Below are 55481 nucleotides of genomic sequence, written 5' to 3' on the forward strand. Positions count from 1 at the left end.
CCGTGCAGAGGGGCTCCGCCGACCGTCCGCGCAGGTGAAGCGAGTGAACCTTCCCTTCTTCGTCTACGGCACCCTCCGCCCCGGCGGGGTCAACCACGACCGCTTCCTGCGCGGCCGCACGGCACACGAGCAACCCGGCCTGCTGCGGGGCGCGGTGCTGTACGAGGGGCCCGGCTACCCGTACGCCGTCGAGGCCCCGGAGGGCCTGGTGCGGGGCGATCTCGTCACCGCCCGGCCGGAGGCGTACGAGGAGCTGCTGGCACGGCTGGACCGCCTGGAGGAGTACGTCCCGGGCGACCCGCGCAACCTGTACGACCGGGTGGAGCGGCCGGTGGTGCGGGACGCGGACGGCACGGCGGTCCGTGCGTGGGTGTACGTCGCCGCCCCGGCGGTCGCGGCCCGGCTGAGGGCGCGGGGGACGCGGGTGGAGGGCGGGGACTGGCGAGGCGGGCGGTGAGGCGCGCGTACGCCCCCTGCAACACGCCGGGGCGTGCGCCCTCGCCCGGTCAGCCCTTCGCCGCCCCGCCCGGCCCAATCCGCCCGCACACCGCCCGGCCCCTCGCCGTCACGGCGTTGACCTGCTGAAACACACGACGGGCCGGATGGCCGCGCGCCGCCTGACACCCGTTCAGCCGCCGCCCTGACGCCCCCTCAGGGAGCGGTGGCGGCCCCGGGGGTCTTACCTCGGAGGGGCAGGGACGCGGTCGACGGCGGCACATGGGGGTGCCGCGGGCCGGGTCACCTCCGTGAGCTCGAGGGAGCATCGATGCGACGTACCGCCCGGCTGCTGTCCGGCACGACCGGCGCCGCACTCGCCGTGGCCACCGCGGGGCTTCTCGCCTCCCCCGCGTACGCCGGGGAGGCCCCCGGCCCGTCGACCGCCGGTCTGCGGATGTACCCGTCGTCCGTCGCCCCGGGCGCACAGGTCTCGGCGAACACCGCGGCGTGCGACGAGGAGGGCACGGCGGCGGGTGACGCCTCCGCCGTCGGCGCGGGCCGCTTCACGCTGGCGCCGAGCACGCACGAGGGAGAGGCGATCGGGCAGTTCCAGGTGCCGCCGAGCGCGCAGCCCGGGACGTACGAGATCGTCGTCGCGTGCACCGGGAGCGGGCGCCGGGTGACCGGGGACCTCGTGGTGACGCTGACGCCCGACGCGGAACAGGTGGTACCCCGAGGAAGCGTGAAGACGGGGGTCGGTGGCGCGCTGGGCCCCGACCCCGTGCAGACCGCGGCAGGCGTGACGGCCCTCGCCGTCGCCGCCGCGGGCGGTACCTGGCTCCTGCATCGCCGGGCGAGAGGCGACGGGATCTGACGGGCATCCTCCGCTGCCCGTCCCGCTGGTACCGCAATCCCCTCCCCCTCCGGGTCCGACGCCCCTCGCGGCCCGGAGGGGGGCACGGGGCCCGTTCGAGGTGAGGTCATCCCATGCGCCGCAGGTTCCGCAGGACCGGGAGTCCGGGCAACGCGGCGATAGCCGCCGTCACCGTGTGCGCCCTGTGCGCGGGGGCGCTGCTGCTGAGGGACGGCAGGGGCGACGCCCCGCCGCAGCCGTCCGCCGCGCAGGCGCACTCGGAACTCGACGCGCACGGCCCGGCTCGGTCGGCGGCGCCCGCGCTGCCGCCGTCGCCGCCCGGCCGGGTGCGCATCCCGGCGATCGGCGTGGACGCGCCGCTGACCGGCCTGGGGCTGACCCCGGCCGGCTCCCTTGACGTGCCGCCCGCGGACCGCCCGGACCTGGCCGGCTGGTACGAGGCCGGCACCACCCCCGGCGAGCGGGGCACCGCGATCGTCGCGGGCCACGTCGACAACAAGGAAGGCCCGGCGGTCTTCTACTCCCTCGGCGCCCTGCGCAAGGGCAGCACGATCGAGATCGCCCGGCGCGACGGCACGGTGGCCGTGTTCACGGTGGACGCGGTCGAGGCGTACGACGCGCAGGACTTCCCCGACGAGAAGGTCTACGGCGCGGCCCCCCGCCCGGAACTCCGCGTCATCACCTGCGGCGCGGGCTACTCCCCCACGACGGGCTACCGGGGCAACGTGGTGGTGTACGCGCACCTGACGGGGACGGGATGACCCCTCTCGGGGGGCGTGCCCGACCGGCCGCGTGCCCCGGCCGCACGGTGCCCAGGTCGCCCTGGGCACCGTGCGCCCTGAGAACGTGCGCCCTGACCGCTCAGGCGACCCCCGACGCCCGCCGGTCCGGAGCCCATCCCTCCGACACCTCGGGCGCGCCGGTGGCCCGGAGCCCCGTCCCCGCGTCTCAGCCCGACGCCCCCTCCGGGCAGGACTCGGCCGTCGGGGCCACGAGGAGGGTCACCGGGTACGACGTGATCTGCTGGTTCGCCGCGGGCCTGCTGCCGCAGACGCGCCACGCCTGTGGGTCCACCACCTCGCGGTTCTTCCCCGTGACGTCCTCGAAGCGGACCTCCGTGCCGTCCATCTGCTCCTGCGCCCGGAGCGCGTTGCCGCCGGTGACGTCGGGCATCACGGCGGTGACGGGACGGGCGGCGGTGTCCGACGGGGACGCGGAAACACCGGCCCTCGCGTCGGGCTCGGGGTGCGTTCCGCAGGCGGCGGCAGCCGCGCAGACGGCTATTGCGGCGAGAACGGCTCTCAGCGGTGCGGTGACCGTGGGTCTGGTGATGGCCGCGCCTCTCTTGAAGTGATCATGTCCGGCTCATCATCCTCACCGGACGCCCCCGTGCCCAGGCCTACGCCAGCCACTGTTCGTACGCCATGTTCGCCACCAGCGCGAACACCACCGTCAGCAGGACCACGCGGACGAAACCGCTGCCGTGCTTGAGGGCGGTGCGGGCGCCCAGCATGCCTCCGGCGAGGTTGAAGACCGCCATCAGGGCCGCCAGTTGCCACAGCACCGCGCCCTGCCAGGCGAAGGTGACCAGCGCGCCCGCGTTGGTGCAGCAGTTGACGATCTTCGCGGTGGCCGAGGCGGTGACCAGGTCGAGGTGGAGCAGGGCGGTGAGCGCCAGGACGAGGAACGTGCCGGTGCCGGGGCCGATCAGACCGTCGTAGAAGCCGATGCCGAGGCCGGCCAGGCCGATCGCGGCGAGGATCTGCCGACGGGTCGCCGGACCCGTCGCGGGCGCGGTGCCGAAGGCGGGCCGCAGGATCACGAAGGCGGCCACCGCGAGCAGCACCACCATGATGACCGGCTTGAGCACCTCCGTGCTCATCCCGGCCGCGAGGAACGCCCCGCCCGACGACCCGGCGAGGGCGGCGAGCCCGATCCGCACCGCCGTCCGCACGTCCACCGGCGCCTTGCGGGCGTACGTCACGGCCGCACCCGTGGTGCCTACGATCGCGACAGCCTTGTTGGTGCCCAGCGCGTGCGCGGCCGGGGTGCCGGCGGGGAGCCCGAGCAGCAGGGCGGGCAGGAGCAGCAGTCCGCCGCCGCCCACCACGGCGTCGATCCAGCCGGCGGCGAGTGCGGCCACGCAGAGCAGGACGACCGTGGTCAGCGATATGTCGGGCATGGCGATGAGCCTATGAAGGCGATAGATGTTGCGTCCATCAAGATGAGCTTTTGTTGAGGTTGGCCACCTCACACCCGCCCCGCGACCGTCTCCAGAGGCCTCACATCCTCCGCCCGCGACCGCTGAGGGCAGCGTTCCGCGCGGGAAACAGAAGGGATGCCACCGGGTAACACCCGCCCCGCACGCTCAGGACATGACCTCGAACGAGCGTGTGGTGGTGATCGGCTCCGGCCTCGCGGGCGTACGTCTCGCCCGGCGGCTCGGCGAGCTGGGCACGCCCGTGACGCTGATCGGCGAGGAGGAGCACCCGCCGTACAACCGGGTGCTGCTCGCCGAGGTGCTCGCCGGACGCTACCGGCCCGAGGTGATCGCCCTGCCCACCCCCGCGGAGCTGGTCCGGGCCCGGGTCACCGGCATCGACCGGGACCGGCGGACCGTCGCCTGTGCGGACGGCACGGAGATCGCCTACGGGCGGCTGGTGCTGGCCACCGGCTCCAACCCCGTTCTGCCGCCGCTGCGCGGCCTGTTCACCGAGGACCACGAGCTGCCGCGGGGCGTGCACGCGTTCCGCACGCTGGACGACTGCCTGGGCCTGTCCGCCGAGGTGCGGCCGGGCGCGCGGGCGGTGGTGATCGGCGGCGGGCTGCTCGGGGTGTCCGCGGCCCGCGCGCTGGCCGTCCGCGGCGCCCAGGTGGTGCTCGCCCAGCAGTCCGAGCGGCTCATGGAGCGGCAGCTCGACCCGGCCGCCTCCGCGCTGGTCCGGCGCCATCTGACCGGGCTCGGCGTGGAGGTGCACACCGAGTGCCGCGTCCGCGACGTGCGCTGCGTCGGCGGCGCGGTCCGCTCGGTGGAGATGGCCGACGGCTACGCCCTGGACGCCGACCTGGTGGTGCTGGCCTGCGGGGTGCACCCGAGGGTGTCCCTCGCCCAGGCCGCCGGCCTCGACGTGGCCAAGGGCGTCGTCGTCGACGACGAGCTGCGCACCTCCGACCCGTACGTCCACGCGGTCGGCGACTGCGCCCAGCACGCCGGCACCGTCTACGGGCTGGCCACGCCGGCCCTGGAACAGGCCGACGCGCTCGCCGGGCTGCTCGCCGGGGACGCCGTCGCCCGCTACACCGGCACCCGCTCGCTCACCCGGCTCACCCTGACCGGCCTGGACAGCCCCTTCGACCTGGCCGCGTTCGGCGAGACCGAGGTGCTTCCGGGCGACGACGTGGTGCAGCTCGCCGACGCCACCCGCGGCACCTACCGGAAGGTCGTGGTCCGCGACGACCGCCTGGTCGGCGGGGTGCTGGTCGGCGAACTCGGCACCGTCGGCGCCCTCGCGCGCGCCTGGGAGGGAGCAGAGCCGCTCCCGTCCGACGGCGGGCCCCTGCTCCACCTGCTCACCAACGACGGAGGCTCCTGATGCCCACGGACACCTCGACCATCGTGCTCGTCGGCCACGGCATGGTCGGCCAGCGCTTCCTGGAGGCGCTCGCGGAGCGCGGCCTGACCGCCACGCACCGCGTGGTCGTGCTGTGCGAGGAGCCGCGTCCTGCCTACGACCGCGTGCAGCTCACCTCGTACTTCTCGGGCCGCACCCCGGAGGACCTGTCGCTGACGGACCTGAGGTTCATCGAGGACCACGGGATCGAGCTGCACGTCGGCGCCCCGGCCGAGCGCGTCGACCGGGACGCGCGCACGGTGACCGCCCGCTCGGGTCTGGTCGTCGGCTACGACCTGCTGGTGCTGGCGACCGGCTCGTACCCGTTCGTGCCGCCGGTGCCGCACAAGGACGCCGAGGGCTGTTTCGTCTACCGCACCATCGAGGACCTGCTCGCCATCGAGGAGTACGCGAGGAGCAGGGCGAAGACCGGCGCGGTGGTCGGCGGGGGCCTGCTCGGCCTGGAGGCGGCCGGCGCGCTCAAGGGCCTGGGACTCACCTCGCACATCGTGGAGTTCGCGCCGCGCCTGATGCCGGTGCAGGTCGACGAGGGCGGCGGCGCGGCACTGCTGCGCACCATCGAGGGCATGGGCCTGTCCGTCCACACGGGCGTGGGCACCCAGGAGATCGTGGTCGACGAGGCGGGCGCCGTCACCGGCATGAAGCTGTCCGACGGTTCCGAACTCGCCACCGACATGGTGGTGTTCTCCGCCGGAGTCCGCCCCCGCGACCAGCTGGCCCGCGACTGCGGACTGGCGGTCGGCGAGCGCGGCGGGATCACCGTGGACGAGCAGTGCCGTACGGTCTCCGACCCGCACGTGTTCGCGATCGGCGAGTGCGCCCTGGCCGCCGACGGCCGAGTGTACGGTCTGGTCGCCCCCGGCTACGAGCAGGCGGAGACGGCCGCCGCGGCCATCGCCGAGGACGAGGCCGCCTTCACCGGCGCCGACCTGTCCACCAAGCTGAAGCTGCTCGGCGTGGACGTGGCGTCCTTCGGCGACGCGCACGGCACCGCCGGGGACTGCCTGGACGTCGTCTACTCCGACTCCCGCGCCGGCCTGTACAAGAAGCTGGTGATCGGCCGGGACGGCACGCTGCTGGGCGGCATCCTGGTCGGCGACGCGGAGGCGTACGGCACGCTGCGGGCGTTCACCGGATCGGTGCCGCCGGTCGCGCCGGAGTCGCTGGTGCTGCCCGCAGGCGCCGGGGCGCCGGCCGCCCTCGGCCCGTCCGCGCTGCCGGACGAGGCGGTCATCTGCTCCTGCCACAACGTCACCAAGGGCACGATCCGCGGCGCGGTCACCGACCACAGCTGCACCACCGTCCCCGAGGTGAAGAAGTGCACCAAGGCCGGCACGGGCTGCGGCAGTTGCGTGAAGGTGCTGGGCCAGCTCCTGGACGCCGAGCTGGAGGCGAGCGGCGTCGAGGTCGACAAGGGCCTGTGCGGCTGCTTCTCCCAGACCCGCGAGGAGCTGTACGAGATCGTCCTCGCCCTGCGCATCGCCTCCCACCGCGAACTGCTGGACCGGTACGGACGCGAGGAGGCGCGCGGCGGTGACGGCTGCGAGGTGTGCAAGCCGACGGTCGGCTCGGTCATCGCCTCCCTGGCTCCCGCGATCGGCGCGAGCACGTACGTGCTGGACGGCGAGCAGGCGGCTCTCCAGGACACCAACGACCACTTCCTCGCCAACCTCCAGAGGAACGGCTCGTACTCGGTGGTGCCGCGCATCCCCGGCGGGGAGATCGCGCCCGAGAAGCTGATCGTGATCGGCGAGATCGCCCGCGACTTCGGCCTCTACACGAAGATCACGGGCGGCCAGCGGATCGACATGTTCGGCGCCCGGGTTGAGCAGTTGCCGCTGATCTGGGCCCGGCTGGTCGACGCCGGCTTCGAGTCCGGCCACGCCTACGGCAAGTCGCTGCGCACGGTGAAGTCCTGCGTGGGGCAGACCTGGTGCCGGTACGGCGTGCAGGACTCGATGCGGATGGCGATCGACCTGGAGCTGCGCTACCGGGGGCTCAGGTCCCCGCACAAGCTGAAGTCGGCGGTGTCCGGCTGCCAGCGCGAGTGCGCGGAGGCCCAGTCGAAGGACTTCGGCGTCATCGCCACCGCCAACGGCTGGAACCTGTACGTCGGCGGCAACGGCGGTGCCACCCCGCGCCACGCCGACCTGCTCGCGCAGGACCTCTCCGACGCCGAACTGGTACGCCTCATCGACCGGTTCCTCATGTTCTACATCCGCACCGCCGACCGGCTGGAGCGCACCAGCGTCTGGCTGGACCGGATCCCCGGCGGCCTGGACCACGTACGGGACGTGGTGGTGCACGACTCGCTGGGCATCTGCGACGAACTGGAGTCGCTGATGGCCGCGCACGTGGCGCACTACCGCGACGAATGGGCCGAGACGATCAACGACCCGGAGAAGCTCGCCCGGTTCGTGTCCTTCGTCAACGCCCCGGACACCCCCGACCCGGTGGTCGCCTTCGTCCCGGAGCGCGACCAGATGAAGCCCGACCTGCCCCTGCTGAGCATCGGCCTGCGTCCCGCCGACGACGTCCTGGAAGGAAGCGCACAACGATGACCCTGGCACTCGAGACGACCACCGGCCTGACCGTACGACTCCGGCTGGCGGACGGCTGGTTCGAGGTCTGCGGCCTCGACCGGCTGGTCCCCGGGAGGGGCGTGGCCGCCCTGCTGCCCGACGGCCGGCAGGCGGCGGTGTTCACCGACCGCGCGGGCCGCCTGTACGCCCTCGACAACCGCGACCCGTTCACCGGTGCGGCGGTCCTGTCCCGCGGCCTCACCGGTACCCATCGCGGCCGCCCGTTCGTCGCCTCGCCGCTCCTGAAGCAGCGCTTCGACCTGGAGACGGGCCGCTGCCTGGACGACGACACGGTCCGGGTGACGACGTACGAGGTGAAGGCGGCCTGACGCCCGGACGGCTGTCGGCCTCCTGTCGGGTCCGGTCCGCCTCACGGCTGTCGGCTTCCTGTCGGGTCGGGTCCGCCTCGTTCAGCGGGGCGGACGGATGGGGTTACATCGGTTCCGCCCGTGTTCCCGGTTCCATCCGTCCGTCCCGGAGGCCCGAACCATGACCCGGAAGCCCACTCGGCCGTCCCCCTTCCTCCGCCCCTCCCGGCGCGCGCTGCTCGGCGGCGCCGCCGTCGCCGCGTGCTCGGCGTGGGCCGCCGCCGATCCGGCCCACGCCGGCGGCCGCCGCCCCTCCTGGCCCACCGAGTTCCCGCTCCCGGACGGCTGGCTGCCCGAGGGCATCGCCATCGGCCGCGCCCCGTACGCCTACATGGGCTCCCGAGCCGACGGCGCGGTGTACCGCACCGATCTGCGCACGGGCGAGGGGCGGGTGCTGCACGAGGGCGCGCCCGGTCTCGCCGCGATCGGCCTCGAACTGGGCGACGACGGCCTGCTGTACGTCTCCGGCGGCGCGGGCGGCACCGCCCGGCTCGTGGACGCCCGCACCGGCACGCTGCGGAAGACGTACCGGCTGACCGACAGCACCGGTCACTTCGTCAACGACGTGGTGCTCCTGCGCGACCGCGCCTGGTTCACCGACTCCTTCGACGCGGTCCTGTACGGCGTGCCGCGGGGCCGGGGCGGGCGGGTGCGGACGCTGCGGCTCGGCGGCGACTGGGAGCAGACGCCGGACGTCATCAACGCCAACGGCATCGTGAGCACGCCCGACGGACGGGACGTCATCGTGGTGCGGAGCACCCCGGGCGTGCTGTACCGGGTGAGCCTGAGGACCGGGCACGCCACCCGCATCGCCCTGTCCGGCGCGGCGGACGTGGCGGCGGGCGACGGCCTGGTGCGCGTCGGGCGCACCCTGTACGTCGTGCAGAACCGGCTGAACGTCGTCGCGGTGTTCGACCTGGACGCCCGGGCCACGCGGGCCGTCCTGCGCCGGACCGTCATGGACCCGCGCTTCGACGTCCCCGCCACGGCGGCCCGCTTCGGCAACCGTCTCTACTTGGTCAACGCCCGCTTCACGAGCCCGCAGACGCCCGAGACGACGTTCAACGCGGTGGCCGTGCCGCTGTAACGCAACGGGCGGACGCGGCGGCCGTAGCGGAGAGCTACCCTCCAGTCACGTCACGTTCGCATCACGGGACCTCCATATCCCCGACACATCCCGCGCACCCCAGTAGCTTCGTCAGCCTCGTCCCGAGCACACGCTTTTCGACCGACCTGGGGGGCTCCTCACCATGATCCCGTTCCGTACCTCAGCCGCCGCGCTGCTCACCGCCGTCGCCCTGGCCGCCGTACCGGCCACCGCCGTGGCACACAGCGGCAGCCACCCGTTCAAGAACTGCACCGAGGCGTACGACAACGGGTACAGCAACATCCCCGAGGGCGACCGCCACTACGGCGGACACCTCGACCGGGACAAGGACGGCGTCGGCTGCGACCAGCCGCCCTCCGACTTCGTTCCGCGCGACGAGAGCGACGACGCGGGCGCGGAGGCGGGTGCGGGGGCCGGCGGCGCCAAGGAGGGCAACGGCGGCGGGACCGATCTCGCCGAGACCGGCGGCAGCGACACCACGCCGTACATCGCGGCGGGCGGCGGGGCCGTCGTGCTGCTCGGCGGCGGTCTGATGATCGCCGCCCGCCGGCGCCGCGAGAACCGCTGATCAACGGCCTTCGGGGGCGTCGGCCCGCCCGGCGCCCCCGAGGTCACAGCGACAGCAGCAAGGAACTCTCTTTGCCCTGCCGGCGGCGCACATGCCCGCGCCAGCCCGCCACGGGCGTCATGAGCGTCCAGACCACGAGTCCGGCGACCGCCCCGCCCAGCCGCCCCGCGGGGTCGACCTGGTCCGCCCGCTCCATCGGCGCCACGCCCTCCGGGTCGAGGACCACGTCGAACGCGTCCCCCACGCGCGGCCCTCCCGAGCCGTTGTAGGACAGCCGCTCGTCCAGCACCCGGCCGTCCTCGGCGCGCAGCGTGTACCGGTGGTTCTTGCCGCCCGTCTCCGCCGCACTGTCCGCGACGACGACCACGCTCTCCTGCACCCCCCGTACCTCCAAGGCCAGTTCGGGCGCGTACTGGACGGCCCCGACGAGGACGAAGAGGCCCGGCGCCAGGGACAGCAGGGCGATCCAGCCCGCGCGGTGCAGCCACGCCAGCAGCCCGGCGAACACCAGGAAGAGCAGGACGCCCACGGCGATGGGCACGGCCACCCAGCGCAGCGCCAGGTACGACACCCCGGCGACGACCAGCGCGGCGGCCCATCCGTACAGCGTCACCCACACCGTGCGTCTCACCGAACGCCATGCGGAGACACCGCTCCCGCCCGCACGCACGGCCCCCGACCCGCGTATCGCCTCTGACACCGCCGCCACCTTTCACTCCCCCACCGCGGGATCCCGCGCGTCCGGCTTCGGACCCTATCGGTCACCGTGCGGACCTCCGCCCCCCGGCCCCTTCGGCGCCACCAGAGGGAAGTCCCCCCTCCGTTCGTGGCGTTGCGCCACAGTTCCGTCACATCACGTTCACATCACAGGTCGCTCGCAACCCTCTGCAACACCCCCGACACGCCAGTAACTTCAACACGCCACAGCCCGGTCACCGGCACCCGCACCGAGACATGGGGGCATTGCCATGCACCTGATACGTCACACCCTCACCGCCGTCGCCGCCCTCACGCTGGCCGCCCTCCCCGCCACCGCGTCGGCCCACGACGGGAACCACCCGTTCACGACCTGCTCCGAGGCGTACGAGAACGGCTACGCGAAGATCTCCAGCGGTGACGACCACTACGGTCCGGACCTGGACCCCGACGGCGACGGCATCGCCTGCGACGAGCCGCCCACCGGGTTCATCCCGCGCGACGACACCGCGGTCGACGGGGGCACGACCCCCGCGGCCGGCGCCACCCAGGCCGCCACGAAGGTCGACGCCGGGTCGGACGACGACCTCACCACCTACGTGACCGTCGGAGTGGCCGCCGTGGTCCTCGCCGGTGGCACCGTGCTCATCGTCTCCCGCTTGCGCCGCGGCAACTGACCGACCCGGCAGGGCGCGTCACGCGGGCGCGTACGACGGAAGGGGCGGCACCCCCGCACGGGTGCCGCCCCTCCTTCGTGATCCGGAGCCGTCGCCGATCGGTGAGGGTGGTCGGGTGACAGACGACGGCCCCGGGGTCCTGAACGCCCCGGAGGGCCCGGGGTCTTGCGTTCGGATCACCCCGGCGTCGCGGGGTCCGGCACGCACGGACCCCGCTCGGGCCGGCCGAAGACGCACCGCGCCTCACGACCGGCCTGATCCGGACGAGAGACCCTAGCGGTGGTCGCTTCCGGCCGAGGTGACGGCCGCGCGGCCGGCCTCAAGACGGGCCACCGGGATGCGGAACGGGGAGCAGGAGACGTAGTCCAGGCCGACCTCGTGGAAGAAGTGGACCGACTCCGGGTCACCGCCGTGCTCGCCGCAGACGCCGAGCTTCAGGTCCGGGCGGGTCTCCCGGCCGGCCTTCGCGGCGAGCTTCACCAGGGAGCCCACGCCGTCCTTGTCGATCGTCTCGAACGGCGACACCCCGAAGATGCCCTTCTCCAGGTAGGCCGTGAAGAAGCTGGCCTCCACGTCGTCCCGGGAGAAGCCCCACACCGTCTGGGTGAGGTCGTTGGTGCCGAAGGAGAAGAACTCGGCGGCCTCCGCGATCTGACCGGCGGTCAGCGCGGCGCGCGGAAGCTCGATCATCGTGCCGATGGCGAGGTTGAGCCGGGTGCCGGTGGTCTCCTCGACCTCCGCGATGACCTTGTCGGCCTCCTCGCGGACGATCTCCAGTTCCTGCACCGTGCCGACCAGCGGGATCATGATCTCCGCGCGCGGGTCGGCCTTGGCGTTCCGGCGCTCGGCCGCGGCCTCCGCGATGGCCCGCACCTGCATCGTGAACAGGCCCGGGATGACGAGGCCGAGGCGGACGCCGCGCAGCCCCAGCATCGGGTTCTGCTCGTGCAGCCGGTGCACGGCCTGGAGCAGCCGCAGCTCGTTCTCGTGCGGCTCCTGCCGGGACTCGGCGAGGGCCACGCGGACCGACAGCTCGGTGATGTCGGGCAGGAACTCGTGCAGCGGCGGGTCGAGCAGGCGGATGGTGACGGGCAGGCCGTCCATCGCCTCGAACAGCTCGACGAAGTCCTTCTTCTGCAGCGGCAGCAGCGCCTTCAGCGACTCCTCGCGCTCCTCCTCCGTGTCCGCCAGGATCAGCCGCTCCACCAGCTCGCGCCGGTCGCCGAGGAACATGTGCTCGGTGCGGCACAGGCCGATGCCCTGGGCGCCGAAGCGGCGGGCGCGCAGCGCGTCCTCGGCGTTGTCGGCGTTGGCCCGCACCCGCAGCCGGCGCTTGCGGTCGGCGAACGCCATCATCCGGTGCACGGCCTCGACCAGCTCGTCGGCGTCGTCGGCGCCCGGGTGCATCCGGCCCTCGAAGTACTCCACGACCGGCGACGGCACGACCGGCACCTCGCCCAGGTAGACCTTGCCGCTCGAGCCGTCGATGGAGATGAGGTCGCCCTCCTCCACGACGTGCCCGCCGGGCACGGTCATCCGGCGGCGCTTGGTGTCGACCTCCAGCTCCTCTGCGCCGCAGACACAGGTCTTGCCCATGCCGCGGGCGACGACGGCCGCGTGGGAGGTCTTGCCGCCGCGCGAGGTGAGGATGCCCTCGGCGGCGATCATGCCGTCCAGGTCGTCGGGGTTGGTCTCGCGGCGGATCAGGATGACCTTCTCGCCGGAGCGGGACCACTTCACGGCGGTGTAGGAGTCGAAGACCGCCTTGCCGACCGCGGCGCCCGGGGAGGCGGCGATGCCGCGTCCGACCTGCTCGACCCCTTCCCCGCTGCGGGCGTACTCCTCGTCGAAGCGGGGGAACATCAGCTGGGCCAGCTGGGCGCCGTTGACGCGGGTGAGCGCCTCGGCCTCGTCGATCAGGCCCTGGTCGACGAGTTGCGTGGCGATGCGGAAGGCCGCGCCCGCGGTGCGCTTGCCGACGCGGGTCTGGAGCATCCACAGCCGGCCGCGCTCGATGGTGAACTCGATGTCGCAGAGGTCCTTGTAGTGGTTCTCCAGGGTCTCCATGATCTGCATGAGCTGGTCGTACGACTTCTTGTCGATCGACTCCAGCTCGGCGAGCGGGACCGTGTTGCGGATGCCCGCCACGACGTCCTCGCCCTGCGCGTTCTGCAGGTAGTCGCCGTAGACGCCCTGGTGTCCGGAGGCGGGGTCGCGGGTGAAGGCGACGCCGGTGCCGGAGTCGGGGCCGAGGTTGCCGAAGACCATGGAGCAGACGTTGACGGCGGTGCCCAGGTCGTGCGGGATGCGCTCCTGACGGCGGTAGAGCTTGGCCCGGTCGCCGTTCCACGAGTCGAAGACCGCCTTGATGGCGAGGTCCATCTGCTCGCGCGGGTCCTGCGGGAAGTCCCGGCCGCACTCGATCTTGACGATCTTCTTGAACTTGGTGACGAGCTTCTTGAGGTCGGCGGCCTCCAGCTCGGTGTCGACGGTGACCTTCTTGGCCGCCTTGGCCGCCTCGAGCGCGTCCTCGAACAGCTCGCCGTCCACGCCGAGGACGGTCTTGCCGAACATCTGGATGAGGCGCCGGTAGGAGTCCCACGCGAACCGGTCGTCGCCGGCCTGCTTGGCCAGGCCCTGCACGGACTTGTCGGACAGGCCGATGTTGAGGACGGTGTCCATCATGCCGGGCATGGAGAACTTGGCGCCGGAGCGGACCGAGACGAGGAGGGGGTCGTCGGCCTGGCCGAGCTTCTTGCCCATCCGCTGCTCGAGCGCCTCGAGGTGCGCACTCACCTCGTCACGCAGTGCCGCCGGCTCCTCGCCGCTGTCCAGGTAGACCTTGCAGGCCTCCGTGGTGATGGTGAAGCCGGGTGGCACCGGGAGACCGAGGTTGGTCATCTCGGCGAGGTTGGCGCCCTTGCCGCCGAGGAGGTCCTTGAGGTCCTTGTTGCCCTCGGTGAAGTCGTAGACGAACTTCACGCTCTCAACGCTCGTGCCCGACCGAGCTGCATGGGGATCTTTGTTTTCCGACACGGGTCTCGACTCCTCGAGGACGCGGTGGCTGCCCTGACGGCGAGGAATGTACCCAGATCAAAGGCGTCTGGGTACGTCCACTTGTGCGTCGTGCGCCTGTGACCGGCCGAGCGCCAGCGGATCGAAAGTCAAAGCTTGGCAAGCCGTTGAAGCTCGGTGTTTTCACTTCTTGAACGCGAAGCGTCTCCAAGAACCGATTGGGACGCTCATGTGAGCATCTTGACCCACGTTTGATTTCGCCCGATGAACGATCATCGAGTGGCACTGAGTGCCAATCTTTGAGAAGTGCAGCCTCGCAAGATCCGCTCATCTGAGCGCAACCCTTATCAGGGGTGGCGAGAATCACGCTGCCACACGACGCCCGGTTCCACCATGCGGACCGGCGGGATGAACGCTCCGGCCCGGCCGCCCGTACGGAGTGGAGGCGGATCCGGACCCCCACGCCGGATCCGCCTCCCGCCTCACCGGTTTCGGTACGGAAGGAACCTCCGGGTTGCCCGTCTTCACTCGCGTCCTCTCGCGCCTGCGCGCCCTTCGTGTTCCCCTGCGCCCACGGGACGCACGTGTCCTCGCGCGCCTGCGCCACGCCCGCGACGCACACCCCTCCGCCGACCGTGCGCTGCGGATCACGGGGCACGTCCTCGCCGCCGTGCTGGTGCTCAGCGCCCTGCTGATGCCGAACACCGCGCCGGGCCTGCGCCCCGACCGCTTCACCCGGATCCCCGCCGAGGCGATCGTGGGCGCGGTGCTGCTGCTGGCCCTGCCGCGCCGGCCGCGCGTCGTCCTCGCCGCGCTCTACGGCACGGGCCTCGGCGTGCTCACCGTGCTCAACCTGCTGGACATCGGCTTCAGCGAGTACCTGGGCCGCGGCTTCAACCTGGTCCTCGACTGGGGCCTGCTCGACGACGCCCTGTCCTACGTGCGGGACTCCATGGGCGGCTTCGTCGCCAACACAGCGGCCGTCGGAGCGGTGCTGCTCGCCCTGCTCGTGGTGATCCTCATGGCGCTGGCCACGGTACGGCTCGGAAACGTGATCGCCCGGCACCGCACCCGCGCCGGCCAGGGCGCCATGATCGCGGGCACCGTGTGGATCACCTGCAGCTCGCTGGGCCTGCAGATCTCGGGGCTGCCGGTCGCCTCCGACCGCGCGGCGGACACCCTGCGCGGGCAGACCCAGCGGGTGATGGACACCCTGCGCGACGAGGCGGCGTTCGCCAAGGAGGCCCGGACCGACACGTTCGGCGCCACCCCGCCGGGACTGCTGCTGCCGGACCTGCGCGGCAAGGACGTCGTCATCGCCTTCATCGAGAGCTACGGCCGGGTGGCGATGGAGGACCCGCTGATCGAGCCCGGCGTCACCCGCACCCTCGACACCCGGGGCGCCGCGCTCGCCGCGGCCGGCTACCAGGCGCGCAGCGGCTGGCTGACCTCGTCGACGTACGGCGGGAGCAGCTGGCTCGGGCACTCCACGACGCTGTCCGGGCTGTGGATCGACAACCAGCAGCGGTACCGCACCGCCACCCACAGCGACCGGCTGACCCTCACCGCCGCCTTCCGGAAGTCCGGCGCCTGGGACACCGTCGGCATCATGCCGGGCGTGCAGAAGACCTGGCCGGAGGCGGAGTGGTACGGCCTGGACAAGGTCTACGACGCCTTCGAGATGGGCTACCAGGGGCCGAAGTTCAGCTGGTCCACGATGCCGGACCAGTACGCCCTGGAGGCGTTCCAGCGTCTGGAGCACGGGAGGAAGCGGAGCCGGCCGCTGATGTCGGAGGTCATCCTCACCTCCAGCCACCAGCCGTGGGCGCCGGTCCCGGAGATGATCGACTGGGAGGACCTGGGCGACGGCTCGGTCTTCGAAGCGATCGAGGAGAAGGGCCGGGACGCGTCCGAGGTGATGGCCGACTCCACCGAGTCCCGCAAGGAGTACGGCAGGTCCGTCTCGTACTCGGTGACCGCCCTCACCGAGTGGCTGGAGCGCTACGGCACCGACGACACCGTGCTGGTCTTCCTCGGCGACCACCAGCCGATCGCCCGGGTCACCGGGCACACCAGGAACCGGGACGTGCCGGTGACGGTCGTCGCCAAGGACCCGGAGGTGCTGAAGAAGATCGACGGCTGGCGTTGGACGCCTGGCCTCCGGCCCGCCGACGACGCGCCCGTGTGGAAGATGGACACCTTCCGCGACCGCTTCCTGACCGCGTACGGGTCCGTGCCGCGGCCGACGAAGCGCTGATCAGCCGCCGGAGGTGTCCAGCTCGGCGTCCTCGCCGACGCCCGCGCAGTCGTAGGGGTCCTTCAGCCAGCCGTCCGGCAGCACCACGCGGTTGTTGCCGGACGTACGGCCGCGGGGACCGTCGGCGCCGGACGGCCAGGGCTGGTCCAGGTCCAGCTCGTCGAGCCCGGTCCGCAGCTCCTCAAGGGTGGAGGTGACCGCGAGGCGGCGGCGCATCTCTGAGCCGACCGCGAAGCCCTTCAGGTACCAGGCGACGTGCTTGCGGAAGTCGATCACCCCGCGCGACTCGTCGCCGATCCACTCCCCGAGCAGGGTGGCGTGCCGCACCATCGCGTCGGCCACCTCGCGCAGGGTGGGCCGGACGTAGCCGTCGGGGCGGCCCTCGAAGGCGGCGACCAGATCGGCGAAGAGCCACGGCCGGCCGAGGCAGCCGCGGCCGACGACCACACCGTCGCAGCCGGTCTCGCGGACCATGCGCAGGGCGTCGTCGGCGGACCAGATGTCGCCGTTGCCGAGGACCGGGATCTCGGGGACGTGCTCCTTGAGGCGGGCGATCGCCTCCCAGTCGGCGGTGCCGCCGTAGTGCTGGGCGGCGGTGCGGCCGTGCAGCGCGATCGCGGTGACGCCCTCCTCGACGGCGATGCGGCCGGCGTCGAGGTAGGTGATGTGGTCGTCGTCGATGCCCTTGCGCATCTTCATCGTGACCGGCAGGTCGCCGGCGCCGGCGACGGCCTCGCGGAGGATGGCGCGCAGCAGGTTCCGCTTGAAGGGCAGCGCGGAGCCGCCGCCCTTGCGGGTCACCTTGGGCACCGGGCAGCCGAAGTTGAGGTCGATGTGGTCGGCGAGGTCCTCCTCCGCGATCATGCGGACGGCCTTGCCGACGGTCGCCGGGTCGACGCCGTAGAGCTGGATGGAGCGCGGCTGCTCGGAGGCGTCGAACCTGATGAGCTGCATGGTCTTCTCGTTGCGCTCGACCAGCGCCCGGGTGGTGATCATCTCGCTGACGAACAGGCCCTTGCCGCCGCTGAACTCCCGGCACAGGGTGCGGAAGGGCGCGTTGGTGATCCCGGCCATGGGGGCGAGCACGACGGGCGGTTGCACGGCGTGCGGGCCGATGGACAGGGTCGTGTTCACGGTCGGCGAGGCAGTGGGCATTCCCCCATTCTCTCGCATGCGGCGGGGCGCTCCGCACAAAGATCGTGTAAAGGTCATTAGTTAGCCGCACTATAGATATGCGCGTACGATGGCGCGCATGCCCGAGCTGAGCCATGGCCGCCGCATGCTGGTGCTCGCGATCTGCTGCATGAGCCTGCTGATCGTGAGCCTGGACAACACGGTCCTGAACGTCGCCCTGCCGTCCCTCCAGCGGGAGCTGGACGCGAGCACCTCGGGACTGCAGTGGACCATCGACGCCTACACGCTGGTGCTGGCCTCGCTGCTGATGCTGGCCGGCTCGACCGCCGACCGGATCGGCCGCCGGCGGGTCTTCATGTCCGGCCTGGTCGTCTTCACCCTGGGCTCGCTGCTGTGCTCGCTCGCCCCGGACCTGAACTGGCTCGTGGTCTTCCGCATGGTGCAGGCGGTGGGCGGCTCCATGCTCAACCCGGTCGCCATGTCGATCATCACCAACACCTTCACCGACCCGCGCGAGCGGGCCCGCGCGATCGGGGCGTGGGGCGCGGTGGTCGGCCTGTCGATGGCCGCGGGGCCGCTGGTGGGCGGGCTGCTGGTGGACTCGGTCGGCTGGCGCTCCATCTTCTGGGTCAACCTCCCGGTGGGTCTCGCCGCCCTGCTGCTGACCTGGCGCTTCGTGCCGGAGTCGCGCGCGCCTCGGGCCCGCCGCCCGGACCCGGTCGGCCAGGTCCTGGTCATCGCCCTGTTCGGCTCCCTCACCTACGCGATCATCGAGGCCCCGCACGGTTCCTGGCTGTCCACGGCCCCCTTCGCGGCCCTCGCGGTGATCGCCCTCCTGGCGCTCCTCCGCTACGAGCCACGCCGCCCGGAGCCGCTGATCGACCTGCGCTTCTTCCGCTCGGTGCCGTTCAGCGGGGCGACGGTGATCGCGGTGAGCGCGTTCGTGGCGCTGGGCGGGTTCCTGTTCCTGTCGACCCTGTACCTGCAGAACGTGCGAGGGCTGAGCGCGCTGGAGGCGGGGCTGTGGATGCTCCCGATGGCCGTCCCGACGTTCCTGTGCGCCCCGCTGTCCGGCCGCCTCGTCGGCAGCCGGGGTCCGAGGCTGCCGCTGCTGATCGCGGGCGGCGCGATGACGGTGAGCGGGCTCCTGTTCGCCCTCTTCGAGGCGGAGACGTCGAACGCGACGCTGCTGACGGGCTACGTCCTCTTCGGCGTCGGCTTCGGCTTCGTGAACGCGCCGATCACCAACACGGCGGTCTCGGGCATGCCCCTCACGCAGGCCGGGGTCGCCTCGGCGGTCGCCTCCACCAGCCGGCAGCTGGGGCAGACGCTGGGCGTGGCGGTCCTGGGCGCGGTGCTCGCGGCGGGGGTGGGGGCGTCTTCGTACGCCGACACGTTCGTGGGGGCGTCCCGGCCCGGGTGGTGGATCCTGGCGGCGTGCGGCGCGGTGGTTCTGACGCTGGGCGTCGTCACGACCGGGCCGTGGGCCCGGGCGACGGCGGAACGGACGGCAGGACGCCTGAAGAGGGAGGAACAGGGGCCTCGCCGCACGGAGGTGGACGCCTGAGGACGCCCCCGGGCGGCCGCCGCACGGGCAGCGCCCCGGCCGCTGCGCCGGGTGCGGGTAGGACGTGGCTCGTCGCGCAGTTCCCCGCACCGCTGAAGGGACGCCTCCGCCCGCGTCCGATCGTCCCGCAGGGTCAGTACGCGACACCGCCCGCGCACCATCTGCGGAGCCCCACCTGTTGATGTTGGTTTTGCTGCACACTCCTTGTCGTCCCCGAACGGGGGCACGAGCACGGCGACACCGATTGGCCGACCGCCGGAGGCACCATGCCCCAGATCGACTCGAGCAAGGTAAGCCGCTGGGACCTGCACGGGCGTGAGCACACCGTGCACGTCCACCGCACCGGAGTCCAGCGGACGATCAGATGTGACACGTGCGGCTGGCGCCGGTCCGCTCAGTTCCTGCCGTGGCTGAAGGCGCAGGAGCACCTGGAGCAGGCGCATCAGGCGACGGTGGACCCGACCGCCGCCTGACCCGCACGCTCAGCCCCGCAGCCCCCGCACCAGCAGGCTGACGGCCGCTTCGAAGTCGGTGTCCGCCTCCGGGGCGCTCCACTCCGCCACGTAGCCCGGGTCGTGGAAGCGGCCGGTCGCCTGGAACACCGCACGCGCGCTGACCGCGGGGTCCTCGCTGTGGAAGACCCCGGCGGCCACCCCGTCGGCGACGATCCGGGTCAACTGGCCGGTCAGGTCGGTGATGTGCTCGCCCACCGCCTGGACCTGCTCGCCGGCCAGCACGCTGTAGGTGGCGAACAGCTCCGGATCGTCGCCCGCCTTGCGCCGCTTGGCGGCGAAGAGCGCGGCGAGCCAGTCCCGCAGCCGGGACTCCGGATCGCGGGACGCGTCCTCGGCTATCCCGCCCAGCGCCTCGGACGTACGGTCCAGCCAGCGTTTGGTGACCGCCTCGCGCAGCGCCGCCTTGGTGCGGAAATGCCGGTAGACACTGCCGTGGCTGACCCCGAGGGCGCGGGCCACGTCCACCACGGTGGCCTTTGCCGGGCCGTGCCGCCGGAGCACCTCCTCGGTCGCCTCCAGGATGCGCTCGGCGGTCAGGGTCTCGGTCGTTGCCATGCCTAGACCGTACCCGGCACGGTTGTCACTCCTGGGTGCCAAGGGTTGCCATCAGCGGCTCCGGGTAGCGGGAGCCCGCAGCCGCGCCGGGCGGCACCGCCCGCTCGATCGCCGCGAGGTCGGCCTCGTCCAGCGTGACGTCCAGCGCGCCCAGCGCCTCCGCCAGCCGCTCCCGGGTGCGGGAGCCGACCAGCGGCACGATGTCCTCGCCGCGCGACAGCACCCAGGCGATGGCGATCTGCGCGACGGTGACTCCCTTGCGGGAGGCGATCTCGCGCAGCGCGTCGACGAGGGTCAGGTTGTGCCGGAGGTTGTCGCCCTGGAAGCGGGGCGAGTGGGCCCGGAAGTCGCCCGGGGAGAGCTGTCGGTCGGCGGTGAAGTGGCCGGAGATCAGGCCGCGGGAGAGCACCCCGTACGCCGTGACGGAGATGCCCAGTTCACGGGTGGTGGGGAGGATCTGGTCCTCGACGGCGCGGGAGATCAGCGAGTACTCGATCTGGAGGTCCGTGATCGGCGCGGTGGCGGCGGCCCGGCGGATCGCGTCGGCGCCGACCTCGCTGAGGCCGATGTGCCGGACGTGGCCCTTCTCGACGAGTTCCGCGATGGCGCCGACGGTCTCCTCGATCGGCACGTCGGGGTCGGCGCGGGAGATGCGGTAGACGTCGATGTGGTCGACGCCCAGGCGCTGCAGGGAGTACGCGGCGAAGTTCCGCACCGCGGCCGGGCGGCCGTCGGTCGGACCCCAACCGTTGTCCGGGTCGCGCATCGAGCCGAACTTGACGCTGGTCAGGGCCTGTTCGCGCAGGGCGGCCGGGGCGGTGCGCAGCGCCTCGCCGATCAGCAGTTCGTTGTGTCCCATGCCGTAGAAGTCGCCCGTGTCGAGCAGGGTGACGCCGGCGTCCAGGGCCGCGTGGATCGTGGCGATCGCCTCGTTCCGGTCCGCTTCGCCGTACAGCGCGGACATGCCCATGCAGCCGAGGCCCAGGGCTGAGACGCGGGGGCCGTTGGTTCCGAGAGGTCGGGTGTGCATCGTCATGCGTCCACCATGACATGACGACTGACAGAAATCAATATCTGTCAGTCGTCAGTTGTCAGCCACCCGGGCGCCGGTGACCCGGGCACCCAGGAACGCGAAACGCCGGGCCCCGGTGTCCGGGGCCCGGCGTTCGTGCCGGTCAGAAGAGACGGGTCGGAAGAGACGGGTCAGCAGCCGACCAGGCGGGCGGCCAGGTAGCCCTCGATCTGGTCGAGGGAGATCCGCTCCTGCTTCATGGTGTCGCGCTCGCGCACGGTCACCGCGTTGTCGTCGAGGGTGTCGAAGTCGACGGTCACGCAGAACGGCGTGCCGATCTCGTCCTGGCGGCGGTAGCGGCGGCCGATGGCGCCGGCGTCGTCGAACTCGATGTTCCAGTTCTGCCGCAGCGCCTGGGCGAGACCCTTGGCCTTCGGGGACAGCTCCGGGTTGCGGGACAGCGGGAGCACCGCGACCTTCACCGGCGCGAGGCGGTGGTCGAGCCGCAGCACGGTGCGCTTCTCCATCTTGCCCTTGGCGTTGGGCGCCTCGTCCTCGACGTACGCGTCGAGCAGGAAGGCGAGCATCGCCCGGCCGACACCGGCCGCCGGCTCGATGACGAACGGCGTCCAGCGCTCGCCGGCCTCCTGGTCGAAGTAGGAGAGGTCCTGGCCGGAGGCCTTGGAGTGCGCGGAGAGGTCGTAGTCGGTGCGGTTGGCGACGCCCTCGAGCTCGCCCCACTCGCTGCCGCCGAACTGGAAGCGGTACTCGATGTCAGCGGTGCGCTTGGAGTAGTGGGAGAGCTTCTCCTTCGGGTGCTCGTACCACCGCATGTTCTCCTCGCGCAGGCCGAGACCGGTGTACCAGTTCCAGCGCTGCTCCATCCAGTACTCCTGCCACTGCTCGTCCTCGCCCGGCTTGACGAAGAACTCCATCTCCATCTGCTCGAACTCGCGGGTGCGGAAGATGAAGTTGCCGGGCGTGATCTCGTTGCGGAAGGACTTGCCCATCTGGGCGATGCCGAACGGCGGCTTGCGGCGCGAAGTGGTCTGCACCTGGGCGAAGTTGGTGAAGATGCCCTGGGCGGTCTCGGGGCGCAGGTAGGCGACGGAGCCGGAGTCCTGCGTCGGGCCGAGGTGGGTGGAGAGCAGGCCCGAGAACTGCTTGGGCTCGGTGAAGGTGCCCTTGTTGCCGCAGTTGGGGCAGCTCAGGTCGGCGAGGCCGTTCTCCGGGGCGCGGCCCTTCTTCTCCTCGTACGCCTCCTCCAGGTGGTCCGCGCGGAACCGCTTGTGGCAGGAGGTGCACTCGGTGAGCGGGTCGGTGAACGTCGCGACGTGACCGGAGGCGACCCACACCTCGGGGGCCAGGATGACGGACGAGTCGATACCGACCACGTCCTCGCGCGACGTCACCATGTAGCGCCACCACTGGCGCTTCAGGTTCTCCTTGAGCTCGACACCCAGCGGTCCGTAGTCCCAGGCGGCCTTCGTGCCGCCGTAGATCTCACTACTGGGGAATACGAAGCCACGGCGCTTGCTCAGGCTGACGATGGTGTCGATCTTGTCGGCGGCCACGGTGCTCTCTTCATTACGACGACGGGCGACGAAGCGGAGATGCTTCCAGCGAATGCCTCAGGTTACCGGCGGGGACGGCCCCTCGACCAAATCGGTCCCCCCAAGCGGACCTCCGCCGGGCCCGCAAGCACCGCCGAGGACCGCCGAGGGGCCGCCGGAAGGGCCTCCGGAAGGGCCACCGGAGGGCTTGTTGACAACGGTTTCCATCTTCGTTGAAAATGACTGTCATGAACGTACGACGACGCCACATATCCGCGCTCGCGCTCACCGCGGTCGCCGCCCTCGGGGCGGGCACTCTCACCGCCTGCTCCTCCGACGCCGCCGCGGGCGACACCGGCAAGTTCGACGTCGTCGCGTCGTTCTATCCGATGGCCTTCCTCGCCGAGCGGATCGGCGGCGAGCACGTCCACGTCACCAGTCTCACCCAGCCCGGCCAGGAGCCGCACGACCTGGAGATCAGCGCCCGGCAGACCGCGCAGCTCGAGGAGTCGGACGCGGCCCTCTTCCTCAAGGGTCTCCAGCCCTCCGTCGACGAGGCCGTCAACCAGTCCCCCATCGCCACGAAGATCGACGCGGCCGAGCTGACCGCGCTGGAGGAGCACGGCACCGAGGCCGGGCACGGCGAGGAGCACGGGGACGGACACGCGGACGAGCACGCCCACGAGGACGACCACGGACACGACCACGACCACGAGGGCGGCGACCCCCACATCTGGCTCGACCCGGTGAAGTACGCCGAGGTCGCCGAGGGCGTCGGCAAGGCCTTCCAGAAGGCCGACCCGGACCACGCCGCCGACTACCGGAAGAACACCGCGACCCTGGTCAAGGATCTGAAGGCGCTCGACGACAAGTTCCGCACCGGCCTCGCGAACCGCGAGACGGACGTCTTCGTCACCACCCACGCCGCCTTCGGCTACCTCGCCGAGCGCTACGGGCTGACCGAGGAGGCCATCAGCGGCCTGGACCCGGACACCGAGCCCAGCGGGGCGCGCGTGAAGGAGCTCCAGAAGATCGCCGAGGAGGACGGCGTCACCACCGTCTTCTACGAGACCCTCGTCAGCGACAGGACCGCCAAGACCCTCGCCGGCGACACCGGTCTGAGGACCGACGTCCTCGACCCGGTCGAGGGCATCACCGACCACTCCCGCGGCGAGGACTACTTCCAGGTCATGGAGGCCAACCTCACGGCCCTGCGCACCGCGCTGGGCGCCCGGTGACCCCCGACCACGCGACACCGGAGGACGGCATGACCGGCGAGCCCGTCATCACCCTGCGGGGGGTGCGCGCCGAGCTGGGCGCGCGCCCCGTGCTGCGCGGCATCGACCTCACCGTGCGCCGCGGCGAGGTCGTCGCCCTGCTCGGCGCCAACGGCTCCGGCAAGTCCACCGCCGTGCGCACCGTGATCGGCCAGGTGCCGGTCACCGCCGGCGAGGTCGAGCTGTTCGGCACCCCGCGGCGCCGGTTCCGCGACTGGGCGCGGGTGGGCTACGTCCCGCAGCGCACCACGGCGGCCGGCGGGGTGCCCGCCACCGTCACCGAGGTCGTCTCCTCGGGACGGCTCGCCCGTACCCGCTTCGGCCTGTTCCGCAAGGGCGACCGGGAGGCCGTCCGCCGGTCGCTGGAGCTGGTCGGCATGGCGGACCGCGCCAAGGACTCCGTGGACGCCCTGTCCGGCGGCCAGCACCAGCGGGTGCTGATCGCCCGCGCGCTCGCCTCCGAACCGGACCTGCTGATCATGGACGAGCCGATGGCGGGAGTGGACCTGGCCAGTCAGGAGGTCCTCGCCGAGACCCTGCGCACGCAGGTCGACCGGGGTACCACGGTCCTCCTCGTCCTGCACGAACTGGGGCCGCTGGAGCCGCTGATCGACCGGGCGGTGGTGCTCCGCGACGGCTGCGTGCTGCACGACGGCCCGCCGCCCGAGGCGGTCGGCCAGCACGCCCTGCCCGGCCACGACCACGTACACCCGCACGCACCGGCGGACGCCGGACGGATCCGCACGGGACTGCTGAGCTGATGGAGATCCTCGACTACGCCTTCATGCAGCGGGCGCTGCTCGCCGCCGTCCTGGTCGGCGTCACCGCCCCCGCCGTCGGCGTGTACCTCGTCCAGCGCCGCCAGGCGCTCATGGGCGACGGCATCGGCCACGTCGCCATGACCGGTGTGGGCCTCGGCTTCCTGCTGTCCTGGTCCCCGGTGTGGATGGCCGCCGTCGTCTCCGTCCTCGGCGCCGTCTTCATGGAACTGGTCCGCTGGTACGCCCGGACCCGCGGCGACATCGCCCTCGCGATGCTCTTCTACGGCGGCATGGCCGGCGGCGTCATGTTCATCAACCTCGCGCCCGGCGGCTCCACCTCGAACCTGTCGTCGTTCCTGTTCGGCTCGCTGTCCACGGTCTCGCCGTCCGACGTGACCGCGATCTGCGTGCTGGCGGCGTTCGTGGTGCTGGTCACCGTGGGGCTGCGGCGGCAGCTGTTCGCGGTGAGCCAGGACGAGGAGTTCGCGCGGGTCACGGGACTGCCGGTGCGGTTCCTGAACCTGCTCACGGCGGTCACGGCCGCGGTCACGGTGTCCGTGGCGATGCGGGTCGTGGGCCTGCTCCTGGTGAGCGCGCTGATGGTGGTGCCGGTCGCGGCGGCCCAGCAGCTCACCCGGAGCTTCGCCGCCACGTTCGCCGTCGCCGTCGCGATCGGCGTCAGCGTGGCCGTCGGCGGCACGGTCACCTCGTACTACCAGGACGTGCCGCCCGGCGCGACGATCGTGCTGCTGACCATCGGCGCCTTCATCCTGCTGACCGCGCTGGCCGCCCCGCTGGCCCGGCGCCGCGCCCGGGCGCTGGCAGCCGCACGGCCCGGGCCCGACCCTGCGGAGTGCTCGATTCCGGCCAGTCGTCCGGCGGACGGCAAGGTCGGCGCCTGACTCGCCGCTGCCCGGACTGGCACAATGGCCCGGGCAGCAGCCAGACGTGAGGAGGCATTCCGGTGACGACCGCAGGACCGCCCGTGAAGGGCCGCGCCACCCGGCAGCGTGCCGCCGTGGCGGCTTGCCTTCAGGAGGTCGACGAGTTCCGCAGCGCGCAAGAACTGCACGACATGCTCAAGCACAAGGGCGACTCGGTCGGGCTCACCACGGTCTACCGCACGCTGCAGTCCCTCGCCGACGCCGGCGAGGTCGACGTCCTGCGCACCGCCGACGGCGAGTCCGTGTACCGCCGCTGCTCCACCGGCGACCATCACCACCATCTGGTGTGCCGCAGCTGCGGCAAGGCCGTAGAGGTCGAGGGCCCGGCCGTGGAGAAGTGGGCCGAGGCCATCGCCGCCGAACACGGCTACGTCAACGTGGCCCACACGGTGGAGATCTTCGGCACCTGCGCGGACTGCGCCGCCGCGTAGCCCCCGCGGGGTCCCGTGCCGGGGGCGCGGGGTGCGTACCGGAAGCGGTCGGCTTCCCCGCCGCGGGCGGGTGACCGGCGCACCCCGGCGGGAGGATCCGCACCGGTGGCGGCCGGCTCCCGTGGGTGCCGACGGCGGTCGCCCGGCGCTCCGTGGACGCCCAGGCCCCGGTCGCGGCGGAGGCCTCCTCACGCCCTCGCCCCCATGTCCTCCCGCCGGAGCAGGGCGACATGGCATGCCGCGGCGAACGTCAGCACCACCGCGCCGATCACGATCAGTGCCCGTCCCGGGCCCAAGGGCACCAGCAGCCAGGTGCCCAGGACGCCGCCGACGAAGATGCCCAGCACGGTCGCCGCCCACCGGGACCGTGACAGCAGCCGGTGCCGCGGTGCCCTGCCGTCCGCCGTGAGAGGCCGGTTCAGCAGGTCGTTGACGAGCTGCGCGAGCGCCGTCTGGCTCAGCAGCGTCGGCATGCCGGGCACGTGCATGCGCAGCGCGGTGGACGCCCGCACACCCATGGCGAGGGCCACCCCGCCGATCACCACGTAGTCGGTGTGGTCGACGGCCTCGGCGAGGCCGTGGCGGCCGAGCGCCACCGCTCCCGAGGCGACGAGCAGCAGTCCCTCCCCGGCCAGCCCCGCCACGAACCAGGGGCGGCCCCGCGAGGCGAGCCCGGCAAGGAGCAGCGCGCCGAGCGCGGCTCCCACCGCGAACGCGGCCACGGCCGCGGCGGCCCGCGCCACCGGGACGTCCCCCTCGCCCGCCAGGGCGAACGACAGGAACAGCACGTTGCCCGTCACCAGCGCGCAGAACACCTTGCCCAGGGTCAGGAAGCTCACCGCGTCCACGGCGCCCGAGATCACCGTGAGGACGGTCATGGCAGCGGCGCGCCGCACCTCGGACGGGGGCAGGTCGGACATACGGCCAGGATGGCCAGGTCGGCCGCGCCCGCCCGGCAGCAGCAGTGCGACACGCGGCCGAAGACCACGCCCGGCGCAGGGCGGCAGCGGCCCCGCACGGGCCGGGTCAGGACTGGCGGCCCTCCATGGCCAGCAGCTCCTCGTTGGGGATGGCCCCGCCGAACCGGCGGTCGCGGGAGGCGAACTCCAGGCACGCCCGCCACAGGTCGCGCCGGTCGAAGTCCGGCCACAGCACGTCCTGGAAGACCAGCTCGGCGTAGGCGCTCTGCCACAGCAGGTAGTTGGACGTGCGCTGCTCACCGCTCGGCCGCAGGAACAGGTCCACGTCCGGCATGTCCGGGTAGTAGAGGTACTTCCGCAGCGTCTTCTCGTCGACCTTCGACGGGTCGAGGCGGCCCGCCTTCACGTCCTCGGCGAGCGCCTGCGCGGCGTCGGCGATCTCCGCGCGGCCGCCGTAGTTCATGCAGAAGTACAGGGTGAGCCGGTCGTTGTCCTTGGTCTGCTCCTGGGCGATCTGGAGCTCCTTGGCGACGGACTTCCACAGCTTGGGCATACGGCCCACCCAGCGGACCCGGATGCCGAGTTCGTCGAGCTGGTCCCGGGTCTTGCGGATGAAGTCCCGGTTGAAGTTCATGAGGAAGCGCACCTCTTCCGGCGACCGCTTCCAGTTCTCGGTGGAGAAGGCGTACAGCGAGATGGCGCCGACACCCATCTCCAGGCCGCCCTGGAGCACGTCCAGCACCCGCTCGGCGCCGACCTTGTGCCCCTCGGTGCGGGGCAGGCCCCGCTCCTTCGCCCAGCGCCCGTTGCCGTCCATGACGATCGCCACATGGTTGGGGACGAGTTCCCCGGGGAGCTTCGGGGGCCGCGCGCCGGAGGGGTGCGGTTCCGGGGTCCTGTACTCCCGGCGCTGCCGCCCCAGGAATCCGCGTACGGCCATGTGTCTCTCGTCTCCTCGTGCTGACGGGGTTCTTACTGCTTCTCGACGTACCGGAGCGAGCGCAGCCCGCGCTCCAGATGCCAGTGGAGGTAGGCGGACACGAGCCCGCTCCCCTCCCGGACGTACCGTGCCTCGCACGCGTCCGCGGTGCCCCAGTCTCCCGTGAGCAGTGCGCCCAGGAGTTCGAGGGCCTGCGGCGAGGGTACGACGCTCCCGGGGACGCGGCAGTCGGCGCATACGGTTCCGCCCGACGCGACCGAGAAGAACCGGTTCGGCCCCGGCATGCCGCACCTCGCGCAGTCCGTGAAGCTCGGCGCGTAGCCGTTGACCGCGAGGGAACGCAGCAGGAAGGCGTCGAGCACCAGGTGCGGGGCGTGCTCGCCCCGGGCGAGGGTGCGCAGTCCGCCGACGAGCAGCAGGTACTGCTGGACGGCCGGCTCGCCCTCGTGGTCGGTGAACCGCTCGGCGGTCTCCAGCATGGCCGTGCCGGCGGTGTAGCGCGCGTAGTCGGTGACGATGCCGCCGCCGTACGGCGCGATCGTCTCGCTCTGCGTGCACAGCGGCAGACCGCGTCCGACCAGCTCGCTGCCCCTGGCGAAGAACTGCACGTCCACGTGCGAGAAGGGCTCCAGGCGCGCGCCGAACTTCGACTTGGTCCGGCGCACGCCCCTCGCCACGGCGCGGACCCGTCCGTGACCGCGGGTGAGCAAAGTGATGATCCGGTCCGCCTCACCCAGTTTCTGGGTGCGCAGCACGATGCCGTCGTCGCGGAACAGACTCATGGGCCCATTCTCCCGTACGCGGGCACCGCCCCGTCACCCGGCGCCCGGGACCGCCGTCAGGTGAGTTCCCCACGGCTGCGGGCGTTGACGTAGGCGGTGGTCGCGCGCAGGCGCTCGGCCGGGGTCGCACACCGCACGGCGCCGGGGTCGGCGTCCCACTCCCGGCCGCCGCCGTACGGTCTCAGCTGCACGTAGGGACCTTCGTGCCCCATGACGATGCCGATCCGCTCGGTCCTGGTGTCCACGACGTGCGCACCCACGGGCGGCTTCACCGGGCCCGGCCTCCGTGCCGCGTGGATCCCCCGTGACGCAGGGACGTTCCGGCTGTCGCGAGTGCCGCCCGCAATTCCGTCACCACACCTTCCGTTCCGTCGGCGCGGAGCGCCGTATGCCGTGCCGTCACCGTGCTTCCCCGCCCTTTCCTCTTTCACTCTTCGTATGTCGGCGATGACGGTGCGTACCTATACTCTCGAGGCGTGTGTGTTCCACGAGCACGCGTCCGCACACGGGGTGCGGCAGCCGTGCGTCTGGGGTAAACCCCCGTGCTTTTCCGGCTGTTGGCCGGATGGGCCGGACGCCGGCACTCCGCGAGGCTCGTCCCATGACACAGCGCGAACGCACCAGCCGCATCCGCACCGCCGCCGCCGTCGGCGTGTCCGCCACCCTCCTCGGCGTCACCGCACCGGTGACCGCCTCCGCGACGGGTGAGAGCCCGCCGGGGTCCCTCACCTGGTCGGTCTGCGAGGGCGCGGGCCTCGACCCCCGGCAGGAGTGCGCCACCCTCGACGTGCCGATGGACCACGCCCGTCCCGGCGGCCCCCGCATCGAGGTGGCCGTCTCCCGCATCCCCGCCGAGGACCCCGCCTCACGGCGCGGCGTGCTCTTCCTCATCCCCGGCGGACCGGGCGGCTCCAGTCTCGGCGACCCCTCCGGCAAGGGGCAGCGGCTGCCCCAGGACGTCCGGGACCGGTACGACCTGATCGGTTTCGCGCCGCGCGGGCTCGCCCCGTCCACCCCGGTCGACTGCGGGGTCGACCACGCCGACCTCGCCACCTCCAGGCTGCGCCCCTGGCCCGCCCCCGACGGCTCGATCGGCGACAACCTCGCCACCGCCGAGCGCCTCTCGACCGCCTGCGCACGGAACGGCGGTGAGCTGATCCGCCACATCTGCACCCGCGACAACGCCCGCGACCTCGACCGCCTGCGCGCCGCGCTCGGCGAGCGGAAGATCTCCGCGTGGGGCGTCTCGTACGGGACGTACGTCGGAGCCGTCTACAGCGAGATGTTCCCGCACCGCACGGACCGTGTCGTGCTGGACAGCAACGACGACCCCGACCCCGCCCGGGTGGCCCGTGCCTGGCTCGCCGGCCACGAACAGGGGGTGGAGGACACCTTTCCGCACTTCGCGGCGTGGGCGTCGGCGCCCGGCAACCCGGACCGGGTCGCGGCCACGGCCGCCGAGGTGCGTCCGTTGTTCCTGCGGCTCGCCGCCCGCCTCGACCGCGCACCGATCCCCTGGCCCGGCGCCAACCCCGAGGAGCTGAACGGCAACGTCCTGCGCCAGGCCATGCTGGACGGGCTCTACCGGCCCAGCCGTTACCCGGCTCTCGCCCAGCTGATGCGGGCCGCGCGGCAGGGCACCGTGCCGCCCGCGCCGGCTGCCCCGCCGGAGGCGGTCCTGCAGAACGTGACCGCCGTCGGCGCGGGGACGCTCTGCAACGACGTGGCCTGGCCCACGTCGCCCGCCCTGTACCGGAAGGAGGTCGCCGGGAGCCGGGCGAAGTTCCCGCTCACCGCCGGCATGCCCCGCAACGCGATGCCGTGCGCGGCCTGGCCGTATCCGCCGCGCGAGGCACCGGTGCGGATCACCGGGCGGGGGCCGTCCAACGTCCTCCTCGTGCAGAACGAACGGGATGTCGCGACCCCGCTGGGCGGCGCGCTGAAGCTGCGGAAGGCGTTCGGCGGACGGGCGGTCATGGTCACCGTGAACTCCACCGGACACGACGCCTACCTCGCCAACGGCAACGCGTGCGGCGACCGCACGGTCTCCCGCTTCCTCGCCACCGGCGTGCGCCCCGCCCGGGACGTGTACTGCCGCCGAGGTGAGTTCGGCAGCTAAGGCGATGAGCTGTCGATGACGCCGTCGGCGTGACGTTTCGCCCCGTGCGCAACCGGGGCGCCCGCGGCCGGCCTCCTGTCCTGCAGTAGCGACACCTCTGGTGAGGAGACCGACATGACCGCGACCGCGTTCACGCGCGAAGGCGACTACCTGCTCCCTCCCCCGCGCCCGGCCGACCGCCTCGGCGCCGGCATCGACCCCCGCGACCGCCGCCGCCTCGACCTGCACGCCGCCCTGACCGCCGCCGGGATCCCGCCGCGTCCCGAGGACCGCGAGGCCATCGAGCACCTCAGCGCCCTGTCGGCCGGGATCAACAGCACCATCCAGCGCTGGCTCCGGCACACCCTGTAGAGGGTCAGCCGGCGCCCGGTGCGACGAGGCCCGACTCGTAGGCCACGACGACCAGTTGGGCCCGGTCGCGGGCGCCGAGCTTGCCCATGGTGCGGCTCACGTGGGTCTTGGCGGTGAGCGGGCTCAGCCCCAGCGTCCCGGCGATCTCCGTGTTGTTGAGGCCGCGCGCGACCAGCGTCAGCACCTCCCGCTCCCGGTCGGAGAGACAGTCGGGCCCCGCGGTGACGGGCACCGCCGCGGGGCTGTGCAGGAAGCGCGCGATCAGCCGGGCCGTGGGTCCGGGCGACAGCAGCGCCTCGCCGGCGGCCACCGTGCGGATGGCGTCGAGGAGTTCGGCGGGCCGGGTGTCCTTCACCAGGAACCCGGACGCCCCGGCGCGCAGCGCGTCCACGATGTTCTCGTCCGTGTCGTAGGTGGTGAGGACGAGCACCTTCACCCCCGCCAGATCGTCGTCGGCTGCGATCAGACGCGTCGCCTCGATGCCGTCGAGGTCCGGCATGCGGATGTCCATGACGACGAGGTCGGCCCGCTCGCTGCGGGCGAGTTCGACGGCCTGCCGGCCGGTGGCGGCCTGGCCGACGACCTCCATGTCGGGCGCCGACTCGACGAGCATCGCGAACGCCTCCCGCACCAGGGTCTGGTCGTCGGCGAGCAGCACACGCACGGTCATCGGACCCGTCCCTCCCGGGTGGCGTCGGTCAGCGGCAGGGCGGCGGTCACCCGGAAGCCCCCGCCCTCGCGGGGACCGGCGTCCAGCGTGCCGCCCACGCTGCGGGCACGCTCCCGCATGCCGACGAGCCCGAACCCGGGGGTGCCACCGGGGCCGGGGCCGGTGCCGTCGTCGGTGACGCCGATGTGCAGCACCCCGTCCCGGTCGCTCAGGTCGACGCGTACGGCGGGATCGGGACCGGCGTGCCGGACCACGTTGGTCAGCGCCTCCTGCACCACGCGGTACGCGGCGGCCCCGACCGCGGGCGGCACCGGCCCGGCGACCCGCACGTGGTGCTCCACGCGGGCCCCGGCCAGCCGCGCGGCCCCGACCAGGTCGGGCAGTCCGTCGAGACCTGCGAGCGGACCCCGCGCGTCCTCGGGAGCGCCGTTGTCCCTCAGCACCTCGAGCGTGGCGCGCAGTTCACCGCGCGCGGTGCGGCAGGTGCCGGCGATGTCGTCCAGGGCCTTCGCGACGGCCGCCCGGTCCAGACGGCCGGGGTCGGCAGCCAGGACGTGCGCGGCGACGGACGTCTGCACCCCGATGAGGGTGATGCTGTGGGCGAGCAGATCGTGAAGGTCACGCGCCATGTGCAGCCGCTCCTCGGCGACCCGGCGGCGCGCCTCCTCCTCCCGGGTGCGCTCCGCCCGTTCGGCGCGCTCGACGATCGCGGCGACGTACTGCCGGTAGTAGCGGACGTCGAGGCCCAGGAAGAGGACGGCGACGACCCAGCCGGTGATGCGGACGAGTTCCGTGAGCCCGTCGGGGTTGGTGAGGGCGTTCACGGTGAGGGTCGTCCCGATGACGACGGTGCCGATCAGCAGCGTCCGGCGCGGGGTGCCCGTGGCGGCGACCGTGTAGAGCACCACCACGGTCGCTCCCACGGGCGCCCCGTGGTGGTTGTCCAGGGCGTGGTACGGCACGATCGGGGCCAGCACCGCCAGCAGCACCGGCAGCGGCCGCTTCCGCCGCCAGGCCAGGGGCAGATGGGCCGCGAGCAGCAGGGTCCAGCCGAGCGCGTCGGGCCGGCGGCCGTCGCCGGTCAGCAGCGCCAGCGTGACGCCCAGGACGAGGACGCACGCGGCGAGCACCGCGTCGTTGCGGACGGCGTGCGGGCGGGTCAGGGGGTCACGGCTGAGGGCGGTGATGAAGCCGTCCCTGGTGCGGGAGTCCGCGGTGCGTGACGTCCGGAGGTCCGAGGAATCCGGGTCCGTACGCCCGGTGTCCGGGTTTCGGGAGCCCGGGGCGCGGGAGTTCGCGGTCCGGGCGGGCTCGGCTGCCTGTGCTGTCGTCGGGTGCACGGGGTCCATCCTCGGGGAGGAGGGCGCCCCTCCGGGAGGGAGGGGCGCCCTGTCACGGTCGTAGGGGCGGATCACACCGGCTCCGGCTGGCGCTCCCGGTGTTCCGGCTCGGGCGTGCGGGACAGCGCGCCCGGCCACCACATCCGGCGGCCCAGCAGCACACTGGCCGTGGTGACCAGGTAGGTGCGGACCAGGAAGGTGTCGAGGAGGACGCCGACGCCGATGACGAGGCCGAGCTCGACCATCGCGACCAGGGGGAGCGTGGTGAGCACGGCGAACGTCGCGGCGAGCACGACGCCCGCGGAGGCGATGACACCGCCCGTGGTGCGCAGCGCGGTGAGGGCGGCCGCCTCGGGTTCGGCGCCGTTCAGGGACTCCTCCCGCATGCGGTGCATGAGGAAGATGCCGTAGTCGACGCCGAGGGCCACCAGGAACACGAAGGACAGCAGCCCGATCCCGGGGTCGGTGCCGGCGAAGCCGAGCAGCGGCCCGAAGACCAGCCCGCCGATGCCGAGCGCCGCGCCCCAGACGGCGACCACCGCGCCGAGCAGCAGCAGCGGGGCGACGAGGCTGCGCAGCAGGACGACCAGGATCAGGAACACGGCGGCCAGCACCAGCGGCACGATCACCGCGCGGTCCCGCGCCTCGCTGCGGGCGAGGTCGAGATGCTCCGCGCTGGGCCCGCCGACATGGGCGCCGGTGCCGTCGAGGGTGTCGCGCAGGGCCTCGATGGTGCGGGTCTCCCCCGCCGACTCCGGCGGCGCGGTGGCGAACACGGTGATCTCGGCCCAGGTGTCGCCCGCCCGTCCAGCTGCGGCCTCGGCGACGCCTTCCGTCCCCCGGACCCGCTCCACGACCTCGTCGGCGTCCTCGACGGGCGCGATCACGGTGATCGGCTGGGCGCCGCGCTCCGGGTACTCCTCCGCCAGCGTGCGCATCGCGCCGACGGAGTCGGGCCGTTCGGTGAAGGCGTCCTCCTGCCGGAGGTCGCCGCCCAGGTTGAGCGTGCCCAGGGCGAGCGCCCCGAGGAGCACCGCGCCCCCGGTCAGCACGGCCGCGGGCCGCCGGGTGGCGGACGTGCCCATGGCGGCGAACAGCGACCGCCGCGCCTTGGGACTGCTGCCGTGGGCCGGGATCAGCGGCCAGAACACGCGCCGCCCCAGCAGCACCAGGACGGCGGGCAGCAGCGTCGTCATCGCGACCAGCGCGGCGAGCACCCCGACCGTGCCGACGGGGCCCATGCCGCTGCTGCTGTTGAGGTCGGCGGCGAGCAGGCACAGCAGTCCGGCGGCGACCGTGCCCGAGGAGGCGAGCACGGCGGGACCGCAGCCGCGCAGGGCGGCCCGCATGGCGTCGTACGGCAGCTCGTGGCGGCGGAGTTCCTCGCGGTAGCGGGAGACCAGCAGCAGCGCGTAGTCGGTCCCGGCGCCGAGCACGAGGACCGTCATGATGCCGCCGCTCTGTCCGGTGATCGTGATGCCGAACAGCTCGTGCGCGCCGTACGCGGCGGCCATCGCCAGGACGGTCGCGGCGCCCGCCACGGCGAGCGGCACCAGCCACAGGAACGGGCTGCGGTAGATCAGCACCAGCAGCACGGTGACCACGCCGAGCGTGGCGGTCAGCAGCGTGCCGTCGATGGTCTCGAACACCTCGTCCATGTCGGCGCCGACCGCCCCTGGCCCGCCGACCTCCGCGCTCAGTCCGCCCGTCCCCGCGACGGTCTCCCGCACCCCGTCGACGAAGGCGAGCTGCGCCTCCTCGTCCTGCCCGGGCCGCGTGCTGGAGACCGGGTACATCAGCGTGCTGCCGTCCGCGGAGGGAACGCCCCGCGGCACGTCCGACAGCTCGAACTCCCGCTCCACGTCGGCGATCTGCGCGGCGGCCGCCTCCCGGTCGGCAGCGGTCAGCCCGCCGTCGCGGTGGTAGACCACCACCAGGTCGGTGGACTCGCCGCCGGGCAGTTCGTCCTGGACACGCGCCACCTGCGTCGAGTCGGCGCCGTCGGGCAGGTAGTCGACCGCCCGGTTCTGCTGCACGTCGGCGAACTTGCCGGCGAGCGGCAGGAGCATCACCAGCGCCGCCACCCACAGCCCCGCCACCGCCCAGGGCACGGCCCGCCGCCCCCGTGTGCCCGTCCTGACTGGCCCCATGGCCTCGGCTCCCCTCCGGTCCGGTGGTCTGGATACGCTGTCCAGCCTTCCGGCGGCGGGGAGCCGGGACGTCCGGCCTGAGGCCGAAACGGCGGGTACTGCGGCGGGCGGCCGGGGCCGGCCGTTACTCCCCCGGGAGTAACGGCGGCGTTCCGCGGGAGGTCAGCCCCGGTCGACCATCCAGGTTCCGTCCTCCTCGTCGTCCACCCGGACCTCCAGCTCGCGCAGGCTCATGCCGGCCTCCCACAGCTCACGGAAGCGCTTCATCCGGTCGTGCACATGGTCCTGACGGGCGATCAGCCGGGTCCGGATGTTGACGTCGCGCAGGTCCTGGTCGATCTCGAAGGACACGGCCTCGTCGTACACGATGAAGTCGTTGGTGGTGCCGCGCAGCAGATGCGGCGGCAGCTCGGGCAGGACGGCCACGCGCACCTCGATGTGCAGCACCTGCTGCTCCTCGCACAGCCGCAGCAGCCGGTCGTCCAGTTCGCGCGCGCTCTCCAGCAGGAACAGCCGGCGCACCGGGACGCCCTGCTCGATCGCCTCGGCCTGTGCGTGCAGATAGCGGCTGGCGGGCTCGCTGTTCCAGAACGTCCGGTCGACGGAGGTGCTGGTGGCGCAGATCGACTTCTCCGCGGCCCGGGTGAGGGTGAGCATCCAGTCGTGATTCTCGCCCGGGCACTCCGCGGTGAGCGTGGTGAGGTCGCTGAGGTGCCCGATCACCCGCTGCATCTCCAGCCGGACGAAGGTGGAGAGGATCGGCAGGCCGGGCGAGAGGACCTCGGCGAAGTTGGCGGCCAGGTCGGACACGGACCCGATCCGCACCAGGGACGGCCCCGGCGGTTCGGGCTCGGCCGGTCGGGGCGGAGGCACCAGGCGCGTCTCGACGAGCTGCTTCATGTCCTCGGTGTGCCGGGTCAGTCCGTGCCGGAGTTCGTCGTAGCGCCGTAAGCCGCCGCGCACGGTGGCGGCGGTCTCCGCCAGCAGGCTCTCCGCGCGCCGGGCCCGCTCCTCGGCGGCCCGGTCCGGGACCAGCACGAGGTGCTGGACTGCGACGGCGGCGACGGCGACCAGGACGGCGGCGCCGAGGTGCCGCGCCGCGCCGTCCTCCGGGCTGAGCAGCGCGGCGAGGCCCCAGGCGAGCAGTCCGGCGACCAGGCCCACCAGCAGCCTGCGCCGCCACGGGACGGGGCCGGGATGCTCGGCCGGACCGGCGGACCGGGTGGCGTCCGGGGCGCCCGGCGGGCCGGCCGTCCGCTCCGCGGGGTGTTCGGGTGTGCCCACCGCGCCCGGCGGGCCGGCCGTGTCGTCGGGCTGCGGTGTCTGTGCCGTGCTCATCTCGCTTCTCCCCCCGTTGGGAAACACGTCGGTTCGGGATGCGCAATGTGCGTGGGGGTCCGGACGAGGCCGCTCACGGCTGGTGGGCGTCTCGCGGGCAGGGGTCGGGACGCGTCAGGGCGCGGGCTCCACCTCCCGGTGCACGGGCGGGATCGCGTGCAGGGTGAGCTGGTCGCGGACGCGCTGCACGAGGGCGAGCCACTGGCGGGTGAACCCGGGCCGCCCTTCCAGCGCCTCCCACAGCGGGGCCAGTTCCCCGGACACTCGGGCCCGCGGCATCCACAGGTGCAGCAGATGGTCCACGGCCGGCCTCAACGCCCGTACCACCGGCGGGAGTCCGCCGTCCGGTGCCGAACGGTGCCAGGCTCCGGGCGCGGCCGGGCCGAGGCGGATACCGTCGAGGACGCGGACCAGGGTGGTCAACAGCCAGTCGTGCAGGGCCAGGTCGTCGCAGAGACCGGCCAGGTCGGCGGCGGGGATGTCCTCCGGGACGCGCAGGCGTACGGTGCGCAGCTCGTCCTCGGCGAGGGTGAACCGCTCCAGGGCGGGCGCCTCTCCGGGCGGTGCGGTCAGCGCGACCCAGCGCAGCCGGGTCTGCCGGGACCTCAGGGGCGGACGTTGGTCGAGCAGCGGGTGCCGCAGCAGCCGGGTGAGCAGCCCTCCGGCGATCAGCCCCACGTCGAGGTCGCCGTGGCGTCCGCCGTCGAGCAGTCCGGCGGCGACCGCGTCGCCGGGCAGCTTCCCCAGCGGCTCGACCACTCCGGGCCGCACCAGGTAGTCGCCCCAGGGGCGGCGGTGGTCGGGCCCGGAGGCGGGCAGCGTGAAGTACGCGGAGGTCTGCAGGACGCGTCCCTCGGTGAGCGCGGCCCGCGCGGCGACCGTGCCGACGGCGCGGACCCGGGCGCCGTTGGCGCTGGGCAGCGGGCAGTCGACGCCGGTGAGGGTGTCAGGGGAGCGGCCGTAGAGGTTGGGGCGCTCGGAGACCAGGACCCGCTCGTCGGCGCGCAGCCTCAGCAGCTGAACGGCGGCACGGCTGTCGAGGGCCTGCCCGGCGGGCAGCAGGCAGGTGCGGACCTCGCCGCAGGCCAGCACGGTGCGCGGCGCACCGGTGTCGGGCGGTGCGCCGGAAGCCGCCCTGGTCGCGGCCGGCATCTCAGGTCTCCTCGCAGAAGACGTAGGAGACGCGGTCGGCGACCGGGCCGGGGACGGGCACGCCTTCGCCGGCGGACCGCTCGGCGACCTGGCGCAGGGCGTCCCGGTCCACGTCCGTCTGGTCGAGGACGACCCGTACGGCGTGCTCGACGGGCAGGAAGCGGCTGGGCAGCACCGAGCAGGTGCGGTAGGCGGCGAACGGGGCCGCCCGCGCGTCGAGCCGGACCAGCGGCGGCAGGTCGTCCCAGTCGTCGGGGAACGCGCCGGTGTGCGGCTGCGGGTCGAGCACGGGCTCGCCCTGGTGGCGCAGCAGCCCGAGGCGGGCGAGCTGCCACACGGCGGCCAGGAAGGGGCAGGACCACTGACGTTCGCCGTCGGGTGTCTCGTTCCACAGCTCGACGTCGAGGAACACGGAGTGGCGGCGGGCCGCGGTCTCGCGGGGCGGCTCCCAGGCGGCGGCCTTCCGCATCGCCTGCGGGGCGCGGGCGGTGGGGCTGCGCATGCCGTTGGCGAGCCAGCCGGTCTGCGCGGCGGGCGGCCGGTTGCCGTGACTGCCGGGCGGGGGTTCCTCGACGATCCGCGCGGCCACCGCCTCCGCGACGGGGATTTTCCCGCTGACGGCGCAGGCGGACTCGCGGGCGAGGTAGTCGACGGTGAGCCCGGCGCGATCGGCCTCCGCCAGGAGCATGGGGACGACCTCGGCGGGGCTCGCGAACCGGGTGAAGTAGTCGTCGATCAGGAAGCAGGTGCTGATCCGGGCGCGCCGCCCGCCTGCCCGGTCGGCGGCGAAGGCCCGGGCTGCCTCCGCCCAGGGACGGATCCGCGCGAAGTGCCGGCGCAGATGCTCCGGGCCCGCCTCGAAGTCCTCCATGTACAGGTGTCCCAGCTCCAGGGAGAGGTGGGACAGGGGCACCGCCTGGGTGCGGGGTTCGGCGGTGGTCTCACGGAACACCGCTTCGGTCATGGCAGCCCCCAGTACGCGTCGTCGGTGAGCCGCCGGGCGATCTCCTCGAGCGCCTCCAGCGTCTCCTTGTTGGCGATCTGGGTGGCGAGGACGTCCTCCTCGGTGATCAGCTGCTCCCGCCACTGCAGGATCGGCTCCAGCGGCACGGTGCCGAGCACCACGCTGTCGCCGATGTGCTGGTCGGAGGCGAGCCGGCGCAGCGCCCGGTTGCAGGACTGCATCCAGGCGGCCTGGGCGGGTGAGCCCTGCGCCCACATGGCCGACTCCGGGTCGGGCACGGCGGCCCGCACGAAGCGGATGCTGCCCTGGAGGGTCTCCTCGTCGTGGCCGCGGTCGACGCCGCTGCGGAGGATGCCGTTCTCCTTGTGCACCAGGCCCGCGGCGGCGATGACGTGCTGCCGGGTCCAGCGGTGGAACACCAGCCAGCGATAGGCGACATGGCGCAGCTGGGGGTGCGCGGTGGCCGCGAGGACGAGGTCGACGGCGTAGCTGCGGCCGGCGCTGAGGTCGACCATGACCAGGTCGAACTCGCTGTTGAGCCGCAGCAGCAGGTCGATGCAGCGCTCCAGCGCCTCCTCGCCGGTGGCGAACTCGCCGCCGCCCGCGTCGCCCGGGTAGAGGACGAGCCGCCCGGACTGGTTCTGCCGGGCGCGCAGCACCGGGTGCTCGGTGTGCCGCCAGATGTCGATGCTGGCCGGTTCGGTGACCTCGCCCTCCAGGTAGGAGTGCAGGCCGCTCTCCTCGGTGCCGCGCAGGGCGCTGGGCACGTCGAAGACGGCGGCGGCGGTGGGCGAGCCGAAGTCGAAGTCGACGTAGGCGACGTGGTCGCCGACGAGGGCGCGCTGGTAGGCCAGGTTGGCGCTGGTGACCGAGCGGCCCGTGCCTCCCTTGTCGGAGGCCGCGAAGACGAGCACGGCTCAGCCCTCCTGCGCGGCGGCGTCCCGGGCCTGGGCCAGGGTGTCGAGTTCCCGCAGGACGGGCAGGGCGAGCGCGAAGGCGGTGGCGGGCCGCTCGTCGACCAGACTGCGGGCGTGGTCCAGCCGGTTCTCCATGCTCCGCATCGCCCGGGCGCGGCTTCCGTCGTCGCCGATGGAGGCCTCCAGCTGCTCCCTGCCGAACAGGTGCGTGGCCTCGCTGAGCAGGTCCCGGGCCAGGTCGGCCAGGTCGGGGCTGCGGATGGGCTCCTGCTCGTAGAGGTTGCGGGCGGCGACCAGGCACTCGGTGACGCGTTCGGTGACGCTCCAGGACAGGCGGCGGTTGACGGCCTCGGCGTCCGGGAAGACGGCGCGTACGTCGTCCCAGAGGCCGGCGCCGTGGCCGTCCTCGATCCTGCGGCTCCACAGGTGCTCGAAGGTCTGCTCGGCGAGGCGCAGCAGCCGGTCCTGCGCCTCGATGTTCCGGGACAGCTCGGCGAGCTGCACGGTCCGCTTGAGCAGCTGGGCGGAGAAGTCGGTCATTCGCCACTGGAGCCGTGACCCGGAGCGCTCGGATCCGGCGAGCGGCATCAGCACGCCCGGGTCGTGCAGCAGGACGACCGGGTCGTTCCTGGTCATGCGGCTGGTGACGCGGCCGCGGTCGGCGAGCCGCTCCATGATGGAGACGGTGCGGGTGAGGTCGTCGTCGGTGGCCCTGCGGCGCACCAGGTCGTGGACGAGGATGGCCGCGACGGTGAGGGAGAAGTATTCGGACTCGAGCCGCAGGCCGGTGGTCTGCCAGGGCAGGTCCTCCAGGGGCCAGCGCTCGGTGCCGAAGCGGGCGACGGCCGACCAGTACTGCTGGCTCAGCTCCCAGCGCAGCCGCAGCGCCTCGGCGAGTTTCTGCTGGTCGGCGTCGAGCAGTCCGAGGGTGAGGGTGCGCTCGGAGAAGAGGTCCTGGATGCCGTCGAGGGCGACGACGGTGAAGTACACGTAGGGCAGCCGGTCGGCGATGCCGTCGGGCTGGCCGGGCACCGGGGCGTCGAGGTCGGTGACCTTGGGGGCGTCCTTCACGACGCCCCAGGCCCAGCCGCACTCGAAGAGCTGGCTCTCGTCGCGGATGGACTCGTCGACCTCGATGCCGCGGCTGAGGCTCTCGATGATGGTGGCGCGCAGCGGCCGGAAGCGGCGTGCGAACTGCTGGAGGACGGCCCGGTCGGAGTGCCGGTTCTGGCCGATGACCTGGATGAGCCGGCGGCCCTGCTCGGACTCGGCGTCGAAGACGTTGACCGCGAAGGAGCGCAGCAGGCTGACCATGGCGGCGGTGAGCCGCAGATTGGTGGCCTCGCGGAGTTCGGCGAGCGCCCGGCGCACTTCGGGGCGGGTGGTGCTGTTCTCGTAGACCTTGAGGAAGCCGAGGGTCGCCAGGCAGAGCGTGACGGACATCGAGTAGGAGTCGACGACGCCTAACTTGCCCTGCTCGTAAGTCAGTTCGACTTTCGGGTCGACGGTCTTGAAGTACGGTCCGCCGGCGAAGGTGGGGGCGTCGTCGGGGCCGGTGTGGGTGCGCATGAACTGGGTCAGCCCGGTGATCAGGTTGGGCGGGATCTCCAGCCGGCTGCCGACGCGTTCCAGGGCCTGGAGCACGTCCCGTTCGGTGGTGTCGGGCTGGTCCAGGCGGAACGCGGGGATCTCGGTGGCCGGGTACAGCAGGCAGAGCAGCCGCTCGGCGTCCGCGACACTGCTGAGCCCGTCGGTGTCCCCCCACACGAGCTTGCCGTCGTCGAACGAGTGGCGGGCCGCGGCCCGCCAGATGTCCAGCAGATGCTGGCGTGGCTTGATCTGCATCCCCCTACCCCTCGCACAGAACGTGTGCAGACATGGTCCCCGTTCCTACGTGTCCGCAATCGCCGAATTCCGCCGTCCCAGGGCGAGAATGATGCCCTCGTGCCCTTCGCGCACCATGTGGTGCAGATCGTGGATCTCCAGGTCGTCGGCCCAGTCGCACAGGCTCTCACGGACCCGCTCCTCGTTGACCCGGTAGGCCGGATACCGATGGTCGCCCACCTGGTAGCCGACGGATTCCTTCATGAAGGCGGTGGCGAACGGCGCGCCCTCGGTCAGCGCGCCCATGAAGCAGGTGACGCCGCGGCGGAACTCTTCGGGGCACTCGGACATGGAGTCGGCGACGAAGAACATGGTGCCGATGTCCCAGCGGCGCTGGCCGTCGAGGTCGAGGAGGTTGGCGCGCTCGACGCGGACGATCTCGCCGAACCGGCCGCGGGGTTCGACGGCGGCGTAGCCGGGGTGTTCGCGCAGCTGGTCCCAGAAGGGGTCCCAGACGGTGTCGAACCCGGCGGGGGACGCCTGCTTCTCCAAATACTCCACGTTCGGCTGCGCGTACTCCAGGAGCAGGACCTTCTCGCACCAGGGCAGCATGGACAGCGCCGGGTAGAGATTGGCGCCGGCGCCGACGTCGACGCCGCGGCCCGTGCGCGGGGCGCCGGCCTCGAAGCACTTGCCGAAGTAGTCGCGCATCAGCCGCACGATCAGCAGATCGACCTCGAGAGGGCTGCGGTAGTTGGCGTCGACGTAGGCCTCGGGATCGAACTTCGACCACGGGGCGTCGGCATTACGGTCCATGATCACCCTGCCGCGTTCCATTCAGTGTCGGACAAGACCGTGTGCCCTGTCTGCGCCGTTCCGCTGAACGTCAGCAGGTGAAGCAGCATCTCCGGTTCTCGCACGGTAGGCCGAAGTGGCACGCGGAGACAGCCAGGAACACGCCGTTCCCTGTCGACGGGCGCACGGAAGGCGCACACCAGTTGTCCGTGCACCCATGAACTCGCCCTTGCACGCGGTGAGTTGACGGCTCACTCTAACCAGAGACGCCACCGGCCGCCACCGGAAGCAGCAATCCCTTCCGGGTGAACGCCGGTGTCTTGGCGTTGACGCATCCGCATGTCCCGACTGGGGGGTGGCATGACCGCCGAACCGCTGGAGCGCACCCTGGACCGGCACGGGCGACTCGCGGGACCCGAGGGGTTCCCGGGGCCCGGACGCCTGGTCCTGAGGGGGGCCCTCGAGTCCGATCTGCCCGAGCTGCGCCGGCTCGACGAGGAGGTGTTCCAGGAGGTCGCCTATCCCGCCTTCCTGCTCCGCCAGCTGTACGACGTGTACGCCGAGCACTTCCTGGTGCTGGACGACGGCGCGGGCGGGCTGCGCGGCTACGTCCTGGCCGCGACCACCGCGTTCGGCCGGGACAGCTGGATCCTCGGCCTGTGCGTGACCGAGGGGGACCGCCGGCACGGGCTGGGCCGGGAACTGATGACGGAGATCCTTCAGCGGCTCCGCCGGGACGGCGTCGAGACGGTGCGGCTGACGGTCGAACCCGCCAACCGGGCGGCGATCCTGCTCTACCACTCCCTCGGCTTCACCCCGGAAGAACCGGACGGCGGTCTGCGCAGGGACTACTTCGGACCGGGCGAAGACCGGCGGATCATGCGACTGGAGCTGTGCTAGCACGCTGCGGTCAGGACGGTGCCGCCGTCCGGGGCGCCCCGGGAACGGCCTTCGACCGGGTCGCGCCAGGCCAGGACGACACCCGACGGGCTCGGACGGTCACCGGGGCGGCCGGCGCGGCCGGGCCGGGTCAGGACCCGCCGCCCGGACATGGGCAGGGGCGCGATGACATCGGCCGACACGAACCGGTCCGGGACGGCGCCGCCCGCCGGAGACGAATCGACCGGAACGGCGCCCGCCCAAGACGGACCCGCCGGGGCGCCGCCCACCCAGGACGGACCGGCCGGAACGGCGCCCACCCAGGACGGACCGGCCGGGGCGCCGCCCATCGGAGACGAATCGGCCGTGACGGCATCAGCCGGACCGGACAGGGCCTGGACGGCGTCGGCCGGAAAAGGCCTGTTCAGGACGGGGTCCGCGCCGCCGCCAAGAGGCGGCCGACGTCGTCGGTGCAGATGGTGAGGGCCGCGCCCACCGTGGCGAGGGCGTCCCGCTCCGCGGGGGTGTACGGGCCGTCGGCCAGGGCGATCCGTGCGCCCTGGAGCAGGATCGACTCACGGCCGGGTGCGGCCAGGTGCGGGGCCAGCGGGTCCAGCGCCTCGTGCAGTTCGATGGACAGCCCCGCCACGCAGGGCTCGCCGGTGAACCGGCCGGTGTCCTCCTCCAGCGCCTCGACCAGCGCGGCCAGCTGCTCCTCCGTGCAGTCCTCGAAGCCGGCCGCGCGCACCCCGGCGGCGGCGGTCTCCAGGGCGGCGCGGGAGCAGGTGCCCCCCGCGGCGAGCACGGCGAGGGCGACGGTGTGGACGGCGTCCCGCAGCATCGCGGAGAAGCGGGTGGTGGTGGGGTGGTCCAGCACGTCGGTGCCGAAGTGGCCGCGGCAGGCCGCGCACTCCACGGTCGGCGCACACACCCCGCGCGGCAGCACGGGCACGCCCAGCACGGTGAACCGGCGGCGTCCGGTGAGCCGTTGGTAGTTGCGGTCGCCGCCGCAGTGCGGGCAGAAGAACTCCCCGTCGCCGACGGCGGTCCACGCGGTGCGGGTGCCGACCAGGCGGCGCGCGCTCCGGGCGGCAGCGGTACGGCCGTCGGGTCCCCGTTCTGACAGCACGTCGCACCTCCATCAACGCCACACAGCTCCGTCGCCGCGCTTGCGTGATGTTAGCCACATCCGGGAGGCGGAGTCAGTACCCGGGACGAGACCTTTCCGTGACCATCACAGCTATTGGCCGGTAACCGACGGCCGGGCCCCGCCCGCCGGTGACGGCGGACGGGGCCCGGATCGACCCCTGACCGGCTGATCAGCGGGCCGCGCGGTTGACCGCGGAGACGACCGCCTTCAGCGAGGCGCGGGTCGTGTTCGCGTCGATCCCGATGCCCCACAGCACCTTGTCGCCGATGGCGCACTCGATGTACGAGGCGGCCTGCGCGGAGGCGCCCTCGCTCATGGTGTGCTCCTGGTAGTCCAGCAGGCGTACGTCGATGCCGATGCTCTGCAGGGCGTCGAAGAAGGCCGAGATCGGGCCGTTGCCGGTGCCGACCAGGGTGGTCTCCTGGCCGTCGACCGTGGCCTGGACGGTGAGGGTGTCCACGCCGTCGTGGTCGGTGGTGCTCTGGCCGCCGGCGACCTGGATGCGGCCCCACGGGTTGTCCGGGTTGGGCAGGTACTCGTCCTGGAAGACCGACCAGATGTCGGCCGGGGTGATCTCGCCGCCCTCGGCGTCCGTCTTGGCCTGGATGATCTTCGAGAACTCGATCTGCATCCGGCGCGGCAGTTCCAGCTTGTGGTCGTTCTTCAGGACGTACGCCACACCGCCCTTGCCGGACTGCGAGTTGACCCGGATGACCGCCTCGTAGGAGCGGCCGACGTCCTTGGGGTCGATCGGCAGGTACGGGACCGCCCACTCGAGGTCGTCGACGGTGACGCCCTTGGCCTTGGCGTCGGCCTCCATGGCGTCGAAGCCCTTCTTGATGGCGTCCTGGTGGGAGCCGGAGAAGGACGTGTAGACCAGGTCGCCCACGTACGGGTGGCGCGGGTGGACCTCCATCTGGTTGCAGTACTCCCACGTACGACGGATCTCGTCGATGTCGGAGAAGTCGATCTGCGGGTCGACGCCCTGCGAGAACATGTTCATTCCCAGGGTGACGAGGTCGACGTTGCCGGTGCGCTCGCCCTGGCCGAACAGGCAGCCCTCGACGCGGTCGGCGCCCGCCATCAGCGCCAGCTCGGCGGCGGCGACGGCGGTGCCGCGGTCGTTGTGCGGGTGGACGGACAGGCAGACGTGTTCGCGCCGGGAGAGGTTGCGGTGCATCCACTCGAAGCGGTCGGCGTGCGTGGACGGCGTCGAACGCTCCACGGTGGCGGGCAGGTTGAGGATGATCTCGCGGCCCGGACCGGGCTGGTAGACGTCCATCACCGCCTCGCAGACCTCCAGCGCGAAGTCCAGCTCGGTGTCGGTGAAGATCTCCGGGCTGTACTGGTAGCCGAACGCCGTACCGTCGGACTCGGGACCCAGCAGCTTCTCCGCGTACTCCATCACCAGACGGGTGCCGTCGACGGCGATCTGCTTGATGTCGTCCTTGGAACCGCGGAAGACCACGCGGCGGAACACCGGCGCGGTGGCGTTGTACAGGTGAACGGTGGCGCGCCTGGCGCCCTGCAGGGACTCCACCGTGCGCTCGATCAGGTCCTCGCGGGCCTGGGTCAGCACGGAGATGGTGACGTCGTCCGGGATGGCGTCCGGGTCCTCGATGATGGAGCGGACGAAGTCGTAGTCGGTCTGGCCGGAGGCGGGGAAGCCGACCTCGATCTCCTTGTAGCCCATCCGTACCAGCAGGTCGAACATGGCGCGCTTGCGTGCGGGCGACATGGGGTCGATCAGGGCCTGGTTGCCGTCACGCAGGTCGGTGGAGAGCCAGCGGGGCGCGGTGGTGATCCGCTTCTCGGGCCAGGTGCGGTCGGGGATGTCGACCTGCTCGTACCGGCCGTACTTGTGGATCGGCATGGGGCTGGTCTGCTGGCGGTTCGCCATGATGCGGGGGCTCCTCGATGGTCCGCGGAATGTCCTGGGGACGGCCGACGGCGCAGCGCCAAACTCCGCGGGGAGGGGGTCGGCCTCTAGCGCAGACCCTCACCGCGGCAGCTAAGGAGAAGCAGCCCGAAGTACATGGTGCTCCGCAGCTTAACCGAGTCGTCCACCGTGCGGGGTTGCGTATCAGTATGCGGGACCGTCGGGACGAAGGGGACAAAAAGTGCCGTATACCACTTCCGCAGCAGGCGCCGGGCGGTAATCGCGAGGGAATTCATCCGTCATGGTCGCAGGTAGTGACAGTTACGTCACTCAGTGCAATGGTTCCGGCATGACGACGAACGGGGGCCACGAGCCCGTCTTCTGCACCATCGTCCCGCCGCACGTCCTCGACCGGCTGTCCCAGGCCGAGGACCCCCTGGTCCACGGCCCCGCGCGCCGCACCCTGCGCCGCGACGCCTACGAGCGCACCCAGCGCCGGCTGACCACGGTCGTCGGCGCACCGGCCGTCGCCACGCTCGCCGGGGCCGAGCCCGGCACCCCGCAGCGCACCGTGTACGACGCCGGGCACGGCACCGAGCTGCCCGGCGTGAAGGCGCGCGGTGAGGGTGAGGAACCGGGCCAGGACGCCACCGTGAACCGCGCCTACGCCGGCCTGGGCGCCACCTTCGAGCTGTTCCTCAAGGAGTTCGGCCGGGACTCGATCGACGGCCACGGTCTGCCGCTGGACGCGACCGTCCACTACGACCGCGACTACAACAACGCGTTCTGGAACGGCGAGCAGATGGTCTTCGGCGACGGGGACGGGGAGATCTTCCTCGACTTCACGATCGCCGTCGACGTCATCGGCCACGAACTCGCCCACGGCGTCACGCAGTACACCGCGAACCTCGACTACTTCGGCCAGTCGGGCGCGCTCAACGAGTCGGTGTCGGACGTCTTCGGCGCGCTCATCAAGCAGTACACGCTGGGCCAGACCGCCGAGGAGGCCGACTGGCTGATCGGCGCCGGGCTGCTCGCCCCGCGCGTCACCGGTGTGGCGCTGCGCTCGATGAAGGAGCCCGGCACGGCGTACGACGACGACGTGCTCGGCAAGGACCCGCAGCCGGCGACGATGGACGACTACGTCCGCACCGGCCGGGACAACGGCGGCGTGCACATCAACTCCGGCATCCCCAACCACGCGTTCTACCTCGCGGCCACCACCCTCGGCGGCAACGCCTGGGAGCGCGCCGGGCAGGTCTGGTACGACGTGCTGACCGGCGGGGAGCTGGACCAGAACGCGCAGTTCACGGACTTCGCGACGCTCACCGTGAAGGCGGCACGCGCCCGGTACGGGGAGGGCGAGGAGCTGGTGGCGGTGACGAAGGCGTGGGAGCGGGTGGGGGTGCGCACGCTGTAGTTCCGTACTAGACACGGACCATGCGAATTCAGGTGCGGCGCACGGGCGGCTTCGCGGGGATCGAGCGGCAGGCCGAGGTGGACACCTCGGGACGGGCCGACGCGTCGGAGTGGCACGCGCTGGCGGAACGGGCCGTGGCGGCCGGCGGGACGATCCCGCCGGCCGGCGTCCCGGACGGGTTCAGCTACCGGATCACGGTGGACGGCAGAACGGTGTACTGCGCGGACCCCCGGCTGACGGAGGAACAGCGCGCGCTGATCAGGAGGGTGCTGAAGGAGGGGGCGTGAAGGTCAGTCCCCGACTGGCTCCAGGCGAACGGGTTACGTGTGTCCTCCCTGAAGCGGTCCCAGGAAGTCGATCAATTGCTCGAGCAGCCGTTCGAACTCGCGAGCGCTCATGCCGCAGTCCTCGAACTGTCCGTACTGGTCTCCGAATTCGACCTCGTCCGGACCTACGCGTCGGACTCGGGCACTGGTGGTGGCCAAGGAGTAGTGGTCGCCGAACTCGTCTGCCGCGTTCCGCCACTCGCGCAGGTACTCACCGACAGCGGCAGCCGAGTCGCCGAAGAGGACTACAACCGTCTCGACGGCGAGTCGCACGTTGTCCGGCACGCCGGAGGGCGCGACAACGAAGACCATGCCGTCCTCGTCCACACTGAAGGACCGACCACCGGGAGCGACGCTTCCTCGAGGGCGCCGGTGTCGTCGTACGCGTAGGCGTACTTGTAGGAGGTCTTGAAGCCCCAGGTGTCGGCCAGGGACTGCGGAAGAGCCAGCGTGGTGGAGGTCGGCTGGTAGTTCTTGGTGTAGCCGTCGACGGTCTGCGTGTAGGCGGCGCCGTCGGTGTAGCGGGTGGCGGTGGCGAGCATGCCCGTGCCGCCCGGTGACGCGTCGTGGCCGAAGGTCACGAGCAGCTTGCCCTCGGGACCGTCGAGGCGCTGCTCGACCGAACAGTTCGCCGGTCTTGGCCACTGGTTCGACCCGTCCACCGGCAAGGCGGCACTGATCACCCACTTCGCCGACGCCTTCCCGGGCGACGGCACCACCGACCTGTTCGCGGTCACCCCGGACGGGAGGGCGTGGCTGTACCCCGGTGACGGCTACGGCAGCTTCGACGTCGGCGAGCGGATCGCGATCCGGCTGCCCTCGAACGCCCCCGCCCCCTCGACCTGGACGCAGATCAAGGCGGTCGGCGACATCACCGGCGACGGTCACCCCGACCTGGTGCTGCGGGCCGGCGCGGAGTTCTGGACGCTGTCCGGCTACACCGGAGGCACCTTCCGGGAGGCCACGCTGATGAACTCCGACGCCTGGGCCCGGCGCGAGATCGTCAACGTCGCCGACATCAACGGCGACAAGACGCCCGACCTGCTGTGGCGCAATCTGGACAACGGAAACATGTACGTCCGGCACGGACGGCCCGGGCCCGTCAGCGGCAACGTCGACGTCGACTCGCTGAAGCTGGCCGCCAACGCGCTCAACGGTGATGTGGCCTACGGCACCAGCTGGACCGACACCAATGTCCCGACCGCCCTCGGCATCCCCGACGTCAGCGGTGATGGCATCCCGGACATCTGGGCGCGCCTGCGGACCGACGGTGCGACCCGGATCTACAACCCGTCCCGGACCAACACCGGATCCCCGGTGAAGGTGGTCCTGAGCGTGGACTGGAACCAGGTCAAGGCCTTCGGCTGACGGCCACGGCGACGTTTCCGGCGGGCCCGGGTCTCCCCTCGCGGGCGACCCGGGCCCGCCTTGGTCCGAGCCGCCCCGGCGATCAGGGAGAATGGGCGGCATGAGTGTTCGTACCCAGTCATCCGAGCAGCCGGCCGACGCCGTTCACCGGGCCGGTTTCGCCTGCTTCGTGGGCCGGCCCAACGCGGGCAAGTCCACCCTCACGAACGCTCTGGTCGGGCAGAAGGTGGCGATCACCTCCAACCGGCCGCAGACCACCCGGCACACCGTGCGCGGCATCGTGCACCGGCCGGACGCGCAGCTCGTGCTGGTCGACACCCCCGGGCTGCACAAGCCGCGCACCCTGCTGGGGGAGCGGCTGAACGACGTCGTGCGGACCACTTGGGCCGAGGTCGACGTGATCGGGTTCTGTCTGCCCGCCGACCAGAAGATCGGCCCCGGCGACCGTTTCATCGCCAAGGAGCTCGCGGGGATCAAGAAGACACCCAAGATCGCCATCGTCACCAAGACCGACCTCGTCGACAGCAAGGCGCTCGCCGAGCAGCTCATCGCCGTCGACCAGCTCGGCAAGGAGCTGGGCATCACCTGGCAGGAGATCGTCCCCGTGTCGGCCACCGCCGGCCGGCAGGTCGACCTCCTCGCCGATCTGCTGATCCCGCTCATGCCGGAGGGCCCCGCCCTCTACCCCGAGGGCGACCTCACCGACGAGCCCGAGCAGGTCATGGTCGCCGAGCTGATCCGCGAGGCCGCCCTGGAGGGCGTGCGTGACGAGCTGCCGCACTCCATCGCCGTCGTCGTCGAGGAGATGCTGCCGCGCGAGGACCGCCCCGCCGACAAGCCGCTGCTCGACATCCACGCCAACCTGTACATCGAGCGCTCCAGCCAGAAGGGCATCGTCATCGGCCCCAAGGGCAAGCGCCTGAAGGACGTCGGCATCAAGTCCCGCAAGCAGATCGAGGCGCTCCTCGGCACCCCTGTCTTCCTCGACCTGCACGTCAAGGTCGCCAAGGACTGGCAGCGGGACCCGAAGCAGCTGCGCCGGCTCGGCTTCTAAGCGCCCCGCCGGCACCCGTGCTGCTCCCGCAGCAGCGCGCGGTACCAGTCGTACGACGCCTTCGGCGTCCGCCGCTGCGTGTCGAAGTCCACGTGGACCAGGCCGAAGCGGCGGCCGTACCCCTCCGCCCACTCGAAGTTGTCCAGCAGCGACCACACGAAGTAGCCGCGGACGTCCACGCCCGCCTCCATCGCCCGGTGCAGGGCGCGGACATGGCCGTCGAGGTAGGCGATGCGGTCGGTGTCGTCCAGGCCCTCGTACGCGCAGCCGTTCTCCGTGACGACCACCGGGGGGAGACGGTCGCCGTAGCGGCCATGGAACAGCGTGAGCAGTTCGGTCAGCGCCTCCGGGACCACCGGCCAGCCGAAGTCCGTCACCGGGTATCCCTCGATCTCCCGTACGGAGAAGGGCAGTTCGGCAGGCATCCGGACCCCGCCGAACTCGATCTCCGCTCCCTGCGGCGCACTCACCCGCGTCGGCGCGTAGTAGTTGATCCCGTACCAGTCGAGCGGCTCCGCGATGATCTTCAGGTCCGCCTCGACGTCCCCCGGCATCAGCTCCCCGACGCCCTCCGGGTAGCGGCCGAGCAGCAGCGGATCGGCGAACAGCCGGTTCAGCAGCGTGTCGTAGAAGTCAGCCGCCGCCACGTCCGCCTCGTCTTCGGAGGCCGGCCACGTCGGGCCGTGGGAGTTCGCGATGCCGATGTCCGAGGCTCCCCCCGCGCGCAGCGCCCGTACCGCCAGGCCGTGCGCCAGCAACTGGTGGTGCGCCACCGGCAGCGCGTCGAACAGCAGCCTCCGGCCCGGCGCGTGCACGCCCAGGGCGTGGCCCAGCAGCGTGTGCTCGGCAGGCTCGTTCAGCGTGATCCACTTCGTCACCCGGTCCCCGAGGCGCGCGACGACCCGCGCCACATGCTCCGCGAACCGCTCCGCCGTGTCCCGCTCCAGCCAGTCCAGGTCCGCCGGCAGGTCCCAGTGGAACAGCGTCGGCACCGGCCGCACCCCCGCCGCCAGCAGGTCGTCGACCAGCCGGTCGTAGAAGTCGAGGCCGCCCTCGGCCTGCACCCTCGGCCAGGACACCGAGAAGCGGTACGCGTCCACGCCCAGGTCCGCGAGCAGCGCCACGTCCTCGCGGTGGCGGCGCACGTGGTCGCAGGCCACGGCCGCCGTGGACCCGTCCCGCACCCGGCCCGGCTCGGCCGTGAACACGTCCCACACGGACGCCTCGCGCGTGTCGACCGCGCCCTCGATCTGGTACGCCGAGGTCGACACACCCCACAGGAAGCCGGCCGGGAAACGGGGGATCGGGTTCGTCGTCGCCATGGCCCGGATCATCCGCACCGACTCCCCTAGGCGTCAACGCCCTTGCCGCCGACCAGACATCACCGGGGCGTCGGCAACCAGCGGGGCCTGTTTCGGCGGTGACATGTGGTCGTGCGCCGGGATGGTCCTGCGCGCGATCCCGTGGTTCAAGGCGGGCAAGATCCCCGGCGTTTGAAGGCCATCGACCGCACGATCGACGCGATCCAGCGACTGCCGAGGACTTTGCACGCGCGGTGACCTCTGCAGTGAAGGCGTTCGCCGCGGCAGGCAACTGGGAATAACTACTCGGAGTGGCCGTGAGGCACCGCACAGATGCCTCACGGCCACTTCACTGCCGGCCCGCCGTGAGCACCTCCCGCATCGTGCCGTCCGGCCCCGCCACCAACCTCGGTGCTCGGCGCCGCCGTACGGCCGTGCGGACCTCCACAGAAGCCGACCAAATGAGCACCGATTGCGTCAGTCGAACACGAACGGCCCCGGTGCCTGCGGCCCCGTCGCCGTGCAGGTGATCGTGATGAAGCCGAAGGCCGTCACCTTGAGGGTGCCGCCGTAGGCCTCCAGGGTGTCGCCGGAGGCGACCGTGCCGGGGAGGGGGCCCACCTCGAGGGCGTCGCCCGTGGACATCGCCGGGTTCTTCGTGCCCTTGAAGACGACCGTGCCGCCGTCCGGATTGACCAGCGTCAGTTCCGAGACCAGGGAGTCCTGGCCGAGGGAGACCGGCGCGGTGACCGACGAGGTGTTCAGCGTGATCGTCGCGGACGTGCCGTCCTGCGTGGCCGTGAGGGTGGCGTCACCGCCGCCGTAGCTGCCGCAGTCGGCGTTGACGGTCGCCGTGCCGGGGTCGACGGCGGCGGCGGTGGGGGCGAACGCCAGGCCGCAGACGGCCAGTGCGCCCGCGGCCAGGGACAGACCTGTTCCGAGTCGCTTGCCTCTCATTGGATTCCGGTCCCTTTCGTGTGGGGGGCAGTTGGGGGTCCGGACCCGCTGCGTGTCCATTGATGCGCGGGAGGGGCCGAGCGGCAAGGTGGAGATCTGGCCTAACTACCGGAGGTAACAGCGGTGGGGTACGGCCGGGCCGGTTCAGCCCGCCGTGATCGTCTCCCGCACCGTGCCGTCCGGCCCGGCCACCAGCACCGGCGTCTCCGCGCCGCCCAGGTCCCGCACGGCCGCGCGGTCCTCCGCCGAGGCCGACTCCGCGGACGTCACGACCGCCGCCGCCTCCAGCGAGGTCGCGCCGGACGCCACCGCCATCGCCACCGCCGTGCGCAGCGCGCTGAGCTTCAGCGAGTCCAGGGCGACGGTGCCGGCGGCGTACGTACGGCCGGTCTCGTCGCGTACGGCCGCGCCCTCGGGCACGCCGTTGCGGGCCCGGACGGAGCGGGCCAGAGTGACGATCTTGCGGTCCTCGGGGTCGAGGTCGGGAGTCTCGGTCATGATCCGAGCATAAGGGGGCGCTACGGGCGGTCGAGGCGCAGGCGGTCCGTGCGGGGAAGGCCCGCCACGACCAGGTCGTAGGAGTCCTCCACCAGCTCCGTGACCAGGCGGTCCGGGAGTTCGCCCGGCCCGCCCGCCACGGTCACCGGGTTCCAGTGCCGCTTGTTCATGTGCCAGCCCGGGGCGATCAGGTCCGGGTGGTCGGCGCGGAGGCGGATCGCGTCGTCCGGGTCGCACTTGAGGTTGACCTTCAGCGGGCGCGCGCCCAGGTCCGTCAGGGCGAACATCTTGCCCAGCACTTTGAAGACCGAGGTCTCCGGGTTGAAGGGGAACTCCTCCACCGCCGCGTTGAAGGACAGGCACAGGGCGCGCAGCCGCTCCGGGGTCATTCCTCCGGCTCCTCCTCGCCGGCCGGCGGCTTCGCCGGGCCCACGGGCTCCACCAGCACCGTCACGATCTTGTTCCGGCGTCCGGCCGCCGCCTCCGCCGTCAGCCGCAGCTCGCGGCCGTCGGGCAGTTCGACGACCGAGGACGCGCCCGCGATCGGCACCCGGCCCAGCCGCTTGGCGAGCAGTCCGCCGACGGTCTCCACGTCCTCGTCGTCGAACTCCTCGAGCCCGTACAGCTCACCGAGGTCCGTGATGTCGAGGCGGGCGGTGACCCGGTGGCGGCCCTCGCCGAGGTCCTCGACCGGGGGCAGCTCGCGGTCGTACTCGTCGGTGATCTCGCCGACGATCTCCTCGAGGATGTCCTCGATCGTGACGATGCCCGCGGTGCCGCCGTACTCGTCGACCGCGACGGCGACGTGGTTGCGCTCCTTCTGCATCTCGCGCAGCAGGTCGCCGGCGTTCTTGGTGTCGGGCACGAAGAACACGGGCCGCATCGCCGTCGACACCAGGTCGTTCTCCGCGTCCCTGCTGATGTGCGTCTTGCGGGCCAGGTCCTTCAGATAGACGATCCCGACGATGTCGTCCTCGCTCTCGCCGGTCACCGGGATGCGGGAGAACCCGGAGCGCAGGGCGAGCGTGAGGGCCTGCCGGATGGTCTTGTACCGCTCGATGACCACGAGGTCGGTGCGCGGCACCATGACCTCCCGCACCAGGGTGTCGCCCAGCTCGAAGACGGAGTGCACCATGCGGCGCTCCTCGTCCTCGATCAGCGACTCCGCCTCCGCGAGGTCCACCAGCGCGCGCAGCTCCGCCTCGGAGGCGAACGGGCCGTGCCGGAAGCCCTTGCCGGGCGTGAGGGCGTTGCCGATGAGGATCAGCAGCGAGGGGATCGGGCCCATGATCCGCGCGAGCGGCACCAGCACGTAGGCGGCGACCGTGGCCGTGTTCAGCGGGTGCTGCCGGCCGATGGTGCGCGGGGAGACGCCGACGGCGACGTACGACACGAGGACCATGATGGCGATGGCGATCAGCAGCGCCTCGGCCGTGCCGTCGAACTCGCGGACGCTGCCGTAGGTGATGAGGGATGCGGCGGACATCTCGCAGGTGATGCGGACCAGCAGCGCCACGTTGAGGTAGCGGGTGGGGTCGGCGGCGATCCGGGAGAGCTTGGCGCTGCCCCGGCGGCCCGACCGTACGGCCTCCTCGGCGCGGAAGCTGGAGACGCGGGCGATGCCGGCCTCCGCGCAGGCGGCGAGCCAGGCGACGACGACGAGCGCGAGCGCCCCGAGGACGAGTGGGGCGCTCATGAGACGGTCGGGGCCGGAGAGGGGCCGGTGAGGCCCTTCTCCGCGCGCCAGCCGTCCACGATGGCCGCCTGGAGGCCGAACATCTCGGCCTTCTCGTCCGGCTCCTCGTGGTCGTAGCCGAGCAGGTGCAGCACACCGTGGACGGTGAGCAGCTGGAGTTCTTCGTCCATGGTGTGCCGCGTCGGCGCTTCCTCGCCCTGCTTGGCGGCGACCTCGGGGCAGAGCACGATGTCGCCGAGGAGTCCCTGCGGGGGCTCGTCCTCGTCCTTGGACGGGGGCCGCAGCTCGTCCATGGGGAACGACATGACGTCCGTGGGCCCGGGCAGGTCCATCCACTGGATGTGCAGCTGCTCCATGGCGCCCGCGTCCACCACGATCACCGAGAGCTCGGAGAGCGGGTGGATGCGCATCCGGGCCAGTGCGTAACGGGCGATGTCGAGGATCGCCTGCTCGTCGACCTCGGTGCCGGACTCGTTGTTGACGTCGATCGACATCTGGTGCTCGGTCTACTTCCCCTTGTGCCCGGACCGGCCGCGGCCGCCCTTGTGGGTGCCGTTCTCGGTGCCGTGCTGGCTGTCGTACTTCTCGTACGCGTCGACGATACGGCCCACCAGCTTGTGCCGGACGACGTCGTGGGACGACAGCCGGGAGAAGTGGACGTCGTCCACGCCCTCCAGGATGTCCTGGACCTGGCGCAGACCGGACTTGGTGCCGTCGGGCAGGTCCA

Annotated in this window: 54 protein-coding genes and 1 pseudogene (1 of these 55 cut by a window edge); 23 read left to right on the forward strand and 32 right to left on the reverse strand. The window is 72.2% G+C overall.

Translation table 11 applies throughout. From position 1 onward, the window contains the following. The first annotated feature begins 43 nt into the window (after window positions 1–43). The 3 genes from ACF1AG_RS02590 to ACF1AG_RS02600 all read left to right on the forward strand — a co-directional run bounded on the left by ACF1AG_RS02590 (window position 44) and on the right by ACF1AG_RS02600 (window position 2073). On the forward strand, window positions 44–457 hold the full coding sequence (locus ACF1AG_RS02590) for a gamma-glutamylcyclotransferase family protein (protein WP_359600923.1): 414 nt from the start codon (window positions 44–46) through the stop codon (window positions 455–457). A gap of 309 nt (window positions 458–766) precedes the next feature. Next, window positions 767–1312: a hypothetical protein gene (locus ACF1AG_RS02595; RefSeq protein WP_359600922.1), complete on the forward strand. Its 546-nt coding sequence runs from the start codon at window positions 767–769 to the stop codon at window positions 1310–1312. A 113-nt stretch (window positions 1313–1425) separates the two neighbouring features. Next, complete coding sequence (locus ACF1AG_RS02600) at window positions 1426–2073, forward strand: class F sortase (protein WP_391809228.1); 648 nt, start codon at window positions 1426–1428, stop codon at window positions 2071–2073. A 187-nt stretch (window positions 2074–2260) separates the two neighbouring features. On the opposite strand, the gene ACF1AG_RS02605 is transcribed toward ACF1AG_RS02600, so the two are convergent. After that, window positions 2261–2485 carry a hypothetical protein gene (locus ACF1AG_RS02605; RefSeq protein WP_359600920.1) on the reverse strand — a complete coding sequence of 75 codons (225 nt, stop codon included), beginning with the start codon at window positions 2483–2485 and terminating at the stop codon, window positions 2261–2263. A gap of 226 nt (window positions 2486–2711) precedes the next feature. Further along, complete coding sequence (locus ACF1AG_RS02610) at window positions 2712–3494, reverse strand: TSUP family transporter (RefSeq protein WP_359600919.1); 783 nt, start codon at window positions 3492–3494, stop codon at window positions 2712–2714. Between the two features lie 193 nt (window positions 3495–3687). On the opposite strand from ACF1AG_RS02610, the gene ACF1AG_RS02615 reads away from it, so the two are divergent. From ACF1AG_RS02615 to ACF1AG_RS02635, 5 genes are all read left to right on the forward strand, one after another. After that, complete coding sequence (locus ACF1AG_RS02615; protein WP_391809229.1) at window positions 3688–4905, forward strand: NAD(P)/FAD-dependent oxidoreductase; 1218 nt, start codon at window positions 3688–3690, stop codon at window positions 4903–4905. After that, the gene (gene nirB / locus ACF1AG_RS02620; RefSeq protein WP_391809230.1) at window positions 4905–7505 is read left to right on the forward strand and encodes a nitrite reductase large subunit NirB; all 2601 of its coding nucleotides are present in this window, start codon (window positions 4905–4907) and stop codon (window positions 7503–7505) included. Before ACF1AG_RS02615 ends, nirB begins: the two co-directional genes overlap by 1 nt. Continuing rightward, on the forward strand, window positions 7502–7855 hold the full coding sequence (gene nirD, locus ACF1AG_RS02625) for a nitrite reductase small subunit NirD (RefSeq protein ID WP_359600916.1): 354 nt from the start codon (window positions 7502–7504) through the stop codon (window positions 7853–7855). The genes nirB and nirD overlap by 4 nt, the downstream gene beginning before the upstream one ends. Window positions 7856–8015: 160 nt before the next feature. After that, the gene (locus tag ACF1AG_RS02630; RefSeq protein WP_359600915.1) at window positions 8016–8981 is read left to right on the forward strand and encodes a superoxide dismutase; all 966 of its coding nucleotides are present in this window, start codon (window positions 8016–8018) and stop codon (window positions 8979–8981) included. A gap of 163 nt (window positions 8982–9144) precedes the next feature. Then, the gene (locus ACF1AG_RS02635; RefSeq protein ID WP_391809231.1) at window positions 9145–9570 is read left to right on the forward strand and encodes an LAETG motif-containing sortase-dependent surface protein; all 426 of its coding nucleotides are present in this window, start codon (window positions 9145–9147) and stop codon (window positions 9568–9570) included. 43 nt (window positions 9571–9613) lie between these two features. On the opposite strand, the gene ACF1AG_RS02640 is transcribed toward ACF1AG_RS02635, so the two are convergent. Beyond that, window positions 9614–10201 carry a hypothetical protein gene (locus ACF1AG_RS02640; RefSeq protein WP_387794593.1) on the reverse strand — a complete coding sequence of 196 codons (588 nt, stop codon included), beginning with the start codon at window positions 10199–10201 and terminating at the stop codon, window positions 9614–9616. A gap of 337 nt (window positions 10202–10538) precedes the next feature. Between ACF1AG_RS02640 and ACF1AG_RS02645 the strand changes: the two genes are divergently transcribed. Then, window positions 10539–10943, forward strand: coding sequence for an excalibur calcium-binding domain-containing protein (locus ACF1AG_RS02645; protein WP_359600912.1), 405 nt, complete (start codon window positions 10539–10541; stop codon window positions 10941–10943). A gap of 273 nt (window positions 10944–11216) precedes the next feature. On the opposite strand, the gene ppdK is transcribed toward ACF1AG_RS02645, so the two are convergent. Then, entirely contained in the window at window positions 11217–13979 is a 2763-nt protein-coding gene (gene ppdK / locus ACF1AG_RS02650) for a pyruvate, phosphate dikinase (protein ID WP_391809232.1), read from the reverse strand. Between the two features lie 493 nt (window positions 13980–14472). Between ppdK and ACF1AG_RS02655 the strand changes: the two genes are divergently transcribed. Beyond that, window positions 14473–16215 carry a CDP-alcohol phosphatidyltransferase gene (locus ACF1AG_RS02655; protein WP_359600872.1) on the forward strand — a complete coding sequence of 581 codons (1743 nt, stop codon included), beginning with the start codon at window positions 14473–14475 and terminating at the stop codon, window positions 16213–16215. On the opposite strand, the gene dusB is transcribed toward ACF1AG_RS02655, so the two are convergent. Further along, window positions 16216–17370: a tRNA dihydrouridine synthase DusB gene (dusB, locus tag ACF1AG_RS02660; RefSeq protein ID WP_359600873.1), complete on the reverse strand. Its 1155-nt coding sequence runs from the start codon at window positions 17368–17370 to the stop codon at window positions 16216–16218. It lies immediately after the preceding gene. Window positions 17371–17467: 97 nt separating this feature from the next. On the opposite strand from dusB, the gene ACF1AG_RS02665 reads away from it, so the two are divergent. Beyond that, window positions 17468–18916 (forward strand): MFS transporter, encoded by a 1449-nt coding sequence (locus ACF1AG_RS02665; RefSeq protein ID WP_391809233.1) that lies wholly within the window; start codon window positions 17468–17470, stop codon window positions 18914–18916. 266 nt (window positions 18917–19182) lie between these two features. Then, window positions 19183–19389 (forward strand): hypothetical protein, encoded by a 207-nt coding sequence (locus ACF1AG_RS02670; protein WP_033275783.1) that lies wholly within the window; start codon window positions 19183–19185, stop codon window positions 19387–19389. A 9-nt stretch (window positions 19390–19398) separates the two neighbouring features. Here ACF1AG_RS02670 and ACF1AG_RS02675 read toward each other — a convergent pair whose 3' ends face one another. From ACF1AG_RS02675 to ACF1AG_RS02685, 3 genes are all read right to left on the reverse strand, one after another. After that, window positions 19399–19986 carry a TetR family transcriptional regulator gene (locus ACF1AG_RS02675; RefSeq protein ID WP_359600875.1) on the reverse strand — a complete coding sequence of 196 codons (588 nt, stop codon included), beginning with the start codon at window positions 19984–19986 and terminating at the stop codon, window positions 19399–19401. A gap of 25 nt (window positions 19987–20011) precedes the next feature. Then, the gene (locus tag ACF1AG_RS02680) at window positions 20012–21022 is read right to left on the reverse strand and encodes an aldo/keto reductase (RefSeq protein WP_359600876.1); all 1011 of its coding nucleotides are present in this window, start codon (window positions 21020–21022) and stop codon (window positions 20012–20014) included. A 167-nt stretch (window positions 21023–21189) separates the two neighbouring features. Next, on the reverse strand, window positions 21190–22572 hold the full coding sequence (locus ACF1AG_RS02685; RefSeq protein WP_359600877.1) for a glycine--tRNA ligase: 1383 nt from the start codon (window positions 22570–22572) through the stop codon (window positions 21190–21192). A gap of 227 nt (window positions 22573–22799) precedes the next feature. On the opposite strand from ACF1AG_RS02685, the gene ACF1AG_RS02690 reads away from it, so the two are divergent. The 4 genes from ACF1AG_RS02690 (at window position 22800) to ACF1AG_RS02705 (ending at window position 25964) form a co-directional block, all read left to right on the forward strand. Continuing rightward, window positions 22800–23789, forward strand: coding sequence for a metal ABC transporter substrate-binding protein (locus ACF1AG_RS02690; RefSeq protein ID WP_391809234.1), 990 nt, complete (start codon window positions 22800–22802; stop codon window positions 23787–23789). A 29-nt stretch (window positions 23790–23818) separates the two neighbouring features. Continuing rightward, window positions 23819–24589, forward strand: a complete 771-nt coding sequence (locus ACF1AG_RS02695; protein ID WP_359600879.1) for a metal ABC transporter ATP-binding protein — start codon at window positions 23819–23821, stop codon at window positions 24587–24589. Continuing rightward, a complete protein-coding gene (locus ACF1AG_RS02700) occupies window positions 24589–25491 on the forward strand; it encodes a metal ABC transporter permease (protein ID WP_033275789.1) in 903 nt (300 codons plus the stop codon). The genes ACF1AG_RS02695 and ACF1AG_RS02700 overlap by 1 nt, the downstream gene beginning before the upstream one ends. 62 nt (window positions 25492–25553) lie before the next feature. Beyond that, window positions 25554–25964, forward strand: a complete 411-nt coding sequence (locus tag ACF1AG_RS02705; RefSeq protein WP_037639387.1) for a Fur family transcriptional regulator — start codon at window positions 25554–25556, stop codon at window positions 25962–25964. Window positions 25965–26152: 188 nt separating this feature from the next. On the opposite strand, the gene ACF1AG_RS02710 is transcribed toward ACF1AG_RS02705, so the two are convergent. The 4 genes from ACF1AG_RS02710 to ACF1AG_RS02725 all read right to left on the reverse strand — a co-directional run bounded on the left by ACF1AG_RS02710 (window position 26153) and on the right by ACF1AG_RS02725 (window position 28878). Continuing rightward, window positions 26153–26884 (reverse strand): YoaK family protein, encoded by a 732-nt coding sequence (locus ACF1AG_RS02710; RefSeq protein ID WP_359600880.1) that lies wholly within the window; start codon window positions 26882–26884, stop codon window positions 26153–26155. 106 nt (window positions 26885–26990) lie between these two features. Further along, window positions 26991–27824, reverse strand: coding sequence for an isoprenyl transferase (locus tag ACF1AG_RS02715; RefSeq protein ID WP_359600881.1), 834 nt, complete (start codon window positions 27822–27824; stop codon window positions 26991–26993). Window positions 27825–27856: 32 nt separating this feature from the next. Continuing rightward, the gene (gene recO, locus ACF1AG_RS02720; RefSeq protein WP_359745109.1) at window positions 27857–28606 is read right to left on the reverse strand and encodes a DNA repair protein RecO; all 750 of its coding nucleotides are present in this window, start codon (window positions 28604–28606) and stop codon (window positions 27857–27859) included. Window positions 28607–28662: 56 nt separating this feature from the next. Beyond that, the gene (locus tag ACF1AG_RS02725) at window positions 28663–28878 is read right to left on the reverse strand and encodes a hypothetical protein (RefSeq protein ID WP_349793023.1); all 216 of its coding nucleotides are present in this window, start codon (window positions 28876–28878) and stop codon (window positions 28663–28665) included. 329 nt (window positions 28879–29207) lie between these two features. Between ACF1AG_RS02725 and ACF1AG_RS02730 the strand changes: the two genes are divergently transcribed. Together ACF1AG_RS02730 and ACF1AG_RS02735 are read left to right on the forward strand one after the other, a co-directional pair. After that, a complete protein-coding gene (locus tag ACF1AG_RS02730) occupies window positions 29208–30725 on the forward strand; it encodes an alpha/beta hydrolase (protein WP_391809235.1) in 1518 nt (505 codons plus the stop codon). Window positions 30726–30839: 114 nt separating this feature from the next. Continuing rightward, window positions 30840–31076, forward strand: a complete 237-nt coding sequence (locus tag ACF1AG_RS02735) for a hypothetical protein (RefSeq protein WP_359600884.1) — start codon at window positions 30840–30842, stop codon at window positions 31074–31076. A 4-nt stretch (window positions 31077–31080) separates the two neighbouring features. Here the strand turns inward: ACF1AG_RS02735 and ACF1AG_RS02740 are convergent, their stop codons facing one another. From ACF1AG_RS02740 to ACF1AG_RS02780, 9 genes are all read right to left on the reverse strand, one after another. Continuing rightward, window positions 31081–31746, reverse strand: a complete 666-nt coding sequence (locus ACF1AG_RS02740; protein WP_359600885.1) for a response regulator transcription factor — start codon at window positions 31744–31746, stop codon at window positions 31081–31083. Then, window positions 31743–33095, reverse strand: a complete 1353-nt coding sequence (locus tag ACF1AG_RS02745; protein WP_391809236.1) for a sensor histidine kinase — start codon at window positions 33093–33095, stop codon at window positions 31743–31745. The genes ACF1AG_RS02740 and ACF1AG_RS02745 overlap by 4 nt, the downstream gene beginning before the upstream one ends. A 62-nt stretch (window positions 33096–33157) precedes the next feature. Beyond that, a complete protein-coding gene (locus tag ACF1AG_RS02750) occupies window positions 33158–35236 on the reverse strand; it encodes an MMPL family transporter (protein WP_391809237.1) in 2079 nt (692 codons plus the stop codon). A gap of 162 nt (window positions 35237–35398) precedes the next feature. Continuing rightward, a complete protein-coding gene (locus tag ACF1AG_RS02755; protein ID WP_359600887.1) occupies window positions 35399–36574 on the reverse strand; it encodes a hypothetical protein in 1176 nt (391 codons plus the stop codon). A gap of 114 nt (window positions 36575–36688) precedes the next feature. Then, window positions 36689–37726, reverse strand: coding sequence for an SCO2521 family protein (locus ACF1AG_RS02760; protein WP_359600888.1), 1038 nt, complete (start codon window positions 37724–37726; stop codon window positions 36689–36691). A 1-nt stretch (window position 37727) separates the two neighbouring features. Beyond that, entirely contained in the window at window positions 37728–38690 is a 963-nt protein-coding gene (locus ACF1AG_RS02765; protein ID WP_359600889.1) for an SCO2522 family protein, read from the reverse strand. Next, window positions 38687–39604, reverse strand: a complete 918-nt coding sequence (locus ACF1AG_RS02770; RefSeq protein ID WP_191880820.1) for an SCO2523 family variant P-loop protein — start codon at window positions 39602–39604, stop codon at window positions 38687–38689. Before ACF1AG_RS02770 ends, ACF1AG_RS02765 begins: the two co-directional genes overlap by 4 nt. A 3-nt stretch (window positions 39605–39607) precedes the next feature. Continuing rightward, a complete protein-coding gene (locus ACF1AG_RS02775; protein WP_359600890.1) occupies window positions 39608–41452 on the reverse strand; it encodes an SCO2524 family protein in 1845 nt (614 codons plus the stop codon). Between the two features lie 45 nt (window positions 41453–41497). Then, window positions 41498–42268 (reverse strand): SCO2525 family SAM-dependent methyltransferase, encoded by a 771-nt coding sequence (locus tag ACF1AG_RS02780; RefSeq protein WP_359600891.1) that lies wholly within the window; start codon window positions 42266–42268, stop codon window positions 41498–41500. A 318-nt stretch (window positions 42269–42586) separates the two neighbouring features. Between ACF1AG_RS02780 and ACF1AG_RS02785 the strand changes: the two genes are divergently transcribed. Next, on the forward strand, window positions 42587–43126 hold the full coding sequence (locus ACF1AG_RS02785) for a GNAT family N-acetyltransferase (protein ID WP_359600892.1): 540 nt from the start codon (window positions 42587–42589) through the stop codon (window positions 43124–43126). A 403-nt stretch (window positions 43127–43529) separates the two neighbouring features. Here the strand turns inward: ACF1AG_RS02785 and ACF1AG_RS02790 are convergent, their stop codons facing one another. Continuing rightward, a complete protein-coding gene (locus ACF1AG_RS02790; protein ID WP_359600893.1) occupies window positions 43530–44234 on the reverse strand; it encodes a TerB family tellurite resistance protein in 705 nt (234 codons plus the stop codon). A gap of 190 nt (window positions 44235–44424) precedes the next feature. Beyond that, the gene (gene leuA, locus ACF1AG_RS02795) at window positions 44425–46155 is read right to left on the reverse strand and encodes a 2-isopropylmalate synthase (protein ID WP_359600894.1); all 1731 of its coding nucleotides are present in this window, start codon (window positions 46153–46155) and stop codon (window positions 44425–44427) included. A 328-nt stretch (window positions 46156–46483) separates the two neighbouring features. Here leuA and ACF1AG_RS02800 point away from each other — a divergent pair, with 328 nt between their 5' ends. Next, on the forward strand, window positions 46484–47554 hold the full coding sequence (locus ACF1AG_RS02800; RefSeq protein WP_359600895.1) for a M4 family metallopeptidase: 1071 nt from the start codon (window positions 46484–46486) through the stop codon (window positions 47552–47554). 20 nt (window positions 47555–47574) lie between these two features. Next, on the forward strand, window positions 47575–47841 hold the full coding sequence (locus ACF1AG_RS02805) for a protealysin inhibitor emfourin (protein ID WP_359600896.1): 267 nt from the start codon (window positions 47575–47577) through the stop codon (window positions 47839–47841). Window positions 47842–47874: 33 nt separating this feature from the next. On the opposite strand, the gene ACF1AG_RS02810 is transcribed toward ACF1AG_RS02805, so the two are convergent. After that, a complete protein-coding gene (locus ACF1AG_RS02810; RefSeq protein WP_359600897.1) occupies window positions 47875–48192 on the reverse strand; it encodes a hypothetical protein in 318 nt (105 codons plus the stop codon). Further along, window positions 48126–48422, reverse strand: coding sequence for a hypothetical protein (locus ACF1AG_RS02815; protein WP_391809238.1), 297 nt, complete (start codon window positions 48420–48422; stop codon window positions 48126–48128). The genes ACF1AG_RS02810 and ACF1AG_RS02815 overlap by 67 nt, the downstream gene beginning before the upstream one ends. Before the next feature lie 97 nt (window positions 48423–48519). Between ACF1AG_RS02815 and ACF1AG_RS02820 the strand changes: the two are divergent. After that, window positions 48520–49248 (forward strand): annotated as a pseudogene (locus ACF1AG_RS02820) (FG-GAP repeat domain-containing protein); the annotation flags it as partial. Window positions 49249–49348: 100 nt separating this feature from the next. Beyond that, on the forward strand, window positions 49349–50302 hold the full coding sequence (gene era / locus ACF1AG_RS02825) for a GTPase Era (protein ID WP_359600899.1): 954 nt from the start codon (window positions 49349–49351) through the stop codon (window positions 50300–50302). Here era and ACF1AG_RS02830 read toward each other — a convergent pair. The 7 genes from ACF1AG_RS02830 to ACF1AG_RS02860 form a co-directional block, all read right to left on the reverse strand. Further along, entirely contained in the window at window positions 50299–51624 is a 1326-nt protein-coding gene (locus ACF1AG_RS02830; protein WP_359600900.1) for a GH1 family beta-glucosidase, read from the reverse strand. The genes era and ACF1AG_RS02830 overlap by 4 nt on opposite strands. 456 nt (window positions 51625–52080) lie before the next feature. After that, window positions 52081–52560 carry a hypothetical protein gene (locus tag ACF1AG_RS02835; RefSeq protein ID WP_359600902.1) on the reverse strand — a complete coding sequence of 160 codons (480 nt, stop codon included), beginning with the start codon at window positions 52558–52560 and terminating at the stop codon, window positions 52081–52083. Between the two features lie 144 nt (window positions 52561–52704). Further along, window positions 52705–53058, reverse strand: coding sequence for a cytidine deaminase (locus ACF1AG_RS02840; RefSeq protein ID WP_391809239.1), 354 nt, complete (start codon window positions 53056–53058; stop codon window positions 52705–52707). Window positions 53059–53078: 20 nt separating this feature from the next. Further along, the gene (locus tag ACF1AG_RS02845; RefSeq protein WP_391809240.1) at window positions 53079–53447 is read right to left on the reverse strand and encodes an MmcQ/YjbR family DNA-binding protein; all 369 of its coding nucleotides are present in this window, start codon (window positions 53445–53447) and stop codon (window positions 53079–53081) included. Beyond that, window positions 53444–54754 (reverse strand): hemolysin family protein, encoded by a 1311-nt coding sequence (locus ACF1AG_RS02850; RefSeq protein ID WP_359600904.1) that lies wholly within the window; start codon window positions 54752–54754, stop codon window positions 53444–53446. The genes ACF1AG_RS02845 and ACF1AG_RS02850 overlap by 4 nt, the downstream gene beginning before the upstream one ends. After that, complete coding sequence (gene ybeY, locus ACF1AG_RS02855) at window positions 54751–55248, reverse strand: rRNA maturation RNase YbeY (protein ID WP_359600905.1); 498 nt, start codon at window positions 55246–55248, stop codon at window positions 54751–54753. Before ybeY ends, ACF1AG_RS02850 begins: the two co-directional genes overlap by 4 nt. Before the next feature lie 12 nt (window positions 55249–55260). Further along, window positions 55261–55481: the 3' portion of a PhoH family protein gene (locus ACF1AG_RS02860; RefSeq protein WP_051724555.1), read on the reverse strand. Its footprint extends 850 nt past the window's final position; 221 of the gene's 1071 nt are visible here — the last part of the coding sequence; the start codon falls outside the window, past its right edge; its stop codon occupies window positions 55261–55263.

The organism is Streptomyces sp. NPDC014764, assembly GCF_043082785.1.
Taxonomy (GTDB): Bacteria; Actinomycetota; Actinomycetes; order Streptomycetales; family Streptomycetaceae; genus Streptomyces; species Streptomyces althioticus.

Coding starts and splice junctions, on each gene's coding strand:
- ybeY (WP_359600905.1), bottom strand. CDS start 55,248: ATGTCGATCGACGTCAACAACGAGTCCGGCACCGAGGTCGACGAGCAG.
- ACF1AG_RS02775 (WP_359600890.1), bottom strand. CDS start 41,452: ATGCAGATCAAGCCACGCCAGCATCTGCTGGACATCTGGCGGGCCGCG.
- ACF1AG_RS02710 (WP_359600880.1), bottom strand. CDS start 26,884: ATGTCCGACCTGCCCCCGTCCGAGGTGCGGCGCGCCGCTGCCATGACC.
- ACF1AG_RS02615 (WP_391809229.1), top strand. CDS start 3,688: ATGACCTCGAACGAGCGTGTGGTGGTGATCGGCTCCGGCCTCGCGGGC.
- ACF1AG_RS02735 (WP_359600884.1), top strand. CDS start 30,840: ATGACCGCGACCGCGTTCACGCGCGAAGGCGACTACCTGCTCCCTCCC.
- ACF1AG_RS02695 (WP_359600879.1), top strand. CDS start 23,819: ATGACCGGCGAGCCCGTCATCACCCTGCGGGGGGTGCGCGCCGAGCTG.
- ACF1AG_RS02645 (WP_359600912.1), top strand. CDS start 10,539: ATGCACCTGATACGTCACACCCTCACCGCCGTCGCCGCCCTCACGCTG.
- ACF1AG_RS02665 (WP_391809233.1), top strand. CDS start 17,468: ATGCCCGAGCTGAGCCATGGCCGCCGCATGCTGGTGCTCGCGATCTGC.
- ACF1AG_RS02850 (WP_359600904.1), bottom strand. CDS start 54,754: ATGAGCGCCCCACTCGTCCTCGGGGCGCTCGCGCTCGTCGTCGTCGCC.
- ACF1AG_RS02785 (WP_359600892.1), top strand. CDS start 42,587: ATGACCGCCGAACCGCTGGAGCGCACCCTGGACCGGCACGGGCGACTC.
- ACF1AG_RS02635 (WP_391809231.1), top strand. CDS start 9,145: ATGATCCCGTTCCGTACCTCAGCCGCCGCGCTGCTCACCGCCGTCGCC.
- ACF1AG_RS02675 (WP_359600875.1), bottom strand. CDS start 19,986: ATGGCAACGACCGAGACCCTGACCGCCGAGCGCATCCTGGAGGCGACC.
- era (WP_359600899.1), top strand. CDS start 49,349: ATGAGTGTTCGTACCCAGTCATCCGAGCAGCCGGCCGACGCCGTTCAC.
- ACF1AG_RS02610 (WP_359600919.1), bottom strand. CDS start 3,494: ATGCCCGACATATCGCTGACCACGGTCGTCCTGCTCTGCGTGGCCGCA.
- ACF1AG_RS02680 (WP_359600876.1), bottom strand. CDS start 21,022: ATGACGATGCACACCCGACCTCTCGGAACCAACGGCCCCCGCGTCTCA.
- ACF1AG_RS02670 (WP_033275783.1), top strand. CDS start 19,183: ATGCCCCAGATCGACTCGAGCAAGGTAAGCCGCTGGGACCTGCACGGG.
- ACF1AG_RS02815 (WP_391809238.1), bottom strand. CDS start 48,422: ATGCTCGCCACCGCCACCCGCTACACCGACGGCGCCGCCTACACGCAG.
- ACF1AG_RS02630 (WP_359600915.1), top strand. CDS start 8,016: ATGACCCGGAAGCCCACTCGGCCGTCCCCCTTCCTCCGCCCCTCCCGG.
- ACF1AG_RS02840 (WP_391809239.1), bottom strand. CDS start 53,058: ATGACCGAGACTCCCGACCTCGACCCCGAGGACCGCAAGATCGTCACT.
- ACF1AG_RS02745 (WP_391809236.1), bottom strand. CDS start 33,095: ATGGACCCCGTGCACCCGACGACAGCACAGGCAGCCGAGCCCGCCCGG.
- ACF1AG_RS02715 (WP_359600881.1), bottom strand. CDS start 27,824: ATGGCCGTACGCGGATTCCTGGGGCGGCAGCGCCGGGAGTACAGGACC.
- ACF1AG_RS02600 (WP_391809228.1), top strand. CDS start 1,426: ATGCGCCGCAGGTTCCGCAGGACCGGGAGTCCGGGCAACGCGGCGATA.
- ACF1AG_RS02595 (WP_359600922.1), top strand. CDS start 767: ATGCGACGTACCGCCCGGCTGCTGTCCGGCACGACCGGCGCCGCACTC.
- ACF1AG_RS02740 (WP_359600885.1), bottom strand. CDS start 31,746: ATGACCGTGCGTGTGCTGCTCGCCGACGACCAGACCCTGGTGCGGGAG.
- ACF1AG_RS02800 (WP_359600895.1), top strand. CDS start 46,484: ATGACGACGAACGGGGGCCACGAGCCCGTCTTCTGCACCATCGTCCCG.
- ACF1AG_RS02750 (WP_391809237.1), bottom strand. CDS start 35,236: ATGGGGCCAGTCAGGACGGGCACACGGGGGCGGCGGGCCGTGCCCTGG.
- ACF1AG_RS02830 (WP_359600900.1), bottom strand. CDS start 51,624: ATGGCGACGACGAACCCGATCCCCCGTTTCCCGGCCGGCTTCCTGTGG.
- ACF1AG_RS02700 (WP_033275789.1), top strand. CDS start 24,589: ATGGAGATCCTCGACTACGCCTTCATGCAGCGGGCGCTGCTCGCCGCC.
- dusB (WP_359600873.1), bottom strand. CDS start 17,370: ATGCCCACTGCCTCGCCGACCGTGAACACGACCCTGTCCATCGGCCCG.
- ACF1AG_RS02765 (WP_359600889.1), bottom strand. CDS start 38,690: ATGACCGAAGCGGTGTTCCGTGAGACCACCGCCGAACCCCGCACCCAG.
- nirB (WP_391809230.1), top strand. CDS start 4,905: ATGCCCACGGACACCTCGACCATCGTGCTCGTCGGCCACGGCATGGTC.
- ACF1AG_RS02760 (WP_359600888.1), bottom strand. CDS start 37,726: ATGCCGGCCGCGACCAGGGCGGCTTCCGGCGCACCGCCCGACACCGGT.
- ACF1AG_RS02690 (WP_391809234.1), top strand. CDS start 22,800: ATGAACGTACGACGACGCCACATATCCGCGCTCGCGCTCACCGCGGTC.
- ACF1AG_RS02810 (WP_359600897.1), bottom strand. CDS start 48,192: ATGGTCTTCGTTGTCGCGCCCTCCGGCGTGCCGGACAACGTGCGACTC.
- leuA (WP_359600894.1), bottom strand. CDS start 46,155: ATGGCGAACCGCCAGCAGACCAGCCCCATGCCGATCCACAAGTACGGC.
- nirD (WP_359600916.1), top strand. CDS start 7,502: ATGACCCTGGCACTCGAGACGACCACCGGCCTGACCGTACGACTCCGG.
- recO (WP_359745109.1), bottom strand. CDS start 28,606: ATGAGTCTGTTCCGCGACGACGGCATCGTGCTGCGCACCCAGAAACTG.
- ACF1AG_RS02780 (WP_359600891.1), bottom strand. CDS start 42,268: ATGGAACGCGGCAGGGTGATCATGGACCGTAATGCCGACGCCCCGTGG.
- ACF1AG_RS02605 (WP_359600920.1), bottom strand. CDS start 2,485: ATGCCCGACGTCACCGGCGGCAACGCGCTCCGGGCGCAGGAGCAGATG.
- ACF1AG_RS02805 (WP_359600896.1), top strand. CDS start 47,575: ATGCGAATTCAGGTGCGGCGCACGGGCGGCTTCGCGGGGATCGAGCGG.
- ACF1AG_RS02835 (WP_359600902.1), bottom strand. CDS start 52,560: ATGAGAGGCAAGCGACTCGGAACAGGTCTGTCCCTGGCCGCGGGCGCA.
- ACF1AG_RS02755 (WP_359600887.1), bottom strand. CDS start 36,574: ATGAGCACGGCACAGACACCGCAGCCCGACGACACGGCCGGCCCGCCG.
- ACF1AG_RS02730 (WP_391809235.1), top strand. CDS start 29,208: ATGACACAGCGCGAACGCACCAGCCGCATCCGCACCGCCGCCGCCGTC.
- ACF1AG_RS02845 (WP_391809240.1), bottom strand. CDS start 53,447: ATGACCCCGGAGCGGCTGCGCGCCCTGTGCCTGTCCTTCAACGCGGCG.